Source organism: Erythrobacter sp. (assembly GCA_019739335.1).
Classification (GTDB): domain Bacteria; phylum Pseudomonadota; class Alphaproteobacteria; order Sphingomonadales; family Sphingomonadaceae; genus Alteraurantiacibacter.
This window is the reverse complement of record CP073261.1, coordinates 3,107,328-3,164,080: the sequence shown is the minus strand read 5'-3', so window position 1 is coordinate 3,164,080 and position 56,753 is coordinate 3,107,328. Positions and strand designations below refer to the sequence as shown.

Below are 56,753 nucleotides of genomic sequence, written 5' to 3'. Positions count from 1 at the left end.
CGCCTATTCCGGCACCAAGCGCGCGGCACTGGAGATCGAGAATCTGAAGATCGCGCCGGGCGAGCGGGTGGGCGTGATCGGCGGGATCGGTTCGGGCAAATCCACACTGCTCAAGCTGATGAGCGGGCTCTATTCGCCGCAACAGGGCAGCGTGCTGCTCGGCGGGCTCGACCTTAACCAGGTGGCTGAAGATATCGCCCGCCGCCACATCGGCTATGTCACGCAGGATGCGCGGCTGATCAACGGCAGCTTGCGGGACAATCTGTCGATGGGGCTGGGCGATGTCAGCGACGAGGAAATCATGGCGGTTGCGCGGCAGACCCGGCTCGATACAATGATCGCCGGGCAGCCCGATGGCCTTTCCTTGCAGATACAGGAAGGTGGGCGCGGTTTGTCCGGCGGACAGCGAGCGATGGTCGGGCTGAATCGGCTACTGCTGGCAAGGCCGAAGGTCTGGCTGCTCGATGAACCCACAGCGGCGCTCGATCAGGCGACCGAAAGCAGCGCGCTCGAAGCTATCGAGAGCGCATTGGGAGCTGACACCATCTTGGTGATGGTTACGCACAAGCTCTCGTTGCTCCCCCGTTTTACCCGAATCGTGGTAATGGCGGGCGGCAAAGTAGTGAAGGACGGGCCGACACAGGACGTGTTGCGCGAACTTGCGCCGCGCAAGCTGGCCGATCCGAATGCACCCAAGTCCGGGACCGGGGCACGGCCAAGCACCGAAGGCACTGTCACTTCCTCCATTAGCACCAAGAAGGCATCGTGATGCAGCGCCTCCGCCCATCCCACTGGATCATCATTGCCATATGCGTCACGCTGGTGGGGCTCATCGCCTGGTCGCAATGGGCCCAGCTCGATCAGGTGACCCGCGCTCCGGGTCGCGTCGTGCCCTTTGCCCGCGTGCAAGTGGTGCAAAGCGAGGAAGGAGGTGCCATCGCTCGCATTCTCGTGCGCGAGGGCGACCGGGTAACGGCAGGGCAATTGCTGGTCGAACTCGATACGGTGCAACTGGTGGCAGGTGCGGAGGAAGCACGAGGACGCGTGGCGGCGCTCGAAAGCCGGATGGCCCGGATCGATGCCGAACTGTTCGACAAGGCGCTGAATTTTCCGGCCTCGCTGGCCGATTTCCCCGAGTTTACCGCCAACCAGCGGCAATTGTACACGCGCCGCCGCGCCGCCTTGCAGGCCGAGATCGGTTCGCTCTCGAGCATGGCAGCGCTCCAGCAACAGGAACTCGATCTCAACCAGCCGCTGGTGGAAACGGGCGATGTCGCGCGGTCCGAAATCATCCGGATGCAGCGAGCCATTGTGGAGACGCAGGGCCGCATTTCGAACATCCGCGCGCAATATATCCGCGATCTGCAATCCGAATTTGCCGAGACCGAGGAAGAACTGGTTGCGGCCCAGCAATTGCTCACTCAGCGGCAGGATTCCCTGCGTGCCGCCTCGCTGGTTGCGCCGACCGATGGGATCGTCAAGAACGTCCGCCTGACCACGGTGGGCGGGGTGTTGCGGCCGGGGGACGAGGTGCTGCAGATCGTCCCCACTGGCGAGAGAATGATTGTCGAGGCGCAGGTACCACCCCGCGATATTGCGTTCGTTTCCAACGGCCAGCGCGCGCGGGTGAATTTCGATGCCTATGACAGCGCGGTCTACGGATCGGGCGATGGAGAAGTGGTCTACATCAGCCCCGATACGCTTTCCGAGGAGCGTGAGGACGGCACAACCAACGTCTATTACCGAGTTAATCTCGAAGTCGAAACCTCATCTATGCGCCCCCGCCGCGAGGGTGAGCGGATCGACCTGCAACCGGGAATGACAGCGACAGCGGAAATCCTCACCGGCAGCCAGACGGTTTGGGAATATCTGACCAAGCCGCTGCTCAAGACAACGCGGGATTCCCTGCAAGAGCGTTAGGCAGCGTTGGAAGCGAAAGCGATGAGCTGCGACGCAAAATGCGGTGAACCACGTCGTTCTGCTTCCTGTCGGGGAATGGTCTGCAAGGCCTCTGCCATTCGGTCCAAATTGGCCGGAGCGAGATGACCCAAAGCCGTCACATATACTCCGATAGTGAACACAATCACGCCAGTTTGCGGCAGGCGACGCAGGGTCTGGCGTTCGCTGCGGACGAACAGGGCTTCGCCCGCGTTCTGCGCGGTGACATGGGCGAAGCTCACTTCCGGCGGATCCGTTTCGATCCAGCGCAGCGCGTCCGTAGGACTGACGAACCAGTTGCAGCGCCCGAATATCCGCCCTGGTTGTAGCTTGGCCATGAAGTGATCGACCCCGCTGGCGAGCTGGTCGGCATAGCCGTGGATCGGCTTGTGCAGCCCGATCAGTGGCAGGCCGAGCTTGTCCGCCGGGTGCCAGTCGGTGGGGAAGGCCACCGCCGCACCGATCAGGCGGTACACGCCCTCTGAATCGGGGGCGAGCAGGCACATGTCCTCCCACATCGCGCGCGCAGCGCCTTCCAGCCCGCCACTAGTGCCAACCATAGCCGCCAGTTCTTCGCCCGCAGCCACCGCTTCTGGAGTGAGTTGCACGCTTTCAGGATATTGGTCGAAGGCTGCCGCGCGCGCTGCGAGGTCAGGCTGCGGCTGGAGCCATTCGGATTCAGAAAGCGCCGCCAGCCCCATTTTCAGCGCGCCACCCGCGCGGGCACGCGGGAGCAGTTCATCGACGCTGAATCCGAGCGAGGCCATGCTCTGCGTTACCGCAAGCCGCAGGCCGCCACCAGATCGCCCACGCTATCGATCACCAGATGCGGCGTGCGTTCGGGCACCTGGCTCGCCCATTGCTCCGCGCTCGTCGAGCCGCTGGTGACGGCAATGCCGATGGCCCCGCCTTCCTGCGCCATCTGCATTTCCGCCTTGGCGTCGTCCCCGACGATGGCGACATCTTCGGGCGCTAGGCCCATTTGGGCGGCGACGAAGGCCATCGCGTGGGCGGAGGGCTTGCCGGTCGCTTCGGGCTCGGACCCGGTCACCCGCGCGATCGCCCCGTTGATCGCACACGAATAGCCAAAGCTGCGCCCCTCGCGGGTGGCGAAGAACGGCACGTCCGACGCGGTGAGCAGCGCCGCGCCGTTGTCCAGCACTGCCTCGCAGGCGGCGTGGAGGTGCGGCATCGAGCAGTCCGGATGCCAGGCGACATAGACCGCGTCGCAGCCCGCGTGGTCCGCCGCGTCAGGGCCGACGCAGGTGACGCCGAGCTGTTCGAGCGCCGCGATCACTCCGGCATTGCCGAGCACCAGCACCCGCTGATAGCCGCGATCCGCAATCACCCTGGCGGCCACCGAATTGGGTGTGAACAGCCGTTCGTCCGCCACCGGCAGGCCGACCGCGCGCAGCTTGGGCGCCTGCACGTCGCTCGCGAAGGCGCTGCCGTTGGTGAGCGCGATCCACGGAATGCCAAGCGCGTCGAGTTCCTCCAGCGCCTCCTTCGCGCCGGGAATGGCGGTGTAGCCGCCGAGCGAGCGGTTCGAGAGGATCAGCGTTCCGTCGAGATCGAACATGAAGCCCTTGGGTGTGCGCATGGAGATTCACCTTTTCGTCATTGCGAGCAGTAGGCGAAGCAATCCATCACCTGCCCTCGCGATATCTCGATACGGCCGGAGATGGATTGCCGCGTCGCTTCGGCTCCTCGCAATGACGGTCTGGCCAAAGCCTCACACCCGCAGTTCCAGCTTCATGTCGCCCTTTTCGATGTTTACCTCGTCCAGATCGGTGCGGGCGAGGAGGTCGCGCAGCAGGTTCATCAGCGGGATCTTGCGCGGTTCGTAAGCGCGTTCGGCTGGTCCGGCCTTGCGCATCGCTTCGACCAGGTTCTCCGGCATGGTCGCGCGCAGCAGGAATTCCTCTTCGGAGAGCCGCTCGCCCAGCTTGCTGCGCAGCGTCTTGACGTCGGCCATGCCGGTCTCTTCCTGCAACTGCTTGGTGCGCGGGTTGGCCATGATCCGGTCCATCACATCCGGATCGACCGGCGCATTGGGCCGCCCGAACCGGCCAATGGCGAAGCGGATGATCTCGTCCGGGATCACGCTCCAGCGCTCGGCAGCGGTCACGTTCATCACCGCTTGCGTTTGCAGCATCTGCGCGAAAGGGGTCATCACGATCGGCCAGCCCAGTTCGCGGCGCACGCGGCCCATTTCCTCGATAACCGCGCCTTCCTTTTCGGGGCAGCCGTGATCGGCCAAGTGGCGCCGCATGGTGCCAACCATGCCGCCGGGCAGGTTGTGCTGGAAATAGGCAGCGTCGAACGCGCGCGGCGAGCCGGTGGTCAGGTCTTCCGCCGCCGCCATCGCGGTGAAGAAGGCGGAGACTTCCTCCACCGCTTCGTCATCGACATCGACGGTGTGGCCCGCCGCGCGCAGGTTGGCGATCATGCGGGTGATCGGCGGATTGCTGGTGCCGTCCGCCGCGCCGCCACTGGCGCATTGCACCGCTGCCACGCCCAGATCGGCGGCTTCGAGGCAGGCGGGTTCGGCAAGGCCGATGGTGCAGTGGTTGTGCAGTTCCAGCGGCATATCGCCGATTTCGGCGAGGATCGCCGGGATCAGCGTGCCCGCGCGCTTGGGGGTGAGCAGGCCACCGGGGTCCTTGATGTAGAGCGCATCGATATGCGGGCAGGCCGCCATCGTCCGCGCGGCGGCGGCATAGTGCGCATCGTCATGGATCGGGCTGATCGAATAGACCAGCGCGCCGACCACCTGTTCGCCGCCCGCGCGCTTCACCATGCCCGCGACTTCGGCGTTCGACGCGGCATCGTTCATCGGATCGGCGAGGGCGAAGCGGCGGATGCCGTTGCGCGCCAATGTGCGGAAGGCCAGTTCCATGAAATCCGGGGTGGCGGTTTCCCAGGCGATGAAACGGAAGCCGGTGCTGAGGAATTGCAGCGGCGTCTTGCGGCAGATCTCCGCCATCGCCCGGATGCGTTCCCACGGGTCTTCCTGCTTGAACCGCACCGCCACACCCATGTGGGTCGAGGTGGTGAAATCAATCGCGCGATAACCTGCGCGTTCCATGGCGGGTGCTACGGTCAGCGTCTTGGCGGTGTCGATCCCGGTCGCCCCCCACAGGCACTGGTTGCCATCGCGCAAGGAGGTTTCGACGATGTCTATACGGGCCATTTCGTCTATTTCCTTACGTCACCCCGGGCTTGACCCGGGGTCCCGCTACCTTGTGAGTGCCGCAGAAAAGCGGGACTCGGATCAAGTCCGGGGTGACGAGGAGGGTGGGCGTAGCGAAGGTCATCAGTCAGCCCTCACCCGGATCAGCGCCTGCCCAGCCTCAACCGCGCAGCCATTCTCCACCAGCACCGCCGTGACCGTGCCGGAAACCCCTGCGCGGACCGAGTTCATCAGCTTCATCACTTCGATGATGGCGATCACGGTGTCTTCCCCAACCCGGTCGCCCACCTGCACGAAGGGGTCTTCGCCGGGACGGGGCGCAGCGTAATAGTTGCCGAGCAGTGGGGCGATGACGTCGACTTCGCCTGCGCCTGCTTCTGCCGCTTGATCCTTCACTGAATCCCCGCGCAGGCGGGGATCTGGTGCATCTTCGCCTGAGGTCCCCGCCTTCGCGGGGACTCGCTGAGGTGGGTATTCCTCCTCCCGCGCACCCTCACGCCGAATCCGCAGTTTCATCTCGCCCAGTTGCAGGTCGAGCGCGGTGAAATGGCTCGCGTCGAGCAGGCGGGCGATTTCGGCGATGTCCTTGCCGGTCAGGCTCGGTCCAGAAGTCATGGGCGCGCGCCCCCGCCGAAAATGCCCATCACGTGCGCGAGCGGGTTGTCGCTCGGCGGAGCAACGGGTTTTGCCTGGGCATCTTTCACCGCCCAAACCGTTTCCGGGCGTGACTGGAGCAGGACCACGCCGCCCGCCTTGTCCACCGCCCATTCGATATCCTGCGGCTTGCCGTAATGCCGCTCCACCTTGCGGCCGACTTCGCGCAGGGCCATCAGTTCGTCATCGGTGAGGCAGGGGGAATGGCGGAGGTCCGCATCGTTCTCCACCTCGACGATTCCGCCACCGGGAGCAGGGACCTGCCGGGCGTGCTTGTCCGATATGTCGCGGGCGGAAATTTCTCCGGTGATCTTCCCCAGCACCCATTTGTCGGGCGTGACCTCGCCCGAAACGACCGCGCTGCCGAGACCCCAGGCACCCTCGATCGTGATAACCGACTTGTCCCCCGTGGTGGGCGAGCGGGTGAACATCACCCCTGCGCATTTGGCATCGACCATCCGCTGCACCACCACCGCCATCGCCACCTGCGCTTCGGGAATCGCGTGCTTGCGACGGTAGGTCATGCTCTCAACCGAATAGAGGCTGGCCCAGCATTCGCGCACCTTCTGCACCATCGAAGCGGCATCGAGTACCCAGAGGAAGGTGTCCTGCAAACCGGCAAAGCTGGCGTCCTCGGCATCCTCCGTGGTCGCGGATGAGCGGACGGCAACGGGCTGGTTATCGGCACAGAGCTGCTGGTGCGCCTGGGTGAGGGCGGTATCGAGGTCGTCGGGCATTGGTTCTTCCAGCACCAGTGCGCGCAATTGTTCGGACAATTTGGTGGCGGCGCCCAGGTCGTTGGGATCGAGGCCTTCGACCAGTTCGCGCAGCGGCGCGTTGGCTTCGAGCAGCGCGAGGAATTGCTCGAACGCGGCAGTCGTCACGACGAAGCCGGGCGGCACGGCGATGCCCGCCTGCGTCAGTTCGCCGAGCGAACCGCCCTTGCCGCCCACGGTCGGGCGATCGGCAATGCCGACATCGGCGAACCATGCCACTGCCTGCATGGTTCAGGCGTCCTCCAGCGCGCGCTCGACCTCGGCAGGCTGTTCGAGGATAGTCACCGTCCCCTTGCCACCATCCACCCTGATCCGCGCGCCGTCCTTGATCTTCTGCGTCGCCGAACCGGTGCCGACCACGGCAGGCAGGCCGTACTCGCGCGCGACAATCGCCATGTGGCTCATCGAGCCGCCGATATCGGAAACCGCCGCGCTGATCCGCTGGAACAGCGGCGACCACGTGGGATTGGTGACCTGACAGACAAGGATATCGCCCTGCTGAATGCGGTCGATTTCCTTCGCCGATTTCACCACCCGCGCGATGCCTTCGACCACGCCCGAACAGGCAGCAAAGCCCTTCAGCTCGTTGGGATCGCCTTCGCCATCGGACAGCCAGGCATCGAGATTGTCGCGGGTGATCCCCCACAGCATCACGATGGCCGGATCGTCGATCACATCGGGCACATGACCGAGCGCAGGGGGCACCGTCTCCTCCGCCCAGACCGCAATCGCCGCCTTGCGCTGTTCGACAATCGCGGGCCAGCGCTTCGGCCCGAGCGGCGGCGACCCGCTGGACCAGGCGAGCATCAGATCGACGATCGCGCTTTCGAGTTCGTAATGGGTGAGGTGGAACACGTCCTCCTCGTGCTCGAAGAAGCCGTGTTCCACCAGCAGGGTACCGAACGCCCTGATCTTGTTGAAAAACAGGTTCGTGTACCAATGCTCGCAGTAGAACTTATGCCCTTCGACATAGGGAAAAACCCGGTGTGCGAGTCCGATCAACTGATCGTAGGTCGCCCGGTCCTCCTCGGTATCGAGCAGTTCGCGATAGTCGGCGACCAGCGCCTCGCGCTCCTCGATCAGCCGTTCCATCGGCCGCTCGATATTCTCGCCAGCCTTCACCTTGGCGATATAGCCGGGCAGGGCGGAGAAGGGCATCGACAGGTCGTCGTTCCAGCTGCGGTGATAATGGTAGAAGCCGTCGCCGACATTGACGTTGAACCACGGGTTGCGGCTGGTATCGAGCTCGACCAGCCATTCCTTGCCGTGATCGCCCAGCGCGTCGAGATCGGCCAGCACCTGCGCGATGTCCATCCCGGAAGTGAACTGGTCGTCCACCCCCAGTTCTACCGCACGGCGGGCAAGGCGCTTGATCTCTTCGTCCGGCCGGAAGATTTCCGCTTCCATTCCCGCCACCATCCGGCTGATCGCCTGGTCGGAAATCTCCGGGAAGGCCTTCTTGCAGAAGTCGAAGAAGGTCAGGTACGCGCCGTAGCCTAGCAGCAGGAATTCGAAGTGGTGGTGCCACATCCGGAAATAGCCTTCTAGCGTCTTCCGGTAGGTATCTATCAGCGCGTGATTGGCAGCGACGCCCTTGCCGGTATGCGTCGTCTCGATCGGCTCCAGTTCGGGCAGCGAGGGATCGGGCAGCGCCTGCGCCTCCGCGATCAACGTCTTCATCTTCACTTTCCAGCTGGCGTAAAGCTCTTCCCAGTGCTCGTAGTAATAGAATCCGCGCTGCTGGAATTCGACCACGCGGGCAGCGACTTCCTCCGGATCGGTGACCGGCACCCCGCCGATGAACACGCGCCCGTTGATGATGCGGTGATCGATGCCCTTGGTGGTCGGCAGCACATGCACGCGGGTATTGAACGCCCCCAGCGCGCAATAGGCGGCCTCTGCCGTGATCATGTCGAAATGATGCATCGGTTCAGGGAAGTGCATCGAATTGTAGAACCAGAACCGCTCGTCATCCTCGGGCACGAACTGGCAGTAGTAGGGATAGGCGGCCTGTGCCGCTTCGGTACCGGGGGTCACCGCCACGCTCGACGGCAGCGGAAAGCTTTTGGCTTCGGGCATCATGCATCCTCTCGTATGCGACCCGAGCGGCGGCGGCTTTTCGCCGTCTCGCCTGGGGCTCGGGATTGAGCGGGATGCTATGCCTTGCGAGGGGCAAGGGCAAAGGATTCGCGCGCAGGGCGAGTGGGATGAATGCGATAGCGATTTTGTCTTATTGTGGGGTCGTGACCCGGCGGGTGAAGCGGGCCATATCCTCCAGCACTGGCGCGCGGCTGCGCAGGGGGCGGGCGAGGGCGATCACCACGTCGATATGGTCCACCCCGGCATAGCGCACCACTTCGGCCTCGACCCCGGCTGCCTTGAGCCGGGCCGCGAGAGCTGCGCTGTTGCGCGGCTTGACGGTGGTGTCGTCCTCACCCGTCAGCAGCAGCGCCGGTGGGGCGCTGGCATCGGCGAAGGTAATCGGCTGGGTGTCGGCGGCTTCGGGCCAGTCGCCAAAGGCCGCAATCGAGGAATCAGTATCGAAGGGCACGAAATCGTATGGACCTGCCAGCCCGACCATGCCCGCCACTGCGGCGCGATCATCGCCCAGCCAGCGCGGATCGTTAGCCAGCATCGCGGCGATATAGGCACCCGCCGAATGCCCGGCGAGGACGATCCGCTCGCCATCGCCGCCATGCTCGCCGATATTCGCCCGGACCCAGCGCACTGCGGCCGCGCCATCTTCCACGAAACCGGGGAAATGCACTTCCGGCACTAAACGGTAATCGGGCACGACGACAACGAACCCCTGCGCCGCCAGCGCCCGCGCGGCGAAGTCGTAACCGTGGCGGCTGCCCGAATTCCAGCTGCCGCCGTAGAACCAGACGATCACCGGGCGCGGGATGTTGGCTGCATCCACCGGAGCATAGATATCCAGCATGCGCCGCTCTCCCGTGCCATAGGCGATGCCATCCACGATTTTCCGGCTGCCTGCATCCTTGGGCACCAGCGCGTTGAAGGTGCGCAGGGGCGAAACGGCGTAGGATATGCCCAACGCGAGCACTCCCAGCAGCACTACGGCAAACACCAATTTCACGCTTCCTGCCCGATCCCGTTCAGTTGTTCGGCGCATGGCCCGCGCGCCACTGGCTCGGCGTAATGCCGAAGCGCTTGCGGAACAGGCGCGTGAAATAGCCCGGATCGAGAAAGCCGGTGCGATAGGCGATATCGGCGACCGAGAGGCTGCGCGCACGCGGATCGATCAGCAGGTCACCCGCGCGGTCCAGCCGCATCGCGTTCAGTTCCTGCACGAAGCTGGTGCCGCTGCCCGCCAGCAGCGTTTGCAGATAGCGCTTCGAGATACCGCAATCTTCCGCTACCTTTTCCGGGCCGAGATCGGGATCGGCATAGTCGCTTTCGATCCGCCGCAGGATCCGCCGCGCCAGTTGCCCGCGATGGCGAGTGCTTTCGCCCGGTTCGTGAAAACCGGTGGCGAGCGCCAGCAGGCTGCCGACCTGCTCGGCGATCAGCGGGCGGGGGAGGGGGGCGTTGTCCAGCCCGTCCGCCATCGTTTCCAGCAGCGCACCGAGCGGCGCACCCCAGCCCCCGCGCGCGCTGATCGGCTGCGCCAGCAGGGCATCGGGATCGGGCAAGTGCTTTTCCAGCCAGGCGGCGGGCATCATCAGGTCAAGCGCTTCGTGCGGCGTCGCCATTTCCATCTGGTAGTACTTGGTATTGTCCACCAGCACGAATTGCCCCGGCTCCACGGTGAATCGTTTGCCCTGCATCGTCGTCTTGAGCGCGCCTTGGCGGGCATAGACCAGCTGGATCGAGGGCGCGGCGCGACCGGCGCTGCCTTCCAGCCCGGTATGCGTCACCCGCTGTGCCGGGGCGTGGAGGTGGAGCAGCCGCAACTGACCGATGCCGTGGCTGGTCCAGCGCGCGGCGAAAGCGTTGGGATCGAACACCTCGACTTCCACCGGGGCGATGGTGGAAGCGGCCCATTCGCGCCACTGGCTGATCGCTTCGGGACGCGCCAGGCCATCCGAGGTCCAGCTCTCGACATCCTTGGTCGGCGGTTTCGCTTCAGGCGTCATGGGACGATTTACCTCGCAATAGTCCATTCTGGCAAGCCCGCTGGACAATTGACAGGCGCTTTCCTCACTGACGTGCGACTTTAGCACCACCTTAACCATGATCCGATAACACCGCGCCCGTGACGATCGAGCGCAACTGGTTCATTCCCTGCCTGCTGCTGACAGCGGGGGCGATCCTGTTTGCCTTGTGGCACACGCCAGCGGCGAGCGATTTGCTGCCCGCATTGGGAATCCTGCCCGCATGGATCGCCGGGAGTGCAGTGCTGGGCTTAATCCTCGGCTTCGCGGCGATGGCGGTGCAGGGTGAGAAAAGCCCGCTTTCGGCCACCATCCGCTTCGTGCGCGCGAACCACTGGCGGATCGCCGGGGCGGGGCTGTTCATGGCGCTCGCGGGGCTCAATCTGGTCGCTTTCATGTGGATCAAGCCGCTTCTCAATGTGCTGGTGCCGTTCTGGGCCGATCCGCTGCTGGCCGATCTCGATGGGGCGCTGTTCCTGGGGCATGAGCCGTGGACATTATTGCAATGGCTCAACTTTCCCGCCGCCGGGCTGATCTATCACCCGGTGTGGTTCCTTTCGATCATGCTCGGGCTGCTGCTGGCAATCGCCGCGCCAAGCTCGCCCGATCGCTCTGCCGTATTGCTGGGATATTTCGTGCTGTGGACGCTGGTTGCGCCGCTGGTGCACTCCGCGCTGCCCGCCGCGGGGCCGATCTTCTACGAGGCGATGGGTTACGGCCCGCGCTTTGCCGCCATGCCGGTCAATCCGGAAACGGCGGGAGTGGCCGACTACCTCTGGCAGTTCTACGCTAGCGGCAGCACCGGTGCGGGCAACGGAATTTCCGCCATGCCGTCCATGCATGTCACCACCAGCACATGGGTGGTGATCGCAGTCTGGACCAGCGCGCGGCGGCTGCTGCCTCTGGCCTTGCTCGCTTTCCTGACGGTCTTCGGCATGTCGATTGCGCTGGGCTGGCACTATGCGCTGGACGGCGTGGTGGGCGCGATGGCGGCGGTTGGCTGCCATGTCGCCTTGCGCGCGCTGTTCCGGGCGCGGCTGGCTCCGCTCAGGCCGGAGCCATATGCCGGTACACCGCCCGTTCGTGGCTGAAGGCCTTGAAGCCCCAATAGCCGTGATAGCTGCCGGTTCCGCTGCCGTTCACGCCGCCGAAGGGCAGGCGGTTTTCGAGATAGTGTGAGAACACCCCGTTCAGCGTGGCGCCGCCTGACGAAGTGCGCTGGAGCACCCGCTCCATGTTCTCCTCGCTGGGGCTGAACATGTACAGTGCCAGCGGCTTGTCGCGCGCGGCGATGTAATCGATCACCTGGTCGAGATTGTCGTAGGTCATCACCGGCAGAACGGGCGCGAAAATCTCGTCCTGCAAAATTGTCATCTGCGGGGTGACATTGGTGAGCATGGTCGGGTGGATCGTCAGGTCGCCTTCATCCACCTGCCCGCCCACGGCCACCGTCGCGCCCTGCGCAACGGCATCGTCCACCATGCCCTTCACCCGGTCGAAATTCGCCTTGTTGACGATCTGGGCGATGGCGCTCTTGTCCAGTTCGCCCGAGCCGTAGAGGTTCGCTTCGACATTGGCGCGGAAGCCTTCGACCAGTTCGGCCTGGCGCCCTTCGGGCACGAAGACGTAATCGGGGCAGATGCACGCCTGCCCGCCGTTGAACTGCTTGGCCCCGGCGAGTGCGGCGGCGATGGGGGCGATGTCCGCGCCTTCATCGATAATGACCGGGCTCTTGCCGCCCAGCTCCAGCGTCACGCTGGCGAGGTTTTTCGCCGCCGCCGCCATCACGATCTTGCCCACGCGGGTGGAGCCGGTGAAGAAAATGTGGTTGAACGGCAGTTCGAGCAGCGCCTCGGCTACCGAAACATCGCCTTCGAACACCGCGACTTCGTTTTCGTCGAAGGCTTCTTCGATGATCGTCTTGGCCACCTTGGCGACATTGGGGCAGAGGTCGGTCAGCTTAACCATGCACGTGTTCCCCGCCGCCACCGCCGCCGCGACGGGTCCGAGCGTGAGGCCGAGCGGGAAGTTCCACGGGCCGAGGATCAGGCACACCCCGCGCGCTTCGGGCACGATCATCGCCTTGTCGGCGGGGTTCTTGCTCGGCGTGACTTCGGTGGGCTGCATCCATTGTTCCAGCTCGTCGATATTGAGCTGGATGTTGCCGAGCACGTTGAGCACTTCGGTAACGCGAATCTCGCCCTCCGGCTTGCGCGTGTCCCTGAGCACGGCGGCGATGATGTCGTCGGTATGAGCGGCGACGGCGGCTTTGAGCCTTTCCAATTTCGCACGGCGCGCGGCGGCGGAGCTTGCCTTCACTTCCCACTGATGCGCCTGCTGGAGCGCAAAGACGCGGGCGATGTCGGCGGATTGATCGGCGGCAGTGGGTTGGGTGGTCATGGGTTCTCGCTAGTCCAAAAATTAGTCGCAAACGAAGCCGGCGGAATTGGGCGACCTACAAATCAGATAGCCCCCTTCGGGCCGGGGTCGCAGATGAAATCGGAAAGTTGCATCTTCGCGGAAATAGGTATGGCCAAAGTAAGTTACATCGACGCTTGAGTTCGGCAATTCGCCAATTTCTACCCGCGCAACATGAAATCTGGCGGTCATCACGCCAGAGCCCAACAGGTCACCAGGTTGAGTGGCGGATTCGTATCCAAGATTCTCAAGTTGCCCGACCGCAATTACGTCACCCGCTGCCAAGTCCGCCGCTCGCGGCGGTGCTTTATCGAAGCTTGAGGTCGAGCAAGCAGAAATGAGCAGTGCCAAGGGCAAGATCAATTTGCGCATTCTGGCTTAACTCCGCGCCTCATAGACAACATGCCCCACCGCCGTATTGCTCGCGGGCACACGGTAGAAGCGGTGCTTTTCCTCCACGCCGTATCCCAGCGCGGCGCGCATGATCAGCCACATGATCAGTTCGATGCCTTCGGTCCCGGCTTCGCGCAGGTACTCCAGCCGGGTGATGTATTTCAGTTCTTCCGGCTCGTGCGCCAGCAGGTCGATGAAGCGGCGGTCGAACTCCTCGTTGATCAGCCCCGCGCGGGTGCCCTGCAACTGGTGGCTCATCCCGCCGGTGCCCCAGACCTGCACCTTGAGGTCCTCCGGGAATGTCTTCACCGCATTGCGGATCGCCTCGCCCAGCTTCCAGCAGCGTTCGCCCGAAGGGGTGGGGAACTGGGTGACGTTGACGGCGAGCGGGATTACCCGGCAGGGCCATTCCTCCGGCTGGCCGAACACCAGGCTGAGCGGCACGGTAAGGCCGTGGTCGACGTCCATTTCGTTGATGAGCGTAATGTCGAATTCGTCGATCACCAGCTGCTCGGCCACATGCGCGGCGAGATCGAGGTGGTTCTTGACGATTGGCACCGGGCGGCGACCCCAGCCTTCGTCGGCGCTTTCGAATTCCTCTGCAAAGCCCACCGCGAAAGTGGGGACGATATCGAGCATCAATGCCGAGGCGTGATCGTTATAGACGAGGATCACCACGTCGGGCGTGTTGTCCTTCACCCATTCCTTGACGAATTCGTAGCCGGCGAAGATCGGCTGCCAGTAGGGTTCGGCCTGCTTGCCCAGATCGATCGCCGCGCCGATGGCGGGCACGTGGCTGGTGGCAATTCCGGCGGTAATGCGGGCCATCAGTTACCCTCCCGGATCGAACGCAGGCCCTCGGGCGAACGCCCGCCGTCGAGCATCATTTGCGCATATTCCTCAGCGCTCATGCCGGACATCGAGCTGACCGCCTTCTGCGCGCTCCAGCCGTCGGTGCTGGCGATCTTGACGAGGAAGTACATGTTCCCGCCCAGCTGGATCAGCCGCCCCAGATCGCGCGCGAGTACGCCCTGCTTCTGCTCCTCGGTCATCTTGTAGCGATCGAGATAGGCGCGCTCGTCCGCCTTGAAGGCGGCGCGGTTCTCGGCCTTCATCAGGCTCATGCAGAACTTGTGCAGGTGATAGGCCTCGCGGCTGCGGCGGGCATTGAAGACGATGGTGCCGGGAATGTCGTCCAGCTCGTCGAGCGAATAGAGGCGGGTACGGGGCATGGTTGATCCTATGGCTGAAGCGTCAGCTCCACAAGGCGTTGAGTGCGGGGAGCAAATGTTGGCGGTGTTCCGGCGGGACGCGGGTGAGCAGTTCGGCTTCGAAGTTCTCGATCACCGCGCGCGCTTCCTCGCAGCGCGTCGCGCCAGCGGGGGTGAGGGCGAGGCCCTGCGACTTGCCGTCGATGGCGTGTTTTTCGAGCAGGCCGGCGCTTTCCAGCCGCTTCAGCAGCGGGACCATGTTGGCGCGCTGGATATCGAGCTTGCGGCCCAGCGCGCTGGCGGTGATTTCGGGATGGGCGGCGAGGATCAGAAGCACCGATGCTTCGGACTGGCGCAGGTCGAGCGCGGCCAGCCGCGCGGCCAGTTCAGCCCCCGTCGCATTGGCGGCGCGACGCAGCGAATAGCCGGGGTAAATCGAAAGCGGATCATCCATCGCGCAGGTGATAGCGATTGTTGTTGCGCATAACAATCCACGAATCTACATCGCGGCCAACAAATGCACTCGGCGCGAGTCGTCGGGAAATTCAGGCCCAAAAAATTTCAGGAGAGCATCATGGCCGAAGCAACCAAAGCCCCCTCGCAGCCCGATCCCCGCCCGCAGGAAGAGACCGTCAAGTGCCATGTCGAGGACGGCATTGCCTGGGTCAGCTTCAACCGCCCGGACAAGCGCAATTGCATGAGCCCGAAGCTCAACCGGCAGATGCTGATCACCATCGAGGAACTGGAATTCCGCGACGACGTGCAGGTGCTGGTGCTCACCGGCGAAGGCTCGGCCTGGTCGGCGGGGATGGACCTGCTCGAATACTTCCGCGAAGCCGAGCAGATCGGCCTGTCGCAAGTGCGCAAGCATCAGCGCGAAGCCTATTCGTGGTGGGAACGGCTGCGCTGGTTCGAGAAGCCGACCGTGGCGATGATCAACGGCTGGTGCTTCGGCGGCGCCTACGGCCCGCTGTTCGCCTGCGATCTGGCCTTCTGTTCGGATGAGGCACAGTTCGGCCTGTCCGAAATCAACTGGGCGATCTTGCCCGGCGGCGGCGCGAGCAAGGTGGCGGCGGAGCTGCTGCCGTTCCGCGATGCCATGTACCACGCGATGATGGGCGAAAACCTCACCGGACCGCAGGCTGCGGAATTGCGGATGGTCAACGAATCGCTCCCCGCCGACCAGTTGAAGGCGCGGGTTGTCGAAGTCTGCGAAGTGCTCAAGAAGAAGGACAGCCACGCCCTGCGCGCCACCAAGTGGGCGATGCGCCGGGTGATGGAAATGACCTACGACAATGCCGAGGATTACCTGATCCGGGCGCAGGAAGCGCTCAACCAGTTCGGCGGCGTGGAAAGCCGCAAGGAAGCGACCCGCCAATTCCTCGATGCCAAGACCTTCAAGCCGGGGCTGGGCGTGTTCGACAAGAGCACTTTGGGGAAGAATTGAGCTTTCTTCTCCCCTCCCGCTAGCGGGAGGGGCCGGGGGTGGGCCTGTTTCGGCAAGGCTCGCTTTGCTCGCCCCCACCCCTGACCCCTCCCGCAAGCGGGAGGGGGACTATTGCGCCAGATCGAGGATCAACATGACCACCACCCGCCGCTTCACCAATGCCCAGCTCGACCGGCTGCTGCGCCCTAAATCGGTCGCGGTGATCGGTGCGTCGGATCGCCACGGGGCCTTGGGCTGCACCCTGCTCAACAACCTGGTGCAGTACGAATTCGCGGGCGACATCTATCCGGTGAACCCCAAGCGCGATGAATTGCTGGGGCTGAAGGTCTGCAAGGGCGTCGAGGAACTGCCCGAAGGCGTGGATTGCGCCGTGCTCGCCATCCCCCGCGCCTTCGTGATCGATACGGTGCGGCAACTGGCGCAGAAGGGATGCGGCGCGGCGGTGATCTATGCGGCCGGATTCTCCGAAGCGGGGGAGGAAGGCGCGAAGGACCAGGCCGAACTGGCGCGGATTGCCGAAGAACACGGCATGATCATCGAAGGCCCCAACTGCCTCGGCTGCACCAATTACGTCGCGCGGGTGCCGCTCACTTTCGTCGAAATCAACATGCAGACCCCGCCGGAAGGCGCGCGTGCGGTGGGGATCGCCAGCCAGTCGGGCGCGCTGGCGGCGGTGCTCGCAACCACGCTGCACCCGCGCGGCTGCTATGTCAGCACCTCGGTTTCCACCGGCAACGAGGCGGCCAGCGGGGTCGAGGACTATGTCGAGTGGCTGGTGGACGATCCCGCCACCCACGTCATCGCCATGTATGTCGAGAACTTCCGCCGCCCCGCTGCCTTCATCGCCGCCGCCCGCCGGGCGCGCGCAGCGGGCAAGCCGATCGTCTTGCTGCATCCGGGCAAGAGCGACAAGGCGCAGGCCAGCGCTGCCACGCACACCGGCGCAATGGCAGGCGATTTCAAGCTGATGCAGGCCAAGCTGGCGCGCGAAGGCGTGATCTTCGCCGCAACGCTGGAGGAACTGGCGGACATCACCACCATCGCGCTCACCTGCCCGACGCTGCCGGGAGCGAACATGGTGGTGCTGGGCGAAAGCGGCGCGCTGCGCGGCCTCGCCTTCGACATTGCCGAGGAAATCGGGCTCGACCTGCTGCATCTCGATGACGACAACAGCCCTGTCCTGCGCGCGGTGCTGCCGCCTTTCGTGCCGGTCTCCAATCCCACGGACATCACCGCCATCGGCCTGAGCGAGCCAGAAATCTACACCCGCCTGCTCACCGCCTTGCTGGAGGATGATCGCGTCGGCTGCGTGGTGGCGAGCATCATCCAGTCCGATCCGATCACGTCGCAGATCAAGTTCCCCGCGATCCAGAAAGTGCTCGACGGGCACAGCTTCGCCAAGCCGCTGGTCTTCGCCGGGGTGGACGAGGGCGCGAACGTGCCACAGCATTTTATCGACGGACTGCGCGCGGTGGGCATCCCGTGGTTCGCCAGCACCGAGCGCGCCTATCGCGCGATTGCCCGACTGGCCGATCTGGCGAAGCGCGACCTGAGTGATCGTTCTGGCGAGCCGCTGGCAATTCCGTCACTTGGCGATGTGCATGGCGTGGTCCCGGAATATCGGGCCAAGGCATTGCTGGCGCCATTGGGCATCCCGTTCCCGCAAAGCACCTTCGCCGCAAGCGCGGACGAAGCCGCTGCTGCTGCCGATGCTCTGGGTTATCCGGTGGTAATGAAAGCACAGGCTGCCGCGCTGGGCCACAAGAGCGATGCGGGCGGGGTGATCCTGAACCTCAAGTCCGCCGACGATGTGTGCGCGGCGTTCGAACGGATGTTCGGCAATGTCGCCGCCTACGATGCCACGATCGTGCTGGACGGCGTGCTGATCGAGAAGATGGGCACGATGGGTGTCGAGATGATCGTCGGTGCCAAGCACGATCCCGAATGGGGGCCCGTGGTGCTCGCGGGCTTTGGCGGGGTGACGGCAGAGATCCTCAAGGACGTTAAGCTGTTCACCCCCGATCTTGGGGTCGAGCAGGTGAAGGAAGGGTTGCTCTCGCTGCAACAGGCCCCGCTGCTGACAGGCTGGCGCGGTAGCCCGGCGCTCAATGTCGATGCGCTGGCGGCGCTGGTGGTGCAGATCGGGCGGGTAATGACGGGCAATCCGTCGATCCGCGAAATCGATCTCAATCCGGTGATCGTCTATCCTGCGGGGCCCAATGCTTCAGGGGGCGTGATTGCGCTCGATGCGCTGATGCTGGTGGACTGAATTCCTTATCTCCTCCGGGCTGAGTAGTCCGGTTGCGTCGTAACATTTTCCCCCAAACGAAGAGGGGCGCTACCGTTTCCGGCAGCGCCCCGACTTGTCTCTTTGCAGCAGAAGCAATCAGCTTCAGGCGTTCGCTTCGCCCTCGGCAGCGTCTTCGTCCGCGCTCGGCAGCTCGCCAAGTTCGCGGTCGGGGTCGAGGGCTTCGGTGAAGCCTTCGGCTTCGCCACGATCTTCTTCGAAGGCGGCGGCGAGGATGTCGACACCCTTGCTTTGTAATTCGGCTTCGTCGTCCGAACGGGCGACGTTGGCCTTGATCGTGACTTCGACTTCCGGGTGCAGCGCAATGGTCACTTCGAAAACGCCGATGGTCTTGATCGGCGCGCCCATCACGACCTGACGTTTGTCGACATCGTGGCCCTGTTCCTTGAGAGCCTGCGCCACGTCTCGCACGTTGACCGAGCCGTAAAGCTGGCCAGCATTGGAAGCCGCGCGCAGCAGCACGATTTCGGCACCGGCAACGGTTTCGGCCTGCTTCGCAGCCGCATCGCGCTTCTGCACGTTCTCGGTCTCGAGACGATCCCGGTTGGCTTCGAAAACCTTCCGGTTCGAATCGTTGGCGCGAAGAGCCTTCTTCTGCGGCAACAGGAAGTTGCGTGCGTAGCCGTCCTTCACGGTGACGACATCACCGATCGAGCCGAGCCCGCCGATGCGTTCGAGGAGAATGATATCCATGGTTATGCTCCCCTCACTTCACGACATAGGGCAGCAGGCCCAGGTGGCGGGCGCGCTTGATCGCCTTGGCCAGCTCGCGCTGCTTCTTGCCGGAAACGGCGGTGATGCGGCTCGGCACGATCTTGCCACGTTCGGACATGAAGCCCTGCAGCAGGCGCGTGTCCTTGTAATCTATGGCAGGTGCATCCTTGGCCGCGAACGGGCAGGATTTGCGACGACGGTGGAAAGGACGGGCCATCAGAAACGCTCCTCACGTTCGGACCGGCGCTTCTTGTCGCGGTCGTTCTTGCGCATCATCACAGAGGGGCCTTCCTCGTGCTCGTCTACCGAGACGGTGAGCCAGCGGATGATGTCTTCGTTGATGCGGTTCTGGCGCTCGAGCTCGGCCACCAGCGTGCCAGGCCCGTCGATGTTGAGCATCACGAAATGCGCCTTGCGGTTGCGGTCGATCTTGTAGGTGAGGGACTTGAGGCCCCAGGTTTCGGTCTTCACGACCTTGCCGCCCATGCTTTCCACGATTTCCGTGGCGCCGGCAGCAAGCGCGTCAACCTGAGCCTGGCTCAGATCCTGACGCGCGAGGAACACGTGCTCGTAAAGAGCCATGCTGCGCTTCCTTTCATTTCATGCCGATCGCTGGCATTGGCACGGCGAATTCCGTACGCGCCCCTCCGGCTTTCTTGATTTCCGCAATGTTGGCCTTCAGTCCCAGCGACGCGGAAGCCGGGCACATAGCGGGATTGGCGTGGAATGCAAGCGTGGTATGGCACGAGGCTGAGAGGGGAACTGAAATGCGAATTGCCTTAGCCGCCACTGCCATGTTCATCGCCGCGCCCACCATGGCGCAGGAGGCACCGGTGCTCGAGCATGTCTTCACCATTACCGCCGAACTCGGACCGATGGAGGACCTCGGCCTCACCGGGCGCGGGCCGCGACGGATCATTCCGATTACCGGTGGGACGGTGGAGGGCGAGCGGATTTCCGGCACGATCCGACCGGGCGCGTGGGACTGGCAACTCACCCGCACCGACGGCTGCACTGAACTGGAAGCGGATTATTTCATCGAGACCACGGACGGGGTGGTGATCAACGTGCTCAACCGTGCAACGATCTGCCCGCCTGCCGCTGGCGAAGCGCCGGGACCGATCTACACCAACCCGCAATTCGAACCGCCGCTAGGGGAGTTCGCGTGGCTGGGCCGCAATGCCTTTGTCGGGCGGCTGGAACTGGCGCAGGATCATCCCGTCCCGGCCGTACGGATTGCGATTTTTCGGGTGCAATAGAATCGCAGGCACTGGACAGGCGCACCGTGCGTTAGCAGAGCTTGCCAGCGACCTTTCCCGATCGGAGAATTCCATGCCCAGTGGCCTCGCCGCGCTTCTCGACGACGTATCCATCATCGCCCGCGCGGCCTCCGCCAGCGTGGATGACATAGCCGCCGCCGCCGGGCGTGCCGGGTCCAAGACCGCGGGTGTGGTGATCGACGATGCGGCTGTGACCCCTAGCTATGTCACCGGGCTATCTCCGAAGCGCGAGTTGCCGATCATCTGGAAGATCGCCAAGGGTAGCTTCTTCAACAAGCTCGTCATCCTGCTGCCTGCGGCCCTGCTGCTGAGCGAGTTCCTCCCGTGGGCGATCATTCCGATCCTGATGCTGGGCGGCGGATTCCTGTGTTACGAAGGCGCGGAAAAAGTGCTGGAGAAGCTTGGCGGGGCCAAGCACGGGGAGAACCTGGAAAGCCCGATCGAAGACCCGGTTGAGTTCGAGAAGAAGCGCGTTAGCGGCGCGATCCGCACCGACCTGATCCTGTCCGGCGAAATCATGGCGATCACCCTGAGCGAGGTTGCAGCTGAAACCCTGCTGGTGCGTGCAGGCGTGCTGGGCTTGGTCGGGATCATCATTACTGTGGTGGTTTATGGAGCGGTGGCGCTGATCGTAAAGATGGACGATGTGGGCCTCCATCTGGCGAAAGAGGCGATGACACAAGCGGGGCGCAAGTTCGGGCGAATGCTCGTCAATGCCATGCCGCACCTGCTGACAATTCTATCGCTGGTGGGCACTGTAGCGATGCTGTGGGTAGGCGGCGGGATCGTGATTCACGGCCTGCACGAGTTGGGAATACTGTTCCCCGAAGCGGCGATCCATCAGGCGCAGCATTGGGTGGAAGTGGTTGCCGGGGGGCTGGGCGGTGTACTCGGCTGGCTGACATTCGCCGGGCTGTCCGCAATCGTCGGGCTAGTGCTGGGTGCGATTATCGTGTTCGTGCTGCACAATGTGCTCGGGTTGGGGCACACCGAAGAAGCAGCGTACTAGGACGCGCCAAAGGGATCAGGCCGCCGCGCGGTAATTTCGGCGCTGCTCGGCGATCCAGGCGTCCCGCGTTGGCCAGCTCATCCCGTCGGAGCTTTCCACCCGGCCATCGGGATGGGCGACGAACCACACCTCGTCATCCGCCGCGCGTACATCGAGGCACAGCGGGGTAAGCCGCCGGTCATTGCCGACCTGCCAGCCGAGCACGTTGCAGGTGACCACATCGACCTGGTTATCGTCGAAATAGGCGGAAACGAGATAAGTGCCGGGCAGGGCATCGAACAACCCGACCCCGCCCGCGCGATAATTCTTCTGCATTGCTGGCGCTGCTCCCCGTGCTTCGCGGTGTTGGGGAGGAACTTTAGCCCTGCAATCGTTGCAAAAGGCTTTCGGCGAAGGTGGTGAGAGTATCATCCCGCGCGCCCATTATCACCACACGGTCTCCTGGCTTCGCGTTGGCGACAATGAAATCGCCGCAGCCTTCGCGAGTGTTGATGTGGAGCGCACGGCCTCCTGCCTTGGCGATCAGGTCCACGATCCGCTCGCTGCCTTCGGTCCGGTCCACCGTGCCGCCGAAATAGACCGGATCGCACAGGATCGTCAGGTCTTCGGGGCCGAGTTCGCCCGCGAAAGTCTCCGCCAGTTCGGCACCCATCTGCCGCAGCGGGCCGTAGCCGTGCGGTTGGAAGAAAGCGATCACGCGGCCCGGATGGCTCTTCAAGGTGCGCAGGGTGGCGCGGGCCTTTTCCGGGTTGTGGCCGAAATCATCGATCACTGTCACGCCGCTGGCCGAAGTGCCGATAATGTCGAACCTGCGGACGAGGCCCTTGAAATCGGCGAGCGCGGCGACGGCCTCCGCCACCGGCACTCCGGCTGCATTGGCGGCGGCAATCGCGGCGAGCGCGTTCGACAGGTTGTGCCGCCCCGGCATGGCGAGCCGCAGCGGGTGTTCGGAGCCGTCGCGGCGATCCACCACCAAGGCCGCCTGTTGGGTCGGTCCATCGGCCATGCTGCCGTCTGCCACGCCCAGCGCGGCGCAGCTGTTGTCGATCCCGAAGGTCAGCGGCTCCCTGGCCTTTGCAACCAGCCGGAATGCCTCCAGATTGTCGGCATTCACTACCCCGCGTCCTGCCGCGCCGAGAAAATCGCCGAACAGCCCGCGCAATTCGTCCATACTCTTGTGATCGAGGCTGACATTGAGCAGCAGCGCCACGCTGGGACGGTACAGCGTGATCGAGCCGTCGCTTTCGTCGACTTCGGAAACGAAGGTACTGCCATCGCCCACGACGGCGCTGGCGAAGGGGTGTTCGGGCGTAACGAAGTTCTTCATCACCGCGCCGTTCATCACCGTCGGCGCGCGGCCTGCGGCGTGCATGATCCAGCCGAGCATCGCGGTGGTGGTGCTCTTGCCGCTCGTCCCGCCCACGGCCAGCGAACAGGGCGCGGCGTTGAACAGGCGGGCGAGCAGTTCGGCACGGGTGAGACGTTCGCAGCCCAATTCGCGCGCCTTGGCGACTTCGGGTACCGTATCCTCGATGGCGGCGCTGGCGACGAGGATCTGCTCGGGCGAGGTGATCCCGCTGCCGTCCTGCGGGAACAGGTGGAACCCCTGCGCCTGCATCGCGGCGAATTTCTCCGGCGTGCGGCTCTGGTCGAAACTGCGGTCCGAACCGGCGACTTGGCCGCCGAGCCCGTTCACGATCTGCGCGAGCGGCAGCATCCCCGATCCGCCGATGCCGCAGAAGAAATAGGGTTTTGTTAGGTTCGCTTCGGTCATGGTTGCGCGATAGCCATGGGAATGGTGTTCGTCACCTCTGGGGTGAAGATTTGATCACGCGGAGACGCGGGGACGCGGAGGAGTGCAATCGCGCCGAAGGCGCTTGTTCCATTATGCGCTCTGTGAGTGTAATTCTTTACAGCGCCTTCGGCGCGGCCATGCCCCTCCGCGTCTCTGCGTCTCCGCGTGCATCCATCACTCCCCTGCGCAAAAGCGCAATTGCCGCCTTCGCGCCACCGCCGTTCGAAGCTAAGGCCACCGCATGACCCGCATCGCTCTCGTCTGCCCCGGCAAGCCGATCCGCCATGACCGCGCCGATGCCGTGCTGGCGCTGGCGGCGGCGGATTTTCCGCAGGTTGAGCTGGCATTCCACCCGCAGTGCTTCGCAGAGGCCGGCCATTTCGCGGGCGATGACGCCACGCGGCTGGCGGCCTTCCTCGAAGTCGCCAACGATCCGCAGGTCGATGCGGTATGGTTCGCCATGGGTGGTTATGGCGCTTGCCGGATCGCTGCGGATGCTATTGCCGGGCTGGGCGAACATGCGCAGGGTAAGACCTATCTTGGATACTCAGACGCCGGAATGTTGCTCGGCGCGCTCTACCGGCACGGGATCGGCAGGCCCGTTCACGGGCCGCTCGCCGGGGATGTGCGCCGCGAGGGCGGCGAGGATGCCGCCCGCCGCGTGCTGAGCTATCTGTCCGGTCAGCCGGTACTGCTGGAATCAGGACTGGACGAACGGCCCACGGTCGCCTTCAACCTGATGACGCTGGCCATGCTCGCGGGCACCGAACTGATGCCCGATCTCACCGGCCATGTCGTGCTGGTGGAGGAAGTGGCCGAGCATCTGTATGCGGTGGACCGGCTGTTTTTCCACGTCACCCAGCACCTGAGAGGCGCGACGGGTATCCGTCTGGGTCGTGTGTCCGACGTGCCGGAGAACGATCGTCCCTTCGGTTCCACAGAAGAAGACATCACCCGTTACTGGTGCACCAAAACGGGCATACCCTATCTCGGCCGCGCCGATATCGGCCATGATGCGGACAACGCCATCGTCCCATTCGGACGAACCATTCAAGAGGACTACACATGATCGCATTCGTTTTCCCCGGACAGGGCAGCCAGAAAGTCGGCATGGGCGCGGAGCTGGCCGAGGCCAGTTCAGTTGCGCGCGAGGTGTTCGGCGAAGTGGACGAGGCGCTGAAGCAGAAGCTGTTCGCTCTGATGCAGGAGGGGCCGGAAAGCGAACTGACCATGACCACCAATGCCCAGCCGGCGATCATGGCCAATGCTCTCGCCGTGGCGCGGGTGCTGGAAGCAGGTGGAATTGCGCTGGCGGAGAAGGGCGAGGCGGTGGCAGGGCATTCGCTCGGGGAGTATTCCGCGCTCGCTGCCGTGGGCGCGTTCAGTCTCACTGACACCGCCAAGCTGCTACGCATTCGCGGGATCGCCATGCAGGATGCAGTGCCCATCGGCGTGGGCGGCATGTGCGCGCTACTGGGGGCTGATCTGGAAAAGGCGCAGGCGCTGGCCGATGCGGCGGCGCAGGGCCCCCTTCCGGGAGCGCAAGCGAGCGTTTGCGAAGTCGCCAATGACAACGATCCGGGGCAGGTGGTGCTGTCCGGCCATCTATCTGCCATCGATCGGGCGGTGGAGTTGGCCAAGGAGCACGGCATCAAACGGGCGATTAAACTTCCCGTATCGGCGCCGTTCCACTGTTCGCTGATGCAGCCTGCCGCTCTGCGGATGGCTGGCGCGCTGGAAACGACGCCGCCCGGTGCGTTCCGCCTGCCGGTTTACGCCAATGTCACCGCCGCCGCAGTCACCGATCCGGAAGAGCAGCGGCGACTGCTGGTCGAACAGATCACCGGACGGGTGCGCTGGCGCGAGTCCGTGCTGGCGATGCACGAGGCCGGGATCACGCACTTCGTCGAACTGGGCGGCAAAGTGCTCGGCCCGATGATCCGCAAGATCGCGCCCGATGCCACGGTGACGAGCGTGGTAGGGATGGACGATATCGACGCGCTGGCAGGGCTGATCTGAGCGCGGCTCCGCATACATATTGCGTTCAGGTGCAGAGGGTGATGTAACAGTATTACATCAAAATGGGGGAATGCGATGAAACTGCCGCTCCGGATGTCGATTCTTGTCCCGGCCAGCCTTGCCGGAGCCTGCCTGGCCTTTGTCGGCGTGCAGTCGGTCGGTGCGCAGAATGCCGGGGAGCCTGAGGAAGGGCTCTACGCCTTCGAAAGCGAGGAGGCGCTTGAAGCCTTTGCCGCCCAGATGCAGGAACTGGCGGGGCGACAGTATGACCATGCCTATGCATCGGACGAGTCGGAAATCATGGTCACCGGCACTCCGATGGCAGTTCCCGCGCCTCCTCCGCCTCCTCCTCCGCCAGCGGCCATGCCGAGTATGGCGATGGAGAGCGCCCGTTCTCCCGAACCTGTCTCCGGCGAACAGATCACCAACACCCAGGAAGCGGGCGTGGACGAAGGCGCGATCGTCAAGGATGCGGGGGACTATCTCGTCATCCTGCGGCGCGGGCGGATTTTCACCGTGCGCCACGGCGGCAATGCGCTGGAACCGGTGGCAGCGATCAATGCCTTCCCGCCGGGTGCGCAGAATGCATCCAACACCTGGTACGACGAAATGCTGGTGCGCGGCGATCAGGTGATCGTGGTCGGGTACAGCTACGGCGATTTCGGCACCGAGATCAACCGCTTCCGACTGGGGCGTGACGGCAGCCTGACCTATCGCGACACGCATTACCTGCGTTCGGGCGATTACTATTCGTCCAGCAATTACGCCAGCCGGATGATCGGCGACGAGCTGATCTTCTACGCCCCCGTCTCGCTGCAATGGAACAACTGGCGCGCCACCATGCCCGCGCTGAGGCGCGGTGGGCCGGGGGGCGAAGTGGTCGATCTGGTTGAGCCGGAGGACGTATTCGTCACCCAGCCCGCACGGCGCGGGAAGTTCTACCTCCCGATGGCGCACGCGGTGACGCGCTGCGATCTCTCCGCCGAAGAACTCCAGTGCGATGCCACTGCCGTGCTCGGAAGCTGGAGCCGGGTATTCTACGTCTCCCCGCGCGCGGTCTATCTGTGGACTTCGGCGATCAGCTACGCAGGAGGAGAGGCCGACGGCCAGCTCTATCGCCTGCCGCTCGACGGATCGCGGCCCGGTTCGGTGCCGGTCTCCGGAGGGCCGATCGACCAGTTCTCTTTCACCGAGGACGCTGCCGATAATGTCCTGCGGGTTGTCCTGCGCGGCGAAGGGCAGGGCGATGCCATGTGGGGAAGCGAATTCTCCGGCGGCGATCTCGGCCTGCTCACCGTGCCGCTGGGGGCCTTCACCGATGGCTCCGAGCGGATGCCGATGGCGGCACTGCGCGAATTGCCGCCGGTGGCTGGCTACCAGTTCCAGAACCGCTTTGTCGGCGATTACCTGCTCTATGCGGCAAGCAATTACGGCAATGCCAGTGACGCGCGGTTCTTCTATGCCGCCCCGGTCGATGGCCGCGCGGCGCAGCGGGTGGAGTTGGAGCACGGGGTGACGCGGATCGACGTGATGGGTTCCGATGCCATTGCCATCGGACCGGGCAGCGGGAATGCATTGGGCTTCTCGGCAGTTTCGCTCGTACGGCAGGCCCGCGTGGAGGATGTCTATATGCTGCCCGCCGCCAGCGAGGGCGAAGTGCGCAGCCAGGCCTTCTTCTACCGCGCCGATCCGGGGTCGCCAGGGGGGGTTTCGGGCACGCTCGGCTTGCCGGTCAGCCGCACACGGACGGGGACGGGGGGGGAATTCCTCGGCAACGCCTCGGCGATCTTCTTCCTCCGCCGCGACAACCGGGAATTCAATCCCGCAGGCGACCTGGTCAGCCGCGCCAAGTCCGGGGTGAGCGACAACTGCATCGCCTCCTGCGTCGACTGGTACGGCAACGCCCGCCCGATCTTCCTGCGCGAACGGATCTTTGCGCTGCTGGGTTACGAGTTGGTGGAGGGCCGGATCGAGGATGGGGCCATCCGCGAAGTGCGACGGACGAACTTCACGCCGAGGGCGTCGAGGCGAGAATAGCTAGACGGTTGACCCGAGAGCTAGGGCGCGCAACAGGCGGGTATAACCTAAGCAGCAGGAATCGTGCGCCATGTTCTCACTCACCGGAATGAATGCCCTCGTCACCGGCGCCAGCGGCGGGATTGGGTCGGCGATTGCCCGCGCGCTCGCGGCGCAGGGCGCGCGGCTGGCTTTGTCAGGGTCGAACGGCAGCAAGCTCAGGTCCTTCCGCGAGGAGCTGAACGCCGAATTCGCGCACCACGATCATGACGGCCACGTCGAGATCACCTGCAACCTTTCGGATCGCACCCAGGTTGAGGAACTGGTCCCCGCCGCCGTCGATACGCTCGGTGGCATCGACATCCTGATCAACAACGCCGGGATCACTCGCGACAATCTCGCCATGCGGATGAAGGACGAGGAGTGGGACGAGGTGATCCGCATCAATCTCGAAGCCGCCTTCCGGCTGATGCGCGCCAGCGTGCGGCCGATGATGAAGGCGCGGTTCGGGCGGATTATCTCGATCACCAGCGTGGTTGGCGCCACGGGCAATCCGGGGCAGATGAATTACTGCGCGGCCAAGGCCGGGCTGGTCGGAATGTCCAAGAGCCTCGCGCAGGAAGTCGCCAGCCGCAACATCACCGTCAACTGCGTCGCTCCCGGTTTCATCCGTTCGGCGATGACCGAGGCGCTGGACGAAAAGCAGAAGGGCGCGATCAACGCGCGCATCCCGATGGCGAAGATGGGCGAGGGCGAGGATGTCGGCGCGGCAGTGGCCTATCTCGCCTCGCGCGAGGCGGGTTATGTCACGGGGCAGACGCTGCACGTGAACGGCGGCATGGCGATGCTGAGTTGATCGATGAGTCGCCATGTCGTCCTGATCGGAGATTCCCTCTTCGATAATACTGCCTACGTGGATGGCGGCCCGGACGTAGCCGCGCAGTTGCGCGAAATTTTGCAGCCTGATGATCGGGTTACGCTTGCTGCAGTGGACGGGAGCATCTGCGAGCACGCAGTCGAGCAATTGGGACGCTGCCCAAAGGACGCGACCCATGTGATCGTCTCATGCGGCGGAAACGACATTCTTCATCATGCAACCATGCTTGAGAAGCCCGTCTCGACGGTTGGTTCTGGGTTGGCTCTGCTTGCTGAGGCCAGAGCGGAGCTAGAGCCTGCTCATCGACAAATGGTGGAAGCCGCCGCTTTGCTGGAAAGGCCAGTGGCGATCTGCACGATATACGATGCCAACATGGGGCCGTTGATTACGACCGCCATGTCGATTTTCAACGATGCAATCTCGCGCAATGTTCATCGCGCGAATCTCGACCTCATTGATCTTCGCTTGGTTTGCACTGAGCCTGCCGACTACGCCAATCCGATCGAACCCTCTGTTGTTGGGGGATGGAAAATTGCCCAGGCCATTGCGCATTATGTCCGCAGCACCGACGCGAAGTCTGCGCAAACAAGAGTTTTCGCCGGATCACCCCTCATCAGCTAACTTTTCCCCAGCGAATCCCGCCTGCTCGATCCGAATCCTTGCCCCTCTTTGCGCCTTCGCTAAGGGTAGGGCAGCATCTATACCGGCGCTGGCAGGCGAATCCGGGCCGTCCCGGTCACACCAGCGCGCAATGGGGAATGATTGGCCATGAAAGTCACCATCGAACGCGCAGAGCTGCTTCGCAGCCTGTCCCACGTCCAGAGCGTGGTGGAGCGGCGCAATACCATTCCCATCCTCTCCAACGTGCTGATCGAAGCCGAGGCTGGCGGGCATGTGCGGATCATGGCGACCGATCTCGACCTGCAGGTGGTGGACAACCTGCGCGCCAACCGCGTCGATACGCCCGGCGCGATCACCGTTTCCGCGCACCTGCTGTTCGATATTGCCCGCAAGCTGCCCGATGGCAGCGAGGTCAGCTTGGAAACCGCCGACAACCGCATGGAAATCAAGGCGGGGCGCAGCAAGTTCAAGCTGCCGACCCTGCCGCGTGATGATTTCCCGGTGATCGTCGAAGGCGACCTGCCGACCAGTTTCGAAGTCGCGGCCAAGCTGCTCGCCGAACTGATCGATCGCACCCGGTTTGCCATCAGCACCGAGGAAACCCGGTATTACCTGAACGGCATTTTTTTGCACGTTTCGGACGAGGATGGCGGCGTGCTGAAGGCTGCGGCGACGGATGGTCACCGGCTAGCCCGCTTCACCCTGCCGCGCCCTGCTGGGGCCGAGGGGATGCCGGACGTGATCGTGCCGCGCAAGGCAGTGGCCGAACTGCGCAAGCTGCTCGAGGAAGCGTCCGAGGGCAATGTGCAGATCGATCTCAGCCCGTCGAAGATCCGCTTCGGGCTGGGCGGAGAGGGCGGGGTGGTGCTGACCAGCAAGCTTATCGACGGCACCTTCCCCGATTACAGCCGGGTGATCCCGACCGGCAACGACAAGCTGCTCAAGGTCGACCCGAAGTCGCTCTACGCCGGGGTGGACCGCGTGGCGACGATCGCCACCGAGAAGACCCGCGCGGTGAAAATGGGGCTGGAAGCCGACAAGGTGACGCTCACCGTCACCAGCCCGGACAACGGCAATGCGGTGGAGGAAGTCTCCTCGCAGTATTCGTCCGATCCGATCGAGATCGGCTTCAACGCGAGCTATTTGAAGGACATCCTCCAGCAACTCGGCAGCGGCACTGTGGAACTGCACTTCGCCGATGCCGGTGCGCCGACGCTGATCCGCGAGAACGAGAAGAGCGCAGCGCTTTACGTGCTCATGCCGATGCGGGTGTAGCCTAGGGCTTTTTCAGCGCCTTCAGCATCGCTTCGACATCGACGAATTTCTCGCGCGGGGCGCCCTCGCGCGCGGCCAAGGACTCGGCCTGTTCGATCTTCTTCCAGTCTTGGAAAGTGACCACATCCAGCCTCTTGGCCCGCGCTAGTTCGTCGAACCCGGTGCGGCCCCGTTTGCCGCCGTTGCCCAGCGCTCCGTTTTCGATGTCAGCCATGATGTGTGCGATTACGCCGGCACCATCTGGCTTGTTGGTGCCGATCGTGCCCGAAGGTCCGCGCTTGGCCCAGCCAACGCAGTAAAGGCCGGGCATGATCCGTCCGTCATCGTTGGCGAAACGGCCCGCGCGGGTGTCGAATGGCACTCCGGGGATAGGCGCGGTGCGATAACCGATGCAGGCGATGACGAGATCGGTCGGCAAGGTCTCCTTTTCTCCCGTGCCGACAGCGCGGCCCTTTTCCAGCACGGTGCGTTCGACCTCGATTCCCTTCACCTTGCCCGCACCCAGCAGCGCGACCGGCTGGCGGAAGAAGGCGAATTCCACCGCAATGCGCTTTTCGGCGCGGATATGCTCGGGAGTTGCGGCAAATTCGCGCAACAGGTTCACTGACTTGCGCAGTCCGGGTTCGAGTATCGCGTCCGCCGACGGGTCGGGCAGGTCATCGCGCGCAACGTATGGGGCGGCTTGATCGAGCTGCCCCAGTTCGCCCAGTTCCTTGGGCGTCATCATGATCTGGTGCGGCCCACGCCTGCCCAGGATCACGATCCGCTCGATATTGCTCGCCGTCAGCGCCGACAGCGCATGGCCGACGATATCCGATCCACCGAATTCGCGCCCCTTCTTGGATAGCATCCGCGCTACGTCCAGCGCGACATTCCCCATCCCGATCACCACCGCAGTCCGGCCCGAAAGGTCCGGATCGAGCGCGGCAAATTCAGGATGGCCATTGTACCAGCCTACAAATGCGGCGCTGCCGAAAACATTGACAAGATCCTGCCCCGGCAGGTCCAGCGGGCGATCTTTCGGTGCCCCGGTCGCAAGAACGACGGCATCATAAAGTGCCTGTAGTTCAGCTACTTCCACATCGCGCCCGATGGCGACATTGCCCACAAAGCGGACGTTTTCGGTCAGTGCAGTCGCCTCGTAGCGGCGGGCAACGCCCTTGATCGATTGGTGATCCGGTGCGACTCCGGTGCGGATCAGTCCGTAGGGGACGGGTAGCATGTCGAACACATCGACCCGCACATCTTCGCCAAAGGCCTTCTGCGCCGCTTCGGCGGTGTAATATCCGGCTGGCCCCGAGCCGACTATGGCGATGTGACGCATGCATCCTCCAGACATCCGCTGCCCGCGGCAACCTTAAACGATCGGGTCTCATCGGCAATGCTTGGGCAAAGGCTTTGCCCGGCTATTGCTTAGCCGGAATATGTCTCTGCGAATTAACCGTTTTTCAAAGGGAAACTGGCAGTAGCCTGCCATGCAAGGTGCGACCCGCCAGGCCATACAGCGTCGTCAGCCATACGCAGCGCCTGTGCGTAGCGAGGCAGGCGTCGTTGTGCCTGAAATGGAAGTAGAAATTCCCGATCGGGAAGCTGCCCGAACGGACGCGAAACCTGCGCCAATGCCAACAGAGCGCCGCGACGGACAGCGCCGCGCTCCCAGGGCCGATCGCGCCGTCAACGCCCCGCGTTATATGCAGGCCCACCACCACTGGTTTCCCCGCAGGTGGACCTATGTAATCCTCGGCATCGTTGGAGCCATTACAGTGTGCGTGGTGTTTTCGGCGAAACTTCCGCGTCCGGGCACCTGGGCAATTCTTGTCTGCTCTGTCATCTTCGCGATGCAGATCAGCCGTGTGCACGATCTGGTGGCGCAGCGGGAGCGGCTGGCCAAGATCATCGCGCTGGCGGGCGTGGTCATGCTGCCGCTGTTCATGTTCGGCATGGGGCTGACCATATGGGCCACCAATCAAGGCATTGCCTGGGATGTCGCCTTGGTCGGCATGTTGTGTGTGAGTGGCATTGCCACTGCATATCTCCGCCGCCAGCCTGCAGCGATTTTTGCCGCACAATTCTCGATCTGGTCATCGGCAGTGGTCACACACGGCTCGCTCGCAGGCATTTTGGGTCTGGCCGTCGGCATGCTGGTGGCTGTGCTGGTCGTGCGCGAACAGGTGGAAGAGAACCGGGTGGAGCGGGAGAGGGTGGATGCTCAGGAACGGGTGCAAACCCGCGCCCGCGACATTCTCGCCGATTACGAGGAAACTGGTCAGGGTTGGTTCTGGGAAACAGATCGTCGGTCACTGCTCACCTACGTTTCGGCGCCTGTAGCCAAAGCGTTGCACCGCAATCCTGACAGGCTTGTTGGCCAGCCATTCACGCGTCTTTTCGATCTGGAGGACACCGGTGACGAAGGCGAGCGGACGCTGATGTTCCATCTTTCCGCTCGCTCGGCCTTCAGTGAGTTGCCAGTTCGCGCGGCGATTGATGGTGAGGAACGCTGGTGGTCGGTTTCGGGGCGGCCGATTTATGACCAGTTCGACAACTTCGTCGGATTCCGCGGGTCGGGCACCGACCTTACCGAACGAAAGCGGAGCCAGGAACAAGCGACGCGGCTGGCCCGCTACGATGCGTTGACCGGGCTAGCCAATCGGTTCCAGATGTCGCAGGCGCTCGAGAAAATCCTCACCGCCCAGGCCGAAGTCAATCGCGAATGTGCGATCCTGCTGCTTGACCTGGATCGCTTCAAGCAGGTCAATGACACCATGGGTCACCCGGCGGGGGATGCATTGCTGAAGCAGGTGGCGCAGCGGCTTGAACGTGCGGTCGACACAGCCGGGCAGGTTGGTCGGCTGGGCGGCGATGAATTCAAGGTCATCATCCCGGCCCGGGTGCCGCGCCAGACGTTAGCCGACCTGGGGCGCGAGATTATTCACTCCCTGTCGCAGCCATATTCCATCGATGGCCAGCGCGTTGTCATCGGCGCATCGATCGGGATTGCCGTTGCCCCCGAACACGGCGACAATTCCGAGGAACTGATCCGCAACGCCGATCTTGCGCTCTATGCGGCAAAGGATGGGGGGCGCGGTCGCTATCACTTCTATGCAGAGGACCTCCATGCCGAAGCGGAAGCGCGCTCGCAGCTTGAGGAAGATTTGCGGGACGCGGTAGCAAAGGGTGAGATGCAGCTGCATTACCAACCGATTGTTTCGTTGGCCACCGACAGGATTGCGGGCTTCGAAGCCCTGATGAGGTGGCAACATCCCGTAAAGGGGTGGATATCACCCGGACGGTTCATCGGAATAGCCGAGGACTGCGGTTTGATCCAGCAATTGGGTGAATGGGCGCTGCGCCGGGCCTGCCAGGATTTGGCGCGCTGGCCCGATGAAGTGCGCGTGGCGGTGAATGTATCGCCGTTGCAGTTCTCCAACCTCAACCTGCCGACGATCGTTGCCGACGCGATAGACCAGGCGGGAGTGCGCCCGGCGCGGTTGGAGCTGGAAATCACGGAAAGTGTGTTTCTCGGCGATGACCGTGGTACCGACGAAATGTTCGCGGCACTCAAGCGTGTGGGGGTGCGGCTGGCGCTGGACGACTTCGGTACCGGCTATTCCTCGCTCGGCTATCTCAAAAAGGCGCCCTTCGACAAGATCAAGATCGACCAGACCTTTGTGCGCGGGATGACCGAGAGGGGCAGCCGCAACGCGGCGATCATCGCCTCGATCACCAGCCTTGCCAAGTCATTGGGTATGGATACCACGGCAGAAGGCGTGGAAACGCATGATGAGCTGGACCTGATACGTCAGCACGGGTGCAGCCATGTCCAAGGCTTCATATTTGACCGGGCACTCACCGCCGAGCAGGTTCACGAACGCATCGCCAGGGGGTTGGAGGCGGAGGCCAAGGGACCGAAATCCTCGCGAGCGGCTCGACAGAAAATGCTCCGCAAGGTTGTGCTCGAGCATAACGGTCATTTCTATAACGGCACGATCCGCAACATCTCGGTAACCGGAGCGATGATTGAGGGTCTGTGGAATGTCCCGGCAGGTACCCATTTCCAGTTGCAGATATCGCACAACCAAACTTTGGCCTGCGTCGCTCGCTGGAGTGCGGAAGATCGTACTGGAGTTGAATTCGCCAACCCGCTGCAACGGGACTCATCCGGCCAGATCACGGCGATTCAAGCGCCCCCGCCGCGCCAGTTCATGCCAGAAGAACTGCAAAAAGCCGGATAGCAAATTGCCGGGGTGGGGCCTTCTGTCGTGCAGGGCCGTTCCTCGGCCGGATAATTCAAGACGAGATGCCGTATTTAGGCGTTTGGTAAGTATGCATCACTAATGCTTGCGTATTGAAGCGCAGTAATCCTGGGAGCATTTGTCCGGGGTCTTTTCTGAAGGAACGAAAACTTGGGGGTTCGTGGCATGTTCCGGAATTTCGGCGGCCCGCTTGCCGGCGGGCTCCGTGTGCCCGATGCCGAGAACGCTGTCTCTCAGGTTGTCGAATTCTCGGACAGTCAGCGCCTCTCCTTCCTGGATTCCTTCGAACGCTCTGGCCTTAGCTGGTTCTGGGCCACCGACGAGCTTGGCAGGCTGATCTACCTCTCACCCAATGCTGCCGCCTGCTTCGAAAAGAACCGTGAACTGATCGGCGCTCACCTCGCGAAACTGGTCGAGACTGTCGAGAATAACGATGGCGAGACGCGGGGCAGGCCGCTGTCTTTCCTGCTGAGCGCGCGGACGACTTTCAGCGAACAGGTGGTGCGGCTGATCCCGCAGGCCGAAGCCTCGGGCTCGACCAAGATCGAGACTTGGTGGGCGCTGACTGGCAAGCCGCATTTCGACGATGCCCAGAACTTCCTTGGCTATCGCGGCAGTGCCAAGAACATTACCGCCACCTATCAGCAATTGCGCGATTCCTCACGGGCTGCGGCCTTCGATTCGCTTACCGGCCTCGCCAATCGCCACCGGATGCTGACCCGCCTGACAACGGTGCTCAAAGCGTACCGGATGGAAAAGCGGTCCTGTGCCCTGCTGATGCTCGATCTCGATCGCTTCAAGCAGGTGAACGACACGCTCGGGCATCCGGCGGGTGACGAACTGCTGCGACAGGTTGCGCAACGCTTGCAGCGGATTGTGCCCGACGATGCCGAAATAGGCCGGCTGGGTGGCGACGAGTTCCAGATCATCATCCCCGACAAGGACGACCGCGGCGACCTTGGCGATCTCGCCAACCGCATTATCCAGATGATCTCCCAGCCGTACTCGATCGAGGGTAGCCGGGCGATTATCGGCACATCCATCGGCATCGCCATTGCGCCTTACGACGGGATCGAACCGAGCGAACTCATCAAGGCTACCGACTTGGCACTCTATGCAGCCAAGGGCGGAGGGCGCGGGCAGTTCCGCTTCTATTCCAACGATCTGAAGGAATCAGCTGATGATCGCCGCGAGATCGAGGAAGACCTGCGCGATGCCCTGGCGCGCGGCGAGCTGGAGATGCATTACCAGCCGGTCGTCTGTTCGCGCACGCATATGGTGAAGGGGTTTGAAGCGCTGATGCGCTGGCACCATCCCGATCACGGCCCCGTCAGCCCCGGTGTGTTCATCCCCATCGCCGAAGACAGCAACCTTATCGATGCACTTGGCGAATGGGCACTGCGGCGGGCTTGCGAGGATGCCGCCAAATGGCCTGGCGAACTCACTTTGTCTGTGAATGTCTCTGCGCAGCAATTCGCCAGCGACAACCTGCCCACAGTGGTGGCCAATGCGCTTTCGTCGTCCGGACTTCCGGCGCGGCAGCTCGAACTGGAAATCACCGAAAGCGTTTTCATGGGCGACGTCACCGCCACGGACCAGATGTTCAAGAAATTGTGCAAGCTGGGGGTGAAGCTGGCGCTGGACGATTTCGGCACCGGATACTCGTCGCTGTCCTACTTGCGCCGCGCGCCTTTCAGCAAGATCAAGATCGATCAGAGCTTTGTGCGCGGCTGTACCGAAGAGGACAATTCCAACGCCGCCATCATCACCGCCATTGTCAGCCTGGCGCGGGCGATGAAGATGGTCACCACCGCTGAAGGCGTGGAAGCGCTGGACGAGCTGAAGTGCATTTCGGCGCTGGAAGCGGACCTCGTGCAAGGATTTATCTTCTCGCGTGCGGTACCGCAGGCGTCTGTGCTCGAAAAGCTGGGTTCGGGGGAACTCAGCTATGAACCTGCCGGCCCTGCGCGGCACCGTGCCGACCGCAAAACGCTGTTCCGCCGGGTGGGGGTGATCCATGAGGATCATCACTATTCGGTCATGCTGCGCGATCTTTCCCGCTCTGGCGCACGGATCGAGGGGCTGGTGGATGTGCCAGTCGGAACCCAGCTGGTGCTCGATCTGGGCGAGGGGCAACTCGTGGTCTGCACGGTGAAGCGATCGCAGGACGCGACGCAAGGGCTTGCGTTCGAGAACCTGCTGGTGAGCGACGGGGCGGGCGGGCTGTGCACCAGGCACCGCGTTTCCCCCTACATGCTGGCGGCGGCGGGGATGCCGTTGCAGGCATTGCCGCCAGGGCACTATGCGATGCCGAACCAGCACGGCGGACAAGCCACGCGCCCGCGCTTCATGCAGGTCGATATCACTGCCGGATCGCTCCGCGCCGGTTGATTCCCCAGGGGAGCGGTGGATGGCCTTCGTTCCCTGCTGACAGCGCGCCTGCACCCCGCTAGAGGCCGCGCATGGCTACCGACCTTTCGCTGATCAGAAATTTCAGCATCATTGCACATATTGACCATGGCAAGTCCACCTTGGCGGATCGGTTGATCCAGACCACGGGGGGGCTGACGGCGCGGGAGATGTCCGAGCAAGTCCTTGATAACATGGATATCGAGAAGGAGCGCGGGATCACCATCAAGGCACAGACCGTGCGCCTCAATTACACCGCAAAAGACGGCAAGACCTATGAGCTCAACCTCATGGACACCCCCGGCCACGTCGATTTCGCCTACGAAGTCTCGCGCTCGCTAGCCGCCTGCGAAGGCGCGCTGCTCGTGGTGGACGCTGCGCAGGGCGTCGAGGCGCAAACGCTCGCCAACGTCTACCAGTCGATCGAGCACGACCACGAAATCGTCTGCGTCATCAACAAGATCGATCTCCCCGCCGCCGAGCCGGAGAAGGTCCGCGCCGAGATCGAGGACATCATCGGGCTCGACGCGAGCGAGGCCGTGCTCACCAGCGCCAAGTCCGGCATCGGCATCGAGGACGTGCTCGAAGCCGTCGTCGCCCGCATTCCCCCGCCGCAGGGCGACGCCACCAAGCCATTGAAGGCCATGCTGGTCGATAGCTGGTACGATCCCTACCTCGGCGTGGTCATCCTCGTCCGCGTGATCGACGGCGTGCTCAAGAAGGGCCTCGAAGTCAGGTTCATGCAGGGCGGCACCCAGCACCTGGTGGACCGGGTGGGCGCCTTCACCCCCAAGCGGATCGACCTGCCCGAACTGGGCCCCGGCGAAATCGGCTTCATCACCGCGCAGATCAAGGAGGTGGAGCAGGCCCGCGTGGGTGACACCATCACCACGGTCAAGAACGGCGCGACCGAGGCGCTGGCCGGGTACAAGGAAGTGCAGCCGGTGGTGTTCTGCGGGTTGTTCCCGGTGGACGCGGCGGACTTTGAGAAGCTGCGCGAAAGCATCGGCAAGCTGCGGCTGAACGATGCCAGCTTCACCTACGAGATGGAAAGCAGCGCCGCATTGGGCTTCGGCTTCCGCGCCGGGTTCCTCGGCCTGCTGCATCTCGAAATCATCCAGGAACGGCTGAGCCGCGAGTACGATCTCGATCTCATCACCACCGCGCCCAGCGTGGTCTACCGCATCCACCTCGGCCACACCAGGAACGAGGACGCCACAGTGATCGACATTCACAACCCGGCGGACTGGCCGGACGTGAACCGCATCGACACCATCGAGGAACCGTGGATCAAGGCGGTGATCTACACGCCGGACGAATACCTCGGCTCGATCCTGAAGCTGTGCCAGGACCGGCGCGGGATCCAGACCGATCTCACCTATGTCGGCGGCCGCGCGCAGGTGACTTACGAATTGCCGCTCAACGAAGTGGTGTTCGATTTCTACGACCGCCTGAAAAGCATCAGCCGCGGCTATGCCTCGTTCGATTACGAGCAGATCGGCCTGCGCGAAGGCGATCTGGTGAAGATGAACATCCTCGTCAATGCCGAGCCGGTGGACGCGCTCAGCCTGATCGTCCACCGCAACGTGGCGGAGGAACGCGGGCGCGGCATGTGCGAACGCCTGAAAGACCTGATCCCCCGCCACCTGTTCAAGATCCCGATCCAGGCCGCCATCGGCGGCAAGGTAATCGCCCGCGAAACGATCGCAGCGCTGCGCAAGGACGTGACCGCGAAATGCTACGGCGGCGATATCTCGCGCAAGAAGAAGCTGCTGGAAAAGCAGAAGAAGGGGAAAGCGCGGATGCGCGAGTACGGGAACGTGAGCATCCCGCAGGAGGCGTTTATCGCGGCGTTGCGGATGGGGGAGGAGTAGGAACGCAAACGATTTTCAAGATATTGAGCAGAAGCTTTTGAGCCCGCCACTTTGACGTCGCCACGACATAATGGCATCCTTCGTATCGGATTTCACCTCGTGGCTACTCCATTCGTCCCAAAACGCGACGGTCTGGCTATCAGGTTTGTTTTCTGGTTCCGCAATTCTGACCCGCGTTGGCAGCAAGCTAGCATCGCCCACAACCAAAGCCTCGCCCACATCAAGTACGGGAAGTAAGTCGCCAAAGTTACCAAGGCTGTCCGGCAGCAATCTCCTAATCACATTTTGATCGTCACTGACATGACCCCCAGCTTTCCTCCAGCTGGGATTAGAGCCGAGCCGCTTTGTTGCGCATGAGCGCGGTTGAAGCAATGGGCTGCGTAGCGGAGCCCGTAGGGCGTAGCGGAGCAGGCCATTGCTTATCCAGTTCAGCGGCGAACGCCGCCGGGGTTGCGTATCCAAGGGATGAGTGCGGTCTCTCCCGGTTGTAGTCATCCACCCAGGCGGCGATCTCGACACGGGCATGGACCATGCTCATGAACAGCGTCTCGTTCAGCAGCTCGTCGCGCATGCGGCCATTGAAGCTCTCGACATAGCCGTTCTGCATTGGCCGTCCCGGCGCGATGTAATGCCACTCGACGCCGATCTCGCCGCACCATGCGAGCACGGCGTTGCTGGTAAGCTCGGTGCCATTGTCGCTGACGATCATCCCCGGCTTGCCTCGCTTTGCGATCAGCTCGGTCAACTCGCGCACGACACGGCGGCCGGAGATCGACGTGTCCGGCACCGCTGCCAGGCACTCCCGGGTCACGTCATCGACTACGTTGAGCACGCGGAACCTTCGGCCCGAGGCCATCTGGTCATGCACGAAGTCGAGGCTCCAGCGCTGGTTCGGCAGTGCCAGCACCGGAGCCGGTGCCCTCGTGCCGACAGCACGCCTGCGGCTGCGTCGCCGCCTGACTGCCAGCCCTTCCTCCTGGTAGATGCGTTGGGTCTTCTTGCGGTTGATCATCACGCCCTCCCGGCGCAGCAGGATGTGCAGACGGCGATAGCCGAACCGGCGACGCTGGTTGGCCAGCTCGCGCAGCTTCTCACGCAGACCGGCATCATCGTCCCGGGTGGAACGGTAGCGCACGCTCTTGCGATCAGCATCGATGACACGGCACGCCCGCCGTTCGCTCATCCCGTGGCAGGCACGGAGATGAGCTACAGCTTCCCGCATGGCGGCGGGCGTCAGAACTTTTTTGCCAGGAGATCCTTCAACGCCACGTTGTCCAGCATCGTGTCGGCCAGCAGCCGCTTGAGCTTCGCGTTCTCGCTCTCAAGCTCCCTCAGCCGCCGGGCCTCGGAAACCTCCAGTCCGCCATACTTCGACTTCCAGTTGTAGATCGTCGCTTCCGATATACCGAGCCGCCGGGCCAGATCAGCGGTCTTCGCGCCCGCCTCCGCCTCCTTCAGCACCCCGATAATCTGCTCTTCTGTAAACCTCGTTCTCTTCATCTCGTCCGTCCTTCTGTCAGGGCCGGACTCTAATCGAGACTGGAGGAAAATCAGGGGGTCATGTCATCACCATTAGTCAATCGCATCGCGATCACATTGTTGCACTGGCTCAGCACAGTTCGGTTTACCTCCGAGGGCCGCTGGCTGATTACAATCAAGCCGATGCCGTACTTCCGGCCTTCTTTGGCAATCCGCTCAAATATCTCGACTGCAACCGATTCGCCGCTATCGGCATGCGCTCGCTCTGGAATATATAGATGCGCTTCGTCGCAGAGGATCGCGATAGGGTGGCGCTGAGCGGATTTAGTCCAGATAGCCGTTGAAAAAATGATCTGGGCAAGAAGACTCACCATAAGGGGCAAAACGTCCGATGGCACCTCGCAAAAATCGATGATCTTGATACCACCCTTGTTGTCATCTTGCGCCCCGCGGCCTGCGACCAGCCTGTGAACTATCTTCTCAAGCCAGTCCATTTCCATGCAGGGGGCTGGTGGCTGAAACAGGAATGCAAGCCGTCGATCTGCGCGCTTTGCTTCCAATCGCGCAATCAAACGGCTGAGCTTGCCGTGATAATCGCCCTGCTTTTCCCCGCGAGCGCCCGCTACCATCTGGGTATTGAGTTCATTGAGGTTTGCCAAGACCGCGTCGATTGAAAATGGGACTGGGCTGTCGATTGTAAAGTTATCTAAAATCTCTTTATACTTTGGGTCGGTAAGTGCTGCCTTCTTTGCCTCAGTAATCGCTCTCGTCATAACCATTGACTGATTTGGCGCATTTTGGTCGCTGCGATCAACGAACATGGCGACCAAAGCCTCGTAACCCAGTAGCCAATATGGAAGATGCAGGACGCCATCTTCAATGCCTGTTTCTTTTTCAATGTCGCTTGGGCCCGCAATTCTGAAATGCTGAAATGCATCGCCTTTTAGCGGTCGATACTCACCATGAATGTCAAAGAGCACCGTATTGGCCTGTGGAAGAGCAGCAATTTGATCGAGCAAGCGGGCTGTCGTCCATGATTTTCCCGAACCCGTGCTGCCGACAATCACTGCGTGACGTTGAAACAGCTTGTTCCCATTGAGGTAGGCGACGGCATCATCATCTAGGGTGAAGGTGCCGAGTGAAAGCTTGGGACCATCGATCTCAACGTTGGAGATGACCTGCATGAAGCTCGTCAGGATGTTTCCTTCCAAAGAGAAGCAGTTAGCTTCAATCTCAGGCACAGTTTCCAGCGTCCGGCGAAATACATTCTTTGCTTCACCAACCTTGTCGAGCAGCGTTCCAATAAGTGTGATGCGAACGAGGTTGTTCTCATTCGGCTCAGCAATTTCGTCACCATTCTCCGGCAAGCCGACCGCAATGGCTCGGTCATCTGGCTTTCTTGAGATTTTGACCACTACCCCGATCAAGTGTTGCCCCGCCTTGCTGCTTTGCAACACGACCAATCGATTGACCTGAAGGCGCTTCAGACGGTCAAGATCGTCAACCCGAATAATTACGGCAGCGGTATCAACCGATATCACCGAGCCAAGGGCGTCGGCGTCTTTGAAGCTAAAAATAGACATAAATGTTCCTAAGCGACTAGACTCATGAATCCCTCTGCGGACCATAACTCCTGGTCGGGAATTTCGAATCCATCGGGATGGTCTTTGGTGTATGCACGGCTGCCGGTTCCATTGTCGAACTCAATGCCGAGGTAGTTTTGGCCTGCATTCTTACCGAGGAAGGCCTTAGCCTCTTCAGTGAGCGTTCGAGCGAGCACGACAATTGGTACATTTTTTTCTTTGCAGCGCTGGATGATCTTGGGATGGATATGTTGGTCGCGAAAACCAAATCCGATTGTAAGAAAGGCAGACGCACCTCTTAATGCGGCGTCAGCCCCATTAATCGTCGAGCGGAATGGGTCTTGGTGAGTCTTTTCGTACTTATTCAAGCCCGGTGTAACGATCAGTGGGATGTGCGTCTCGTCAGGCAATTGGAAGACCGGTAACCCCACAACGGCATCATCGGCAGTTTGAAACCAGTCCAACGATCCATGTACCTTCCATATTTTGACCATTCTTGTCGGCTTTCCAGCGATCATGAATCCGACGCCTCCACCAGCTTCCCAAGTTTGTAAGTAGCCCGGAGTGAAGCCAGCGTTGAAGAGTAGACCAGCGGAATTGCAGGCATACTCGATCACGCGATCATAATTCGTGGTGACGACGTGAACTGCAACATTGGTGCTTTGGAATAGTGAGCTCAAAATTCGGCCAAGGGGGAAAGCGGCAGGGTCTTTGGCTAGGCCGAAAAAAACAGCAGCATCTTTCTCATTTACGCAGTTCCAAGTTTCGCAGATGATTTTTTGTAAGAGAGACGCCGGTAAATTTTTGCCTTCAAGCGCTGCTTCAAGATGATTTCCGTCATCCAGCTCAGCGACCACGGCATCCCAACCAGAGCTTTCTTTTGCGTCAGACGGTTTGATGTTGCCTTTCAAGAATTCCGCTAGATCGCCCATGCTCGGAAGGCCATGAGGCATAGATGCCCCACTACCAAGGACGATGACCGGATTACCTTGGAAGCAGGACTGTGCGAGCTTCGCGATTTGTTCGTTAGTCATGCAGCATTTTACTCAGTCGTGGCGGCTGATCTCTAACCCATTCGCTCAATCAAAGCCAATGCCACCCTCGGTTCATAATTCACCATCCTCAACAGCGTCTGCGCGCGAGCGTTCGGCTCAGTTGAATCTTGGCGCGGTGAGCTTGCAACATTTGGCCCTTCACCACGTGGCCGTCGAGATGGCGCGTAGCACCAAGGCGATGGCGAAGGCCAATCAGTCTGGAATGCTTTTGAAGAATTATGTCATGACGCTCAATTACAGCAGGCGAGAATGATAGGAAGTTGCGTTGTTGTAATCAGAGTCAACCCCGCACTTCATTCTTCTCCACCCCCGGCTCCCCGAAATAGCGGACCCGCACCTCGGCTCCGGGCCACACCGCCCGCACGCCGTCCGCTTTCAAGAAATCGCGGTGCACTCGCGGCTGCCAGGGTTGTTCGCGGTTCATCGCTCGTCTTCCTTTCCCACAGCACCGCCATCGGCGCGAGCAATGCCATTTTCGTCCCGCACCAGATCCCAGCCGTCGTCCGGCTCCGCCCGCGCTTTCGCGCCGGGGAGAAGCAGGCGCATTTCCGGGGTGGGCGGCGCTGAGCAATCGGTGCGCTCGGCTTCAGCCGCCACGTAATCGTTCCAGTCGGGGTAGATTTCGCCGCTGCTGCCATCCTCGCTGCAATCCTTGCCACCATCCTCGCCGCCATCACCATCACGCGGATCGGTGTTGAACGGGTGCTCGGGGTCTTTCCAGAACTGATACCCCTGTTCGGTGTCTTCGACTTCCATTCGCTGGTATTCGTCATAGGCGGCGCGGGTGCGCGGGCTGAGCTGGTAGAGCCAGCCCATCCGCGCCTTGTCGAGCTTCGCGGTGAGCGAGGTGACGACGGCTTCGTCGCTTTCCTCCTCCGCGTCGCGCTCGGCCTGCCATTCGCGGCGCCATTCCTTTTTCAGCCGCTTCAGCTTGAACTGGTCCGAACCCGACAGTCCGCGCGCGCCGCCGCCGGTGGCGAAGCGCTTGGGGGCGCGGTTACGGAGCATGAACATCAGCAGCTGGTCGTTGTATTCGCGGCGAGTGCCGATAACCTGGCCATAGGCGAAGACCGGCTGTTCGACGCCGTTGAGCGCGCGGTCCATCGCCACGTCCTCGATCCGCTGCACCCCCAGATCGAGTGCGGCTTCCCACGCGGCGCGGAATTCAACCGCCTGCGGGTGGCGGCGCAGCAGATAGGCGCCTTCCGGGGTCAGCCCTACTGTGCGCGCTGCGCTCTTGACGCTGCCGGTATCGGCGAGCGCCTCGATGAACTGCTGCTGGCGGCGGGGAGTCCAGCCGTCGTGCCGCTGCTTCAGCCGGGGGACGGGGGCGAAGGCGGGGAGCGTGGTGGCGAGCCCAGGTTTGCGCGGGGGCTTGTCTGGGGGCCTGTACTGGGACTTGTGCGGGGGCTGGTGCGGATCTGGGGGCGGGGCGGGGTGGTCGGTCATGGCGGGGGCAGGCCTTTGCACGGGAGCGATACGAATCGCTTCGGCATGGCCCGCCCCGGCCCCTGTAGGAAAGTGCTTACTGGTTCGCCTCGTTCGCGCTTTCGACCTTGGTCTGCACGGTTTCGAAGGTGGTCGAGATTTCGTCCCCCAGATCCTGCATCGCGACGATCGCGGCAATGCTCACCAGCGTGGCGATGAGGCCGTATTCGATGGCGGTGGCACCGCTCTCGTCCGCAAGCAGGGTGTGGAGGCGAAGGATCATGCGGTTACTCCGGCGTGTGGCCATTGGCGGCCTCGGCGTACTCGGTATTGACGGTATCGTACTGCGTTTCGACTCCCTCACCGAGCGAGAACATGATGCCCGCCAGCGCAACGCCGATCAGCATGGCGAGGAGGCCGTATTCCATCGCGGTCGCTCCGCGGTCGTCGGTGGCGAGGCGCATCGCCTTTTGGGTGAACATCTGCTTGATCCCTAGTCCTGCAAGTCTTGCGAGAGGATAGGGGTTTTCGGTAAACAGGCCGTTTACGCTTCGGCAGGGTGGAATGCGCGGCTCAGGGTTTCACCGCCGAAACCATCGAGTAGTAGCCGCCCCCGGTGCGGCAGGCGCGGACATCGGTGAAGCCTGCGCCTTCCAGGATTGCGCGGAATTCGGGCAGCGAATACTGGCGACCGAGGGTGCCGAGCAGCATCATCAGGCTGAACGAAGCGGCGCTCCACGGGCCGTCGCCATTGTCGTCGGTGAGAATTTCGCTCAGCAGGATGCGCCCACCGGAGGGGAGGGCGGCGTAGCTTTTGGCCGCGAGCATGGCGTTGGTCTCTTCCGACCAGTCGTGGAAGATATTGGCGAACAGGTGCGCGTCGTGGCCGGTGGGCCAGTCGGCCTCGAACATGTTGAGCCCGCAAGTCTCCACCCGGTCCGCCAGCCCCGCCGAGTCCACCCGCTTGCCCGCTTCCACCACCATTTCTTTCAGGTCGAGCAATGTCACCCGCAAGGCCAGATGCGCCCGCGCCAGTTCGATCCCGTAAACCCCCGAACCACAACCGACATCGAGCAGGCTGCCCATTCCGGCGAACAGCGGCTGCGCGGCCAGTCCCTTGGCTGCCGCGATCGAGTGGGCGTGCATGAAATCGGCGATCCGCGCGGCCATTCCGGCGCTCATCGTCCCGCGCTCCCACTCCGCCGCGCCGCCGGTGGGGCCGCCGGGCCGCTCGCCGCCGCGCACAGTGCCGAGCAGTTGCGCGTGCAGCGGAATGGTCTCGCGGAAGCGGGAAAGGAAGCCGCCCCAGTATCCTTCGGCCTCCGGATGCAGCCAGGTCCGCGCCGCCGCCGTTGCGCTCCAGCGTCCGTCGCGCTTTTCCAGCAGACCCTGCGCGGACAACGCGCCCAGCAGCAGGCCCAGCGCCCGCACATTCACACCCAGTGCTGCCGCCGCAGCAGCGGTATCGTGCTGCTCATCACCCAGCAGCCGGAACACCCCCAGTTCGTCCGCCACGGTTACAGCCGGAAGGGTGAATTGCGACTGCCACACGTCCCACAGGGGGCGATCGTCCATAGTCGGCGGCAGTGGTCCCACAGTCTCTCTCCCCGGATGCTTTGCACCACCTATACACACGGGCTTGCGTTGACAAAGTCCGTCGTGCCATCAGGCGCACAAATACCATGCCGGGAGAGAACAGAATGGCGAGCCAGATTGCACAGGCCGCAGCGCATTACGATCCGATCGAAGAAGGCGCGCGGAAGGTGCAGGCGATGCTCCGCTATGTCGATCCGGGCGAGTTCGTCACCCGCCGCTATGTCAGCAAGGGCGAAGAGATCAACACCGGTACCTATTCGGATCATGCGGTGACGATCCGCGACGGGATGCCGATCCGCGATCACTTCGCGCTCGATACCCACGGCTTCACCATTGCGAAAAGCGAGACGCAGGTCCGCGATTTCCGTGACAAGGCGCAAGTCGACCGGTTCTACGAACGCGAGGTGGAGCGTGACGTGATCCGCCTGACGGGCGCAGACAAATGCGTGGCGCGCGGGTGGATGTTGCGCACCAGCGAAGACCTGTCAGCCTATAAGGCCGAGAAAACCGCCGGCTACAAGCACACCGGCGGCATCCAGCCCACCGCTGGCGAAGTGCACATCGATCTCGACACGCCCACTGCACAGCGGATGGCGGACATGACCTATCGCCAGCAGTTCCCCGGCGGGCCGGGCTATACCCGCTTCCTGATCACCAGCCACTGGCGCACTTTCTCGCCGCCGCCGCAGGATGTGCCCCTTGCGTTATGTGACGGGCGCAGCAGCTTTGCCGGGGAGGAGAAATCGAACACGCTGGTGATCGTGGACGAGTTCCCGCAGGGGGATGCGCTGATCGCGCCGATCAAGGACGAGGAGGAAATGCTCGCCGCCAGCATCCTCTCATACAGCCCGGAACACCGCTGGTGGTATTTCGCCGGCATGGAGCGCGACGACGTGCTGCTGTTCAAGTTCCACGATAGCGATCATGCGCGCACCTGGCGCTGTCCGCATTCGGCCTTTGTCGGTAGCGAGGCGCAGGCGGCGAACTCGCGCAGCAGCATTGAATGCCGTTCAATAGCGTTCTGGGAATAGCAGAGAACGGAGGGCCAAAGCGTGCCAGCGAGCAACCGGAATCGGCCCTGTGTCACAAGCGTGTAACCCCGTTGACGCAGTTGTTTCATAAATGTCACACGAAATCGTCTCCTGTGAAACCGGTCAAGACAATGATTGTCTGGAATCCGGCGAAGTGCTTTGGGGCAATCTGAGGAAGGAGGAATTGGTCGCCAGACATTGATGATGGGTCAATCCCGCATGGGTCAGGTACCTCTTTCCCGCAGTTTCTCCCCTATACCAGGAGCACAAGAATGATTACTCGCAAGACCAAGGCTACGCTGCTCGCCAGCTCGGTGATTTTCGGATCGCTGATCGCCATGCCCGCGATGGCCCAGGACGATCCGACCATGGAACCGGCCGCCGCTGAAGAAAACGCCATCCTCGTCACCGGTACGCGCATCCAGCGCCGTGACGTCGATACCGCTGCTCCGGTGGCCGTTGTCGATTCCGAAGAATTCTCCCTGTCGGGCGCGGTGAACGTCGAAAGCGTCATCAACACCCTGCCGCAGGTCATCCCCGGCTTCACCTCGGCGTCGAACAATCCCGGCACCGGTGCCTCGACCCTGAACCTTCGTGGCCTCGGCTCGACCCGTACGATGGTGCTGGTGAATGGCCGCCGCTGGATGTTCTACGATACCAACCAGGTCGTCGATCTGAACACCATTCCGCAGTTCCTGTTGGACGGTGTTGACGTGGTGACCGGCGGCGCATCGGCTGTGTACGGTTCGGACGCCCTTGCGGGTGTCGTCAACTTCCGCCTGCGCCATGTCGATGGTGCGGAAGTCGGTGGTCAGTATTCCATTACTGAGCGCGGCGATGGGCAGCGTTACCAGTTGCACGGTGCGATCGGCACGGAGTTCGCTGACGGTCGCGGTCGTGCAACCGTGTTCGGCGAATACTACAATCGTGAATCGATCTTCCAGGGCGATCGCGGCTTCTCGCGGGTTGCGGTCGGTGCCGAAACCTTCGATGACTTCCTGCAAGCGTTTGGTTCTTCGACCATGCCGGCAACGCGCTTCAATGCGCCGACCGAAGTCGGAATTGTTGCCGATGCCGATTGCGATATCCCCGGCCAGTGCGCTCCACTTGCTGACGGCCTCGTGCTTGACGATGCGATCTTTGACGTCGGCAGCGGCGGTGCGCGTGCGCGTGCAGGCGACACCTACAACTATGCTCCAGCCAACTACCTGCAGATCCCGCAGGAACGTTACCTGCTGGGCGGCTATGCCGAGTACGAAATCTTCACCGGCCATGAGGTCTACACTGAAGTTTCCTACGTCAACAACCGCGTGGCGCAGGAACTGGCGGCAACTCCTGTTACCGGCACCTTCCTCGTCGATCTCGACACGGTGCAGCCGTTCGTAAGCGATGCCGTGTTTACCCAGCTCCAGCAGCTCGATGCCAACGAAACCGCAGCCAATGCGGCTCGTCTTGCAAACGGCCTGTCGGCTCTTCCGGGCGCTGCAGCCGGTGTGGTTAGCACCTCCATCCAGCGCCGCACGATCGAAACCGGTTCGCGCAACACGCTCGATGAGCGTAACGCCTTCCGCGTTCTGGGCGGTCTGCGTGGTGATATCACCGACTACATCAACTACGATGCCTACTACTCGTATGCTCGTACGCGGAATGCCAACGTTCAGGCGGGCAACATCTCGCGCTCGGCTTTCGCGGCAGGCCTCGATGGCACCGGTACGCCGATCAACATCTTCGATGAAGGCGGCCTGACCCCGGAAATGGTCGACGCGATCAGCATCCAGGCGCAAAATGGTGACGTCTCGACGCTTGAAGTTCTGACGGGCTACCTCTCCGGCACCTTTGGCGATTTTGCCATCGGCAACGCCGCACCGATCGGCTTCGCGCTGGGCGGTGAATATCGCCGGATGGCTTCGCAGTTCATTCCTGACACTGCCTTGTCTTCGGGTGACGTGATCGGCTTCAATGCCGGTGACGCGACCGAAGGTGCCTACAGCGTGAAGGAGATCTTCGGCGAGTTGAACATCCCGGTCATCGAAACCGATGGCGGCATGACTCTCGATCTGAGTGCGGCGGGCCGTTACTCCGATTACTCGCTCGAAGCGGTTGGCGGTGTTTGGGCCTATGCGGGCGGTGTTGAATTCGCGCCGTTCGATGGCTTGAAGTTCCGTGGCCAGTACCAGCGCGCCGTTCGTGCTCCGAACGTCGGTGAACTGTTCCAGGGCCAGGCCATCGGTTTCCCCGGTGCGACCGATCCTTGCGGCAACCAGGAATTCCTGAACCAGAACCCCGGCGCTGACGCAGTTTGCGTCGCCACCGGTGTTCCGCAGAGCAACCTCGGCAATGCTTCGGCAGTCCAGCTCAACGCGCAGATCCCTGCGCTGTTCGGCGGCAATCCGAACCTGCAGGAAGAAGTCTCTGACTCGATGACCTTTGGTGTCGTGATCCAGCCGGCGATGGTCCCCGGCCTGACGATTACTGCAGACTACTTCGACATCGTGATCGAAAATGCGATTTCGGTGGCAGGTGGCAGTCTGCAGGGTCTGTTCGATCTGTGCTATCGCGATGTGCAGGACGTCAACAGCGCGGCTTGTCAGCCCTTCGTCGGCATTCGCAACAGCGATGGCGCGATCACCACGGACGCTCCGCCGCTCGTGTCGAACGCCAACCTCGCCGAGCTGGGTGTTTCGGGTATCGATCTCCAGATCAGCTACGGAATGGACCTGCCATTCTCGGTGTTCAGCAATGGTGGGGTCTCGGACTTCAACATTTCGTTCCTGGGCACCTGGACCGAAAGCTCGTACTTCATTCCGGTGGCCGAGCTTAACCAGGTCACCGAATGCGCCAGCCAGTTCGGGGGCCAGTGCGGCCAGCCGACTCCGGGCTTCAAGTGGACGTCGCGGTTCAGCTGGGTGGACGGTCCGTTCACCATGTCGACCCGCTGGCGCCACCTGAGCGCGGTGGACGATCAGGATGACACCGTGGACTACTCGGACTGGAACGGCATCGAGCGTATCGGCGCCTACGACCTGATCGACCTTACCCTCTCGTATGACTGGAACGAGGCCGTCACGATCAGCGCCGGTGTGAACAACCTGTTCGACACCCTGCCGGGCACGCCGACCTTCGACGCGGATGGTCTCTATGTGACCAACCGTCCGAACTCGCTGCTGCTGGGTGATAACCAGGAGCAGGCCAACACCTACCCGAGCACCTACGACACGCTCGGCCGCGACTTCTTCGTTTCGGCGGTCGTCCGCTTCTAAGCGACACCTGCCGCGCGAAAGCGTGAGTGAAAGGGGCGGGGGAACTTCGGTTCCTCCGCCCTTTTTCTTTGTTATCCGTGAGTTGGAGCTAGGCTAGCTTGGTCAGCACGAGTAGCGTCGCGAAAGGTGTGGCGGCCATGCCATCGTGCAGGTCGCGCCGTTCAACTCGTTGTAGTCCTGCATTGACCAGCGCTGCCTCCACGTTCTCGCCGGTTCCCGCCGCTTCTGCAGCCGCTTCGAGTGCACCAATCCGGCTCGCCTCATTGCGCGCCTGTCCGGCGATCCGGTCGATCATCGCGGCAGTTTGGGCAGGCGGCTCGCGGCCCGACGCAAGGAGCGTCCGCCGGATCGCCTCGGCTATTTCCCACGCGGCCGAGCCCTGCCCGAATTTTGCCGCGCCCGCCGCCGGTGCGCTGGCGATGTCAGGCGGGATGGGGGCCACGCCGAATTGCCGCAGCGCCAGACTGCGCTTGGCCTTGCCGGGCAGGTCCTGCTCGCCGATTGCCCATTCGATTGCAGCCCGCCGGGCGCGATTGTGCGCCACGATCGGACTGTCTGAGCGGTGGGCGATCACGCAGGTTGACCCGCCGGGTTGAAGCACCCGCACCACTTCTGCGGCCCCTGCTTCCATTGCGCCGTACTCGAAGCCGAACTGGCTGGTGACGGCTGCGAAGTAGGCATCGGCAAAGGGCAAGGCGCTCATCGCTATTCCCGCGTGCATTTTTGCGCCGCGCGGGGGCGGTGGGAGAGCCTTGGCCTGATCGATACCAACCGGTTTGAGATCGCGCCGCGCTTCCAGCATTCGGGCCATTACCACCCCGTCTCCCGTAGCCAGATCGAGCACTTTCGCACCTCGGGGAAGCTGGCGGGCGAAGGCGTGCCACGCCTGCGCCACCACCCTGCCGCTGCCAGTTGCACTATCGGGCAGGCAACCGCGCTGCTGCGCCCAGAAGGCGTCCCACGCCGCCTCGCTCAATGACCCGCCCCCGCTAGGGTCACATCGAAAGCCACCGTCATCCGCTGCCCCAGCCGGAAGGGGCGCGTGCCGTGGTAGAGCGTGCTGGGAAACAGCGCGAGATGGCCGGCCTTTGGCTCCAGCGTGTAGAGCGGCGGCAGGTCGAGCCGCAGGTCGGGGGCAGGGCGGCCCAATTCGATCCAGCCTGCCTGCGCTTCCTCGCCCACAGCATCGGGCAGCAACAGATAGCAGGCGGAGGACAACAAACCCTGCGGATGCAGGTGCGGCGCATGATGATCTCCGCCGCCCGCGAGCCGGACCGACCATGAACCGGTTATCGCCCAGCCACCTTCCCGGTGGCGCAGCAGGGGGTGGGAAGGATCGGCAGGCGCCAATCCGGCGCGATAGTCCTCCAGCGCGGCGATCAGCGCCGAATGCAGCCGTGCGAGCTCTGGCTCCGCCCGATCGAACAGGTTGCCGCGCGTCTGCGTCCCTCCGCGCAGGCTCTGGCCGAGCGGGAAGGCCGACTTGTCATGCAGCCAATGCAGCAAGGGCACGGCTTCGGCCACCACCGCAGCGGCATCGGGCAGGGCGAGCATCCGCACCAGCCCATCCTGCCCGTGCAGCCAGTCCGCGCGTGCATCGGCGGCGAGCCGCCACACCAGATCGCGCATCGCCCAGGCCGAGACATTGCCGGGTGCCTGCGCAATCACCGGTTCCAGCAAGGCTTCGCACCGCGCCAATTCGCCGATCCGCAGGCAATGCCGCGCCTCGTGCAACCAGCGTTCTGGCGTTTCGAGCGCGAGCTCAGCGAACAATGCAGTCGCCCGCGCATCCTCGCCCGCGCTGCTCGCCTGCACCGCTTCGAGCAGTGCCATCGCCGGATCGCCGGGCATCCGCGCGTGCGCTGCCGCCGCTACCGCGAGAGCTTCTGCGTGCAGATCATGTGCATCGAGCACCGTCACGTGCGCGCGAGCGAGATCCGGATCGGACGGACGGAGGCGCTCGGCCTCGGCGAAGTGCGCAGCGAAGTGACCTTCTCCCGCGGCTAGCCGCAATTGCGAGAGAAATCGCAGCGCTTCCACCCAATGGGGCGCCTGCGCCACCAACTGCGCGGCGATATCGCGCGCGCGGGTGGTTTCCCCGGCTGCATCAAGTGCTTCGGCGAGTCCCAGCCACGCTTCCGGGTCTTGTGTATTCACCGCCAGCGCCGCCTCGAACCGCGCCACCGCGTCGGCCTCGCCCCGCTCCATTGCCACTCGCGCGCGGCCATGCAGGGCCTTGGCTCCCTGCGGGGCGAGGGCAAGGCTGCGGTCATAGGACTGCGCGGACTCCGCGAGCCGCCGTAAAGCCCGCAGCGAATTGGCGCGGACAGAGTGATAACGTGCATCGCCCGCGCAGGCTGAAGCGTGGCGATCGAGAACCGACAACGCCGCCTCATGACGTTCGAGCGTCGCCAGCGCGATGGCCTGATTTATCGCAAATTCCGTGATTTGCGGCGCAATTCTGCAAGCCTGTGCGAACAGTGCTTCTGCCGCAGATGGATCGCCCCTCCGCATCGCCAGATTGCCCTCGCTGTTGGCCAGCGCTGCATCGCCGAAATAGATTCCCGAACCAGCGCTCACCGGTCGCGCAGCCAGCCGTTAATCGAATAACGGCCCTTGGGGGCAAACGGTGGAACGTAGCTGACGGCGTGATCCTGCGGCACCAGAAACAGATTGAGCGTGTTGAACTTCGGCTTCATGCCCAGCTCGATATTCCCCTCGGCATCGAAGAACAGCAGGTGTCCGCCCCAATCGGGATGCCAGTCATCGATGGTGAGATTGAGCACATAGGCGATCCGCCAGCCTTCGGCGACGTGGCTGTCGTTGTGCCGCCCGAGGAAGTGCTGCGCGGCGTAGCAACTGGCATGACCATCGGCACGGCACAGTTCGGGGATGCCCGTCACCTCACGCATCAGTTCCAGGAAAGGCTCGGCGTTGAGATGTTCAAGCAGAATTTCGAACGGTCCGTCCTTGTCCCAACCCTGCTGCACTGCCTCAACCAATGAATAACGAAGCGAGCGGAAGGCATAGTCGCCCTTCGCTGCCGCCGCATCGGTGGCCTTGGCCAGTTCCATCGCCGCCTGCGCCCCTGCCTGATCGCGCAATTCCGCCGCACTGAAGCCGCGTGCCTTGCCGGTTGCACCCGCTTGCATGGCAATCCCCCAGGGTGTCGCCGTGTGGAGGATAGTGCGCAATTCGCGCGCTGTTACATCGGTAAGCACGTCGCGGATCTGCAACCGCTTCGCCTGTGCGAACCGGCGGGTCAGCGCCGCACGGTCGAGATCGGGGTTCAGCTCGAAAAGCGCTTTGGCCATAGTGCAAGCCTATAGGAAAGGGCCGCCACATTCGCCAGCCCTGCCGCTAGCGCAGGCGGCCAAAGAAAATGCCCGCCGCAGCGCCTTGAAAGCGCTGCGGCGGGCTGAGGCGAACCTGTTCCGTTGGGGTCTTGTCGGCCAGCATCTTACCCATGCGGGCCGGGTGGACGGGACAGGTCGGGGCGGCGCTTGGCCACCTTGTATTGCAGCCGTGCGTCAGACGTTGCGACGGTCGGCAGCGATAATGGCGGCCACTTCGCGCTCGTAATTGCGCAGCTTTTCGGCGTAGCACAGCCGCGCTTCGCGGCGGGCCATGCGCGTTCCGGTTTCGCGGATATCCATGCCGCAGGCATATTGCGCGGCATCGCGATAGCGCGATTCCAGCAGGCCAAGCCCGCGCTCGGTCGACAGGTCGAGATCGTCGTAGCGGACATAGGCTTCGGCGGGCTCGCCATCCTGGCTGGCCAGCACGGGGGTGGCGGTGAAGGCGCTGGCCAGCATGGCGGCAGCAAGTCCTGTCTTCAGGAAACGGGTCATGATCTTTCCTCCTCTTTGCGCTCCCGGCCGGTGGGGGGTCTGGGGGGTTTGGCCGGGAGCGATGAGGCTGATGTAGCCAACACACGGGAGGAATGATCGTGCGCCTCGACAGGGAAGCTTGTAACATCGACAAACATAGACGTTCGCCGACGACCGGCAAATCAGGACCGACGAACGTCTATTCGCCGTCCTGCTCGTCGGATTCGCGGCCCTTGTCGCAATTTCGACAGGCCCGCGCGCACTTCACTTGGCGTTCAGCGTGGCGCTGGCTATAGGGCGGAGCATGAACCCGTCAAAATCGATCCGCGCTGCGCTGGTAGCGGCCACTTGCGCCATTGTCCTTACCGGATGCAGCCGTGGCAGCGCCGAACAGGGCACCGACCTCGCTTACGTCGCGCGCGACGTGGAAACGCTCTATAACGCAGCGAAGGACCGGCTTGATCGCGGCGACCTGCAAGTGGCGGCGGCGCTGTTCGACGAAGTCGAGCGGCAGCATCCCTATTCGCCCTGGGCCCGCCGCGCGCAGCTGATGAGCGCCTTCTCCTACTATGCGGCGCGTGATTACAACGCCTCGATCCAGTCGGCCACGCGGTTCCTCTCGATCCACCCCGGAAACGTCGATGCGCCCTATGCCTATTACCTGATTGCGCTCAGCTATTACGAGCAGATCAGCGATGTGGAGCGCGATCAGGCGATCACGCGGCAGGCGCTTGCGGCGATGAACGAAATCGTCCGCCGCTATCCGCGCAGCCCCTATGCCGCAGATGCACGACTCAAGATCGACCTGATCAACGATCACCTTGCGGGCAAGGAGATGGAAATCGGGCGGTTTTACCAGCGCACCGGGCAGTGGCTGGCTTCCGCGCTGCGGTTCCAGAACGTGGTGGACGATTACCAGACCACCAGCCACGCGCCCGAAGCGCTGTACCGTCTGGTCGAATCGAACCTTGCCATCGGCGTGCCGGAAGAAGCGCAGCGCTATGCAGCGGTGCTCGGCGCGAATTATCCGGGCAATGAATGGTACGAGCGTGCATTTGAACTGATGCGGGAACACCATCCGGAGCGGCTGGGCGGGTAAGCTTCCGGCAATTGCGAATCAGGCTGCTGCGGTTTCGCGGCGGTCTGCGTGGATGATCTCGGACATTTCCGGCAAGTGCAGTGGCTGATCGAGCAGGACGCCCGCCACGCCATCGCGCGCCCAGCGGATTTTTCCGGGCATGGTCTTGCCGCATTGCATATCCAGCGTCACCGCTTCACCGGGTTCGAGCTTTCGCTCACCCAGATTGCTGATCCGCAAACCGTCCTGCGACAGTTCGATCAGCAGGCAGCGCGCGGGCTTGCCGCTTTCGCTCTGCAATTGTGCCGGCATACGCAGCGCATAGCGCCGGTGTGCCCTGATCGTGAGCACCGTCATGGTGAACCGATACCTCCCGTTATGTGCGACCCAAGGTTCGCTCACATTGGTTAAGATTTCCCCAAGCACCAACGGATTGCGGCGGGTGATCGTTGCGCTGCGACCGGCGGAGCCGTAATGACCGCAAACCGCCATGCTGACTTCCCTCTCCATCCGTAACATCGTGTTGATCGAAGCGCTGGACCTTGCGTTCGGGCCGGGACTCGGTGTGCTGACGGGGGAGACGGGGGCGGGCAAGTCGATCCTGCTCGATGCATTGGGTCTGGTGCTGGGCGCGCGGGCGGAGACTGCGCTGGTGCGCGCCGGGGAAGAACAGGCAAGCGTTGCCGCCACTTTCGAATTCGCCGCTCTGCCTGCCGCGATAGCCGAGGCGCTGGGCGAGGCCGAGGTCGAGCTGGAACCGGGCGAGCCGCTGATTATCCGCCGCCGGGTCAAGGCCGATGGCGGTTCGAAGGCATTCGTCAACGATCAGCCGGTGGGCGCGGCGCTGCTGCGGCAACTGGCGGGGGCGCTGGTGGAACTGCACGGCCAGCACGATGATCGCGGGCTGGTGAACCCGCGCGGGCACCGGGCGCTGCTCGACCGCTTTGCCGGGGCCGATGTGGCGCGGGTTGCAGCGGCGTGGGAGCAGTGGCGCGGAGCGCGCGAGGCCTTGGCGGCAGCGCGCGGGGCTATCGAACAGGCGAAGGCCGATCAGGACCTGCTGCTCGCGCATCTGGCCGAATTGACTGCGATTGCGCCGGAGGAAGGCGAGGAAGCTGTGCTCGCCGGGTCGCGCTCCGACATGCAGAAGGGCGAGAAACTGGCTGGCGACCTGGAGGAGCTGCGGCTGGTGTGGGACGGCAGCGATTCGCCGCTGGCCCGCCTGCGCAGCGCCGCACGCAAGCTGGACCGGATCGCGCCCGAACATTCGCTGCTCGCGGAGGCTTTGGCGAGCCTTGACCGCGCGGTGATCGAGGCGGGGGAAGCGGAGGAAAAGCTGCAAGCCGCTGCCGAGGCGCTGACGCACGATCCGCTCGAACTCGACCGGATCGAGACGCGGCTGTTCGAACTGCGCGCACTGGCCCGCAAACACGGGGTGCAGGTAGATGACCTGCCCGGGGTGATGCTGGGGCTGCGGGCCTCGCTCGATGCGATCGAGCAGGGTGATGCTGATCTGGTTGCGCTTGAGGCGGAGGAGCGCACGGCGGGGGAGGCCTATCGCGCGGCGGCTGGGGCGCTGCACGAGGCTCGCGTTGCGGCGGGGGCCAGGCTCGATACGGCGGTGGCGGGCGAACTCGCGCCGCTCAAGCTGGATGCGGCGCGATTCCGCACGGCGGTGGTCGAACTGCCGGAGGAGCGCTGGGGGCCATCGGGCAAGGACGCGGTCGAATTCCTTATCTCGACCAACCCCGGCGCCGATTTCGCGCCCCTGACCAAGATTGCCTCGGGCGGCGAACTGTCGCGCTTCATCCTCGCGCT

52 protein-coding genes (2 of these 52 cut by a window edge) are annotated in these 56,753 nt (G+C 63.1%); 20 read left to right on the top strand and 32 right to left on the bottom strand.

Annotation, left to right across the window (positions count from 1 at the left end; translation table 11 throughout):
- Window positions 1–769 carry the 3' portion of an ATP-binding cassette domain-containing protein gene (locus tag JY451_15480; protein QZH75021.1) on the top strand. It extends 1,376 nt beyond the left edge of the window, so the window shows 769 of its 2,145 coding nt (coding positions 1,377–2,145); the start codon falls outside the window, past its left edge; the stop codon is at window positions 767–769.
- Complete coding sequence (locus JY451_15475) at window positions 769–1,920, top strand: HlyD family efflux transporter periplasmic adaptor subunit (GenBank protein ID QZH75020.1); 1,152 nt, start codon at window positions 769–771, stop codon at window positions 1,918–1,920. The genes JY451_15480 and JY451_15475 overlap by 1 nt, the downstream gene beginning before the upstream one ends.
- On the opposite strand, the gene JY451_15470 is transcribed toward JY451_15475, so the two are convergent.
- The 8 genes from JY451_15470 to JY451_15435 form a co-directional block, all read right to left on the bottom strand.
- Window positions 1,917–2,705 carry a DUF3445 domain-containing protein gene (locus JY451_15470; GenBank protein QZH75019.1) on the bottom strand — a complete coding sequence of 263 codons (789 nt, stop codon included), beginning with the start codon at window positions 2,703–2,705 and terminating at the stop codon, window positions 1,917–1,919. The genes JY451_15475 and JY451_15470 overlap by 4 nt on opposite strands.
- 8 nt (window positions 2,706–2,713) lie before the next feature.
- Window positions 2,714–3,538: an HAD hydrolase-like protein gene (locus JY451_15465; protein ID QZH75018.1), complete on the bottom strand. Its 825-nt coding sequence runs from the start codon at window positions 3,536–3,538 to the stop codon at window positions 2,714–2,716.
- 132 nt (window positions 3,539–3,670) lie between these two features.
- The gene (locus tag JY451_15460; protein QZH75017.1) at window positions 3,671–5,131 is read right to left on the bottom strand and encodes a biotin carboxyl carrier protein; all 1,461 of its coding nucleotides are present in this window, start codon (window positions 5,129–5,131) and stop codon (window positions 3,671–3,673) included.
- A 123-nt stretch (window positions 5,132–5,254) separates the two neighbouring features.
- Entirely contained in the window at window positions 5,255–5,746 is a 492-nt protein-coding gene (locus JY451_15455; GenBank protein QZH75016.1) for a biotin/lipoyl-binding protein, read from the bottom strand.
- On the bottom strand, window positions 5,743–6,789 hold the full coding sequence (locus tag JY451_15450; protein ID QZH75015.1) for a phosphoenolpyruvate synthase: 1,047 nt from the start codon (window positions 6,787–6,789) through the stop codon (window positions 5,743–5,745). The genes JY451_15455 and JY451_15450 overlap by 4 nt, the downstream gene beginning before the upstream one ends.
- Window positions 6,790–6,792: 3 nt before the next feature.
- Window positions 6,793–8,643, bottom strand: a complete 1,851-nt coding sequence (locus JY451_15445) for a PEP-utilizing protein mobile subunit (GenBank protein QZH75014.1) — start codon at window positions 8,641–8,643, stop codon at window positions 6,793–6,795.
- Between the two features lie 148 nt (window positions 8,644–8,791).
- A complete protein-coding gene (locus tag JY451_15440) occupies window positions 8,792–9,694 on the bottom strand; it encodes an alpha/beta hydrolase (GenBank protein QZH75013.1) in 903 nt (300 codons plus the stop codon).
- Entirely contained in the window at window positions 9,678–10,658 is a 981-nt protein-coding gene (locus JY451_15435) for a helix-turn-helix domain-containing protein (protein ID QZH75012.1), read from the bottom strand. The genes JY451_15440 and JY451_15435 overlap by 17 nt, the downstream gene beginning before the upstream one ends.
- A gap of 119 nt (window positions 10,659–10,777) precedes the next feature.
- Between JY451_15435 and JY451_15430 the strand changes: the two genes are divergently transcribed.
- Window positions 10,778–11,767, top strand: coding sequence for a phosphatase PAP2 family protein (locus tag JY451_15430; protein QZH75011.1), 990 nt, complete (start codon window positions 10,778–10,780; stop codon window positions 11,765–11,767).
- Here the strand turns inward: JY451_15430 and JY451_15425 are convergent.
- Genes JY451_15425 through JY451_15405 form a run of 5 tightly spaced genes read right to left on the bottom strand, consistent with a single transcriptional unit; the run spans window position 11,724 to window position 15,152 of the window.
- Window positions 11,724–13,076: an aldehyde dehydrogenase family protein gene (locus JY451_15425; protein ID QZH75010.1), complete on the bottom strand. Its 1,353-nt coding sequence runs from the start codon at window positions 13,074–13,076 to the stop codon at window positions 11,724–11,726. The two genes, JY451_15430 and JY451_15425, sit on opposite strands and share 44 nt — an antisense overlap.
- Window positions 13,077–13,097: 21 nt before the next feature.
- Entirely contained in the window at window positions 13,098–13,466 is a 369-nt protein-coding gene (locus JY451_15420; protein QZH75009.1) for a hypothetical protein, read from the bottom strand.
- Between the two features lie 6 nt (window positions 13,467–13,472).
- The gene (locus JY451_15415) at window positions 13,473–14,315 is read right to left on the bottom strand and encodes a protocatechuate 3,4-dioxygenase (GenBank protein QZH75008.1); all 843 of its coding nucleotides are present in this window, start codon (window positions 14,313–14,315) and stop codon (window positions 13,473–13,475) included.
- Window positions 14,315–14,719, bottom strand: a complete 405-nt coding sequence (gene ligA / locus JY451_15410; GenBank protein ID QZH75007.1) for a protocatechuate 4,5-dioxygenase subunit alpha — start codon at window positions 14,717–14,719, stop codon at window positions 14,315–14,317. Before ligA ends, JY451_15415 begins: the two co-directional genes overlap by 1 nt.
- A 22-nt stretch (window positions 14,720–14,741) precedes the next feature.
- Window positions 14,742–15,152, bottom strand: coding sequence for a MarR family transcriptional regulator (locus JY451_15405; protein ID QZH75006.1), 411 nt, complete (start codon window positions 15,150–15,152; stop codon window positions 14,742–14,744).
- Between the two features lie 120 nt (window positions 15,153–15,272).
- Here JY451_15405 and JY451_15400 point away from each other — a divergent pair, with 120 nt between their 5' ends.
- Complete coding sequence (locus tag JY451_15400; GenBank protein QZH75005.1) at window positions 15,273–16,145, top strand: p-hydroxycinnamoyl CoA hydratase/lyase; 873 nt, start codon at window positions 15,273–15,275, stop codon at window positions 16,143–16,145.
- A 133-nt stretch (window positions 16,146–16,278) separates the two neighbouring features.
- Complete coding sequence (locus JY451_15395; GenBank protein QZH75004.1) at window positions 16,279–18,414, top strand: acetate--CoA ligase family protein; 2,136 nt, start codon at window positions 16,279–16,281, stop codon at window positions 18,412–18,414.
- Window positions 18,415–18,537: 123 nt separating this feature from the next.
- Here the strand turns inward: JY451_15395 and rplI are convergent, their stop codons facing one another.
- Genes rplI through rpsF form a run of 3 tightly spaced genes read right to left on the bottom strand, consistent with a single transcriptional unit; the run spans window position 18,538 to window position 19,749 of the window.
- Window positions 18,538–19,146: a 50S ribosomal protein L9 gene (gene rplI, locus JY451_15390; protein QZH75003.1), complete on the bottom strand. Its 609-nt coding sequence runs from the start codon at window positions 19,144–19,146 to the stop codon at window positions 18,538–18,540.
- 13 nt (window positions 19,147–19,159) lie between these two features.
- Window positions 19,160–19,384 carry a 30S ribosomal protein S18 gene (locus JY451_15385; GenBank protein QZH75002.1) on the bottom strand — a complete coding sequence of 75 codons (225 nt, stop codon included), beginning with the start codon at window positions 19,382–19,384 and terminating at the stop codon, window positions 19,160–19,162.
- Window positions 19,384–19,749: a 30S ribosomal protein S6 gene (gene rpsF, locus JY451_15380; protein ID QZH75001.1), complete on the bottom strand. Its 366-nt coding sequence runs from the start codon at window positions 19,747–19,749 to the stop codon at window positions 19,384–19,386. The genes JY451_15385 and rpsF overlap by 1 nt, the downstream gene beginning before the upstream one ends.
- A gap of 185 nt (window positions 19,750–19,934) precedes the next feature.
- On the opposite strand from rpsF, the gene JY451_15375 reads away from it, so the two are divergent.
- Together JY451_15375 and JY451_15370 are read left to right on the top strand one after the other, a co-directional pair.
- A complete protein-coding gene (locus tag JY451_15375) occupies window positions 19,935–20,426 on the top strand; it encodes a DUF3237 family protein (protein ID QZH75000.1) in 492 nt (163 codons plus the stop codon).
- A 73-nt stretch (window positions 20,427–20,499) separates the two neighbouring features.
- Window positions 20,500–21,456: a DUF808 domain-containing protein gene (locus JY451_15370; protein QZH74999.1), complete on the top strand. Its 957-nt coding sequence runs from the start codon at window positions 20,500–20,502 to the stop codon at window positions 21,454–21,456.
- A gap of 15 nt (window positions 21,457–21,471) precedes the next feature.
- On the opposite strand, the gene JY451_15365 is transcribed toward JY451_15370, so the two are convergent.
- Both JY451_15365 and JY451_15360 read right to left on the bottom strand, forming a co-directional pair.
- Entirely contained in the window at window positions 21,472–21,771 is a 300-nt protein-coding gene (locus JY451_15365; GenBank protein QZH74998.1) for a hypothetical protein, read from the bottom strand.
- Window positions 21,772–21,814: 43 nt separating this feature from the next.
- Window positions 21,815–23,230, bottom strand: a complete 1,416-nt coding sequence (locus JY451_15360) for a UDP-N-acetylmuramate--alanine ligase (protein QZH74997.1) — start codon at window positions 23,228–23,230, stop codon at window positions 21,815–21,817.
- A 262-nt stretch (window positions 23,231–23,492) separates the two neighbouring features.
- Between JY451_15360 and JY451_15355 the strand changes: the two genes are divergently transcribed.
- The 6 genes from JY451_15355 (at window position 23,493) to JY451_15330 (ending at window position 30,059) form a co-directional block, all read left to right on the top strand.
- Window positions 23,493–24,320: an LD-carboxypeptidase gene (locus JY451_15355; protein QZH74996.1), complete on the top strand. Its 828-nt coding sequence runs from the start codon at window positions 23,493–23,495 to the stop codon at window positions 24,318–24,320.
- Window positions 24,317–25,270, top strand: a complete 954-nt coding sequence (gene fabD / locus JY451_15350; GenBank protein ID QZH74995.1) for an ACP S-malonyltransferase — start codon at window positions 24,317–24,319, stop codon at window positions 25,268–25,270. Before JY451_15355 ends, fabD begins: the two co-directional genes overlap by 4 nt.
- Window positions 25,271–25,345: 75 nt before the next feature.
- The gene (locus tag JY451_15345) at window positions 25,346–27,307 is read left to right on the top strand and encodes a beta-propeller domain-containing protein (protein QZH74994.1); all 1,962 of its coding nucleotides are present in this window, start codon (window positions 25,346–25,348) and stop codon (window positions 27,305–27,307) included.
- 70 nt (window positions 27,308–27,377) lie between these two features.
- Window positions 27,378–28,142 carry a 3-oxoacyl-[acyl-carrier-protein] reductase gene (gene fabG, locus JY451_15340; GenBank protein QZH74993.1) on the top strand — a complete coding sequence of 255 codons (765 nt, stop codon included), beginning with the start codon at window positions 27,378–27,380 and terminating at the stop codon, window positions 28,140–28,142.
- Between the two features lie 3 nt (window positions 28,143–28,145).
- A complete protein-coding gene (locus tag JY451_15335; protein QZH74992.1) occupies window positions 28,146–28,784 on the top strand; it encodes an SGNH/GDSL hydrolase family protein in 639 nt (212 codons plus the stop codon).
- Between the two features lie 147 nt (window positions 28,785–28,931).
- On the top strand, window positions 28,932–30,059 hold the full coding sequence (locus tag JY451_15330) for a DNA polymerase III subunit beta (GenBank protein QZH74991.1): 1,128 nt from the start codon (window positions 28,932–28,934) through the stop codon (window positions 30,057–30,059).
- 1 nt (window position 30,060) lies between these two features.
- On the opposite strand, the gene JY451_15325 is transcribed toward JY451_15330, so the two are convergent.
- Window positions 30,061–31,383 (bottom strand): FAD-dependent oxidoreductase, encoded by a 1,323-nt coding sequence (locus JY451_15325; protein ID QZH74990.1) that lies wholly within the window; start codon window positions 31,381–31,383, stop codon window positions 30,061–30,063.
- 295 nt (window positions 31,384–31,678) lie between these two features.
- Between JY451_15325 and JY451_15320 the strand changes: the two genes are divergently transcribed.
- The 3 genes from JY451_15320 to lepA all read left to right on the top strand — a co-directional run bounded on the left by JY451_15320 (window position 31,679) and on the right by lepA (window position 38,595).
- Window positions 31,679–34,291, top strand: a complete 2,613-nt coding sequence (locus JY451_15320) for an EAL domain-containing protein (GenBank protein QZH76758.1) — start codon at window positions 31,679–31,681, stop codon at window positions 34,289–34,291.
- 186 nt (window positions 34,292–34,477) lie between these two features.
- The gene (locus tag JY451_15315; GenBank protein QZH74989.1) at window positions 34,478–36,703 is read left to right on the top strand and encodes an EAL domain-containing protein; all 2,226 of its coding nucleotides are present in this window, start codon (window positions 34,478–34,480) and stop codon (window positions 36,701–36,703) included.
- Window positions 36,704–36,774: 71 nt separating this feature from the next.
- Window positions 36,775–38,595, top strand: a complete 1,821-nt coding sequence (gene lepA / locus JY451_15310) for an elongation factor 4 (GenBank protein QZH74988.1) — start codon at window positions 36,775–36,777, stop codon at window positions 38,593–38,595.
- 328 nt (window positions 38,596–38,923) lie between these two features.
- Here lepA and JY451_15305 read toward each other — a convergent pair.
- The 8 genes from JY451_15305 to JY451_15270 form a co-directional block, all read right to left on the bottom strand.
- Window positions 38,924–40,095 (bottom strand): IS3 family transposase gene (locus JY451_15305; protein QZH74987.1). Its coding sequence is split into 2 segments (ribosomal slippage): window positions 38,924–39,843 and window positions 39,843–40,095, totalling 1,173 coding nucleotides; the frame shifts between segments, so codons are not numbered across the junction.
- 50 nt (window positions 40,096–40,145) lie between these two features.
- The gene (locus tag JY451_15300; protein QZH74986.1) at window positions 40,146–41,657 is read right to left on the bottom strand and encodes an ATP-binding protein; all 1,512 of its coding nucleotides are present in this window, start codon (window positions 41,655–41,657) and stop codon (window positions 40,146–40,148) included.
- An 8-nt stretch (window positions 41,658–41,665) separates the two neighbouring features.
- Complete coding sequence (locus JY451_15295; protein ID QZH74985.1) at window positions 41,666–42,691, bottom strand: SIR2 family protein; 1,026 nt, start codon at window positions 42,689–42,691, stop codon at window positions 41,666–41,668.
- A 301-nt stretch (window positions 42,692–42,992) separates the two neighbouring features.
- Window positions 42,993–43,136: a hypothetical protein gene (locus JY451_15290; protein QZH74984.1), complete on the bottom strand. Its 144-nt coding sequence runs from the start codon at window positions 43,134–43,136 to the stop codon at window positions 42,993–42,995.
- The gene (locus JY451_15285) at window positions 43,133–44,161 is read right to left on the bottom strand and encodes a hypothetical protein (GenBank protein ID QZH74983.1); all 1,029 of its coding nucleotides are present in this window, start codon (window positions 44,159–44,161) and stop codon (window positions 43,133–43,135) included. Before JY451_15285 ends, JY451_15290 begins: the two co-directional genes overlap by 4 nt.
- 76 nt (window positions 44,162–44,237) lie before the next feature.
- Complete coding sequence (locus JY451_15280; GenBank protein ID QZH74982.1) at window positions 44,238–44,423, bottom strand: Flp family type IVb pilin; 186 nt, start codon at window positions 44,421–44,423, stop codon at window positions 44,238–44,240.
- 4 nt (window positions 44,424–44,427) lie between these two features.
- A complete protein-coding gene (locus tag JY451_15275) occupies window positions 44,428–44,622 on the bottom strand; it encodes a Flp family type IVb pilin (protein QZH74981.1) in 195 nt (64 codons plus the stop codon).
- 91 nt (window positions 44,623–44,713) lie between these two features.
- Window positions 44,714–45,715, bottom strand: a complete 1,002-nt coding sequence (locus JY451_15270) for a methyltransferase domain-containing protein (GenBank protein ID QZH74980.1) — start codon at window positions 45,713–45,715, stop codon at window positions 44,714–44,716.
- 125 nt (window positions 45,716–45,840) lie between these two features.
- Here JY451_15270 and JY451_15265 point away from each other — a divergent pair, with 125 nt between their 5' ends.
- Window positions 45,841–46,767, top strand: a complete 927-nt coding sequence (locus JY451_15265; GenBank protein QZH74979.1) for a hypothetical protein — start codon at window positions 45,841–45,843, stop codon at window positions 46,765–46,767.
- 272 nt (window positions 46,768–47,039) lie between these two features.
- Entirely contained in the window at window positions 47,040–50,027 is a 2,988-nt protein-coding gene (locus JY451_15260) for a TonB-dependent receptor (protein ID QZH74978.1), read from the top strand.
- 88 nt (window positions 50,028–50,115) lie between these two features.
- Here the strand turns inward: JY451_15260 and JY451_15255 are convergent, their stop codons facing one another.
- The 4 genes from JY451_15255 to JY451_15240 all read right to left on the bottom strand — a co-directional run bounded on the left by JY451_15255 (window position 50,116) and on the right by JY451_15240 (window position 53,878).
- On the bottom strand, window positions 50,116–51,003 hold the full coding sequence (locus JY451_15255) for a methyltransferase domain-containing protein (GenBank protein ID QZH74977.1): 888 nt from the start codon (window positions 51,001–51,003) through the stop codon (window positions 50,116–50,118).
- Window positions 51,000–52,607 carry a tetratricopeptide repeat protein gene (locus JY451_15250; GenBank protein QZH74976.1) on the bottom strand — a complete coding sequence of 536 codons (1,608 nt, stop codon included), beginning with the start codon at window positions 52,605–52,607 and terminating at the stop codon, window positions 51,000–51,002. The genes JY451_15255 and JY451_15250 overlap by 4 nt, the downstream gene beginning before the upstream one ends.
- On the bottom strand, window positions 52,604–53,341 hold the full coding sequence (locus JY451_15245) for a 2OG-Fe(II) oxygenase (protein ID QZH74975.1): 738 nt from the start codon (window positions 53,339–53,341) through the stop codon (window positions 52,604–52,606). The genes JY451_15250 and JY451_15245 overlap by 4 nt, the downstream gene beginning before the upstream one ends.
- Window positions 53,342–53,557: 216 nt before the next feature.
- Window positions 53,558–53,878, bottom strand: a complete 321-nt coding sequence (locus JY451_15240) for a UrcA family protein (protein QZH74974.1) — start codon at window positions 53,876–53,878, stop codon at window positions 53,558–53,560.
- Window positions 53,879–54,161: 283 nt separating this feature from the next.
- Here JY451_15240 and JY451_15235 point away from each other — a divergent pair, with 283 nt between their 5' ends.
- Entirely contained in the window at window positions 54,162–54,956 is a 795-nt protein-coding gene (locus JY451_15235; protein ID QZH74973.1) for an outer membrane protein assembly factor BamD, read from the top strand.
- Between the two features lie 18 nt (window positions 54,957–54,974).
- Here the strand turns inward: JY451_15235 and JY451_15230 are convergent, their stop codons facing one another.
- Window positions 54,975–55,427: a PilZ domain-containing protein gene (locus JY451_15230; protein ID QZH74972.1), complete on the bottom strand. Its 453-nt coding sequence runs from the start codon at window positions 55,425–55,427 to the stop codon at window positions 54,975–54,977.
- Between JY451_15230 and recN the strand changes: the two genes are divergently transcribed.
- On the top strand, window positions 55,426–56,753 hold the 5' portion of the coding sequence (gene recN, locus JY451_15225) for a DNA repair protein RecN (protein ID QZH74971.1). Its footprint extends 337 nt past the window's final position; 1,328 of the gene's 1,665 nt are visible here — the first part of the coding sequence; the start codon lies at window positions 55,426–55,428; the stop codon falls past the right edge of the window. The two genes, JY451_15230 and recN, sit on opposite strands and share 2 nt — an antisense overlap.

What these genes read in the sequence shown, in the direction of transcription:
- JY451_15440 (QZH75013.1), bottom strand. Translation starts at nt 9,694, where the DNA reads ATGCGCCGAACAACTGAACGGGATCGGGCAGGAAGCGTGAAATTGGTG.
- JY451_15265 (QZH74979.1), top strand. Translation starts at nt 45,841, where the DNA reads ATGGCGAGCCAGATTGCACAGGCCGCAGCGCATTACGATCCGATCGAA.
- JY451_15320 (QZH76758.1), top strand. Translation starts at nt 31,679, where the DNA reads ATGCCAACAGAGCGCCGCGACGGACAGCGCCGCGCTCCCAGGGCCGAT.
- JY451_15455 (QZH75016.1), bottom strand. Translation starts at nt 5,746, where the DNA reads ATGACTTCTGGACCGAGCCTGACCGGCAAGGACATCGCCGAAATCGCC.
- JY451_15370 (QZH74999.1), top strand. Translation starts at nt 20,500, where the DNA reads ATGCCCAGTGGCCTCGCCGCGCTTCTCGACGACGTATCCATCATCGCC.
- lepA (QZH74988.1), top strand. Translation starts at nt 36,775, where the DNA reads ATGGCTACCGACCTTTCGCTGATCAGAAATTTCAGCATCATTGCACAT.
- JY451_15450 (QZH75015.1), bottom strand. Translation starts at nt 6,789, where the DNA reads ATGCAGGCAGTGGCATGGTTCGCCGATGTCGGCATTGCCGATCGCCCG.
- JY451_15260 (QZH74978.1), top strand. Translation starts at nt 47,040, where the DNA reads ATGATTACTCGCAAGACCAAGGCTACGCTGCTCGCCAGCTCGGTGATT.
- JY451_15300 (QZH74986.1), bottom strand. Translation starts at nt 41,657, where the DNA reads ATGTCTATTTTTAGCTTCAAAGACGCCGACGCCCTTGGCTCGGTGATA.
- JY451_15435 (QZH75012.1), bottom strand. Translation starts at nt 10,658, where the DNA reads ATGACGCCTGAAGCGAAACCGCCGACCAAGGATGTCGAGAGCTGGACC.
- JY451_15460 (QZH75017.1), bottom strand. Translation starts at nt 5,131, where the DNA reads ATGGCCCGTATAGACATCGTCGAAACCTCCTTGCGCGATGGCAACCAG.
- JY451_15235 (QZH74973.1), top strand. Translation starts at nt 54,162, where the DNA reads ATGAACCCGTCAAAATCGATCCGCGCTGCGCTGGTAGCGGCCACTTGC.
- JY451_15335 (QZH74992.1), top strand. Translation starts at nt 28,146, where the DNA reads ATGAGTCGCCATGTCGTCCTGATCGGAGATTCCCTCTTCGATAATACT.
- JY451_15270 (QZH74980.1), bottom strand. Translation starts at nt 45,715, where the DNA reads ATGGACGATCGCCCCCTGTGGGACGTGTGGCAGTCGCAATTCACCCTT.
- JY451_15420 (QZH75009.1), bottom strand. Translation starts at nt 13,466, where the DNA reads ATGCGCAAATTGATCTTGCCCTTGGCACTGCTCATTTCTGCTTGCTCG.
- JY451_15295 (QZH74985.1), bottom strand. Translation starts at nt 42,691, where the DNA reads ATGACTAACGAACAAATCGCGAAGCTCGCACAGTCCTGCTTCCAAGGT.
- JY451_15465 (QZH75018.1), bottom strand. Translation starts at nt 3,538, where the DNA reads ATGCGCACACCCAAGGGCTTCATGTTCGATCTCGACGGAACGCTGATC.
- JY451_15470 (QZH75019.1), bottom strand. Translation starts at nt 2,705, where the DNA reads ATGGCCTCGCTCGGATTCAGCGTCGATGAACTGCTCCCGCGTGCCCGC.
- JY451_15400 (QZH75005.1), top strand. Translation starts at nt 15,273, where the DNA reads ATGGCCGAAGCAACCAAAGCCCCCTCGCAGCCCGATCCCCGCCCGCAG.
- JY451_15230 (QZH74972.1), bottom strand. Translation starts at nt 55,427, where the DNA reads ATGGCGGTTTGCGGTCATTACGGCTCCGCCGGTCGCAGCGCAACGATC.
- JY451_15425 (QZH75010.1), bottom strand. Translation starts at nt 13,076, where the DNA reads ATGACCACCCAACCCACTGCCGCCGATCAATCCGCCGACATCGCCCGC.
- JY451_15330 (QZH74991.1), top strand. Translation starts at nt 28,932, where the DNA reads ATGAAAGTCACCATCGAACGCGCAGAGCTGCTTCGCAGCCTGTCCCAC.
- JY451_15315 (QZH74989.1), top strand. Translation starts at nt 34,478, where the DNA reads ATGTTCCGGAATTTCGGCGGCCCGCTTGCCGGCGGGCTCCGTGTGCCC.
- JY451_15355 (QZH74996.1), top strand. Translation starts at nt 23,493, where the DNA reads ATGACCCGCATCGCTCTCGTCTGCCCCGGCAAGCCGATCCGCCATGAC.
- JY451_15475 (QZH75020.1), top strand. Translation starts at nt 769, where the DNA reads ATGCAGCGCCTCCGCCCATCCCACTGGATCATCATTGCCATATGCGTC.
- JY451_15445 (QZH75014.1), bottom strand. Translation starts at nt 8,643, where the DNA reads ATGATGCCCGAAGCCAAAAGCTTTCCGCTGCCGTCGAGCGTGGCGGTG.
- JY451_15360 (QZH74997.1), bottom strand. Translation starts at nt 23,230, where the DNA reads ATGACCGAAGCGAACCTAACAAAACCCTATTTCTTCTGCGGCATCGGC.
- JY451_15240 (QZH74974.1), bottom strand. Translation starts at nt 53,878, where the DNA reads ATGACCCGTTTCCTGAAGACAGGACTTGCTGCCGCCATGCTGGCCAGC.
- JY451_15290 (QZH74984.1), bottom strand. Translation starts at nt 43,136, where the DNA reads ATGAACCGCGAACAACCCTGGCAGCCGCGAGTGCACCGCGATTTCTTG.
- fabG (QZH74993.1), top strand. Translation starts at nt 27,378, where the DNA reads ATGTTCTCACTCACCGGAATGAATGCCCTCGTCACCGGCGCCAGCGGC.
- JY451_15245 (QZH74975.1), bottom strand. Translation starts at nt 53,341, where the DNA reads ATGGCCAAAGCGCTTTTCGAGCTGAACCCCGATCTCGACCGTGCGGCG.
- JY451_15375 (QZH75000.1), top strand. Translation starts at nt 19,935, where the DNA reads ATGCGAATTGCCTTAGCCGCCACTGCCATGTTCATCGCCGCGCCCACC.
- JY451_15280 (QZH74982.1), bottom strand. Translation starts at nt 44,423, where the DNA reads ATGATCCTTCGCCTCCACACCCTGCTTGCGGACGAGAGCGGTGCCACC.
- rpsF (QZH75001.1), bottom strand. Translation starts at nt 19,749, where the DNA reads ATGGCTCTTTACGAGCACGTGTTCCTCGCGCGTCAGGATCTGAGCCAG.
- JY451_15385 (QZH75002.1), bottom strand. Translation starts at nt 19,384, where the DNA reads ATGGCCCGTCCTTTCCACCGTCGTCGCAAATCCTGCCCGTTCGCGGCC.
- JY451_15275 (QZH74981.1), bottom strand. Translation starts at nt 44,622, where the DNA reads ATGTTCACCCAAAAGGCGATGCGCCTCGCCACCGACGACCGCGGAGCG.
- JY451_15415 (QZH75008.1), bottom strand. Translation starts at nt 14,315, where the DNA reads ATGGCCCGCATTACCGCCGGAATTGCCACCAGCCACGTGCCCGCCATC.
- rplI (QZH75003.1), bottom strand. Translation starts at nt 19,146, where the DNA reads ATGGATATCATTCTCCTCGAACGCATCGGCGGGCTCGGCTCGATCGGT.
- JY451_15365 (QZH74998.1), bottom strand. Translation starts at nt 21,771, where the DNA reads ATGCAGAAGAATTATCGCGCGGGCGGGGTCGGGTTGTTCGATGCCCTG.
- JY451_15285 (QZH74983.1), bottom strand. Translation starts at nt 44,161, where the DNA reads ATGACCGACCACCCCGCCCCGCCCCCAGATCCGCACCAGCCCCCGCAC.
- fabD (QZH74995.1), top strand. Translation starts at nt 24,317, where the DNA reads ATGATCGCATTCGTTTTCCCCGGACAGGGCAGCCAGAAAGTCGGCATG.
- JY451_15325 (QZH74990.1), bottom strand. Translation starts at nt 31,383, where the DNA reads ATGCGTCACATCGCCATAGTCGGCTCGGGGCCAGCCGGATATTACACC.
- JY451_15405 (QZH75006.1), bottom strand. Translation starts at nt 15,152, where the DNA reads ATGGATGATCCGCTTTCGATTTACCCCGGCTATTCGCTGCGTCGCGCC.
- ligA (QZH75007.1), bottom strand. Translation starts at nt 14,719, where the DNA reads ATGCCCCGTACCCGCCTCTATTCGCTCGACGAGCTGGACGACATTCCC.
- JY451_15395 (QZH75004.1), top strand. Translation starts at nt 16,279, where the DNA reads ATGACCACCACCCGCCGCTTCACCAATGCCCAGCTCGACCGGCTGCTG.
- JY451_15345 (QZH74994.1), top strand. Translation starts at nt 25,346, where the DNA reads ATGAAACTGCCGCTCCGGATGTCGATTCTTGTCCCGGCCAGCCTTGCC.